This is a genomic window from Spirulina sp. CCY15215 (genome assembly GCF_016888125.1).
Classification (GTDB): Bacteria; Cyanobacteriota; Cyanobacteriia; order Cyanobacteriales; family Spirulinaceae; genus CCY15215.
On sequence record NZ_JACSWA010000361.1, the window covers coordinates 1 to 57,671 of the forward strand.

The 57,671-nt window shown below is 44.5% G+C and carries 56 protein-coding genes, 1 tRNA gene and 1 pseudogene (1 of these 58 running past the window's edge); 27 read left to right on the plus strand and 31 right to left on the minus strand.

Features of this window, described 5'->3' with window-relative positions; genetic code table 11:
- Positions 1-265: 265 nt before the first annotated feature.
- Complete coding sequence (locus JUI58_RS09595) at positions 266-1,276, minus strand: J domain-containing protein (RefSeq protein ID WP_204103551.1); 1,011 nt, start codon at positions 1,274-1,276, stop codon at positions 266-268.
- A 46-nt stretch (positions 1,277-1,322) separates the two neighbouring features.
- Entirely contained in the window at positions 1,323-3,479 is a 2,157-nt protein-coding gene (dnaK, locus tag JUI58_RS09600; protein WP_204103552.1) for a molecular chaperone DnaK, read from the minus strand.
- Between the two features lie 130 nt (positions 3,480-3,609).
- Here dnaK and JUI58_RS09605 point away from each other — a divergent pair, with 130 nt between their 5' ends.
- Both JUI58_RS09605 and JUI58_RS09610 read left to right on the plus strand, forming a co-directional pair.
- A complete protein-coding gene (locus JUI58_RS09605) occupies positions 3,610-5,097 on the plus strand; it encodes an ABC transporter substrate-binding protein (RefSeq protein ID WP_239121365.1) in 1,488 nt (495 codons plus the stop codon).
- 65 nt (positions 5,098-5,162) lie between these two features.
- Entirely contained in the window at positions 5,163-6,575 is a 1,413-nt protein-coding gene (locus tag JUI58_RS09610; protein ID WP_204103553.1) for an ABC transporter substrate-binding protein, read from the plus strand.
- Between the two features lie 20 nt (positions 6,576-6,595).
- Here JUI58_RS09610 and JUI58_RS09615 read toward each other — a convergent pair whose 3' ends face one another.
- The 6 genes from JUI58_RS09615 to JUI58_RS09640 all read right to left on the minus strand — a co-directional run bounded on the left by JUI58_RS09615 (position 6,596) and on the right by JUI58_RS09640 (position 12,680).
- The gene (locus tag JUI58_RS09615) at positions 6,596-7,063 is read right to left on the minus strand and encodes a divergent PAP2 family protein (protein WP_204103554.1); all 468 of its coding nucleotides are present in this window, start codon (positions 7,061-7,063) and stop codon (positions 6,596-6,598) included.
- 52 nt (positions 7,064-7,115) lie between these two features.
- Positions 7,116-8,045 carry a geranylgeranyl diphosphate synthase CrtE gene (gene crtE / locus JUI58_RS09620; RefSeq protein WP_204103555.1) on the minus strand — a complete coding sequence of 310 codons (930 nt, stop codon included), beginning with the start codon at positions 8,043-8,045 and terminating at the stop codon, positions 7,116-7,118.
- A 58-nt stretch (positions 8,046-8,103) separates the two neighbouring features.
- Entirely contained in the window at positions 8,104-8,826 is a 723-nt protein-coding gene (locus JUI58_RS09625; RefSeq protein ID WP_204103556.1) for a Stp1/IreP family PP2C-type Ser/Thr phosphatase, read from the minus strand.
- A 36-nt stretch (positions 8,827-8,862) separates the two neighbouring features.
- Positions 8,863-10,566, minus strand: coding sequence for an AarF/ABC1/UbiB kinase family protein (locus tag JUI58_RS09630; RefSeq protein WP_348539870.1), 1,704 nt, complete (start codon positions 10,564-10,566; stop codon positions 8,863-8,865).
- Between the two features lie 236 nt (positions 10,567-10,802).
- Positions 10,803-11,129, minus strand: coding sequence for a DUF6825 family protein (locus JUI58_RS09635; RefSeq protein WP_204103558.1), 327 nt, complete (start codon positions 11,127-11,129; stop codon positions 10,803-10,805).
- Positions 11,130-11,348: 219 nt separating this feature from the next.
- Positions 11,349-12,680: a protein kinase gene (locus JUI58_RS09640; protein ID WP_204103559.1), complete on the minus strand. Its 1,332-nt coding sequence runs from the start codon at positions 12,678-12,680 to the stop codon at positions 11,349-11,351.
- Positions 12,681-12,872: 192 nt separating this feature from the next.
- Here JUI58_RS09640 and JUI58_RS09645 point away from each other — a divergent pair, with 192 nt between their 5' ends.
- Positions 12,873-13,568 carry a response regulator transcription factor gene (locus JUI58_RS09645; RefSeq protein WP_239121366.1) on the plus strand — a complete coding sequence of 232 codons (696 nt, stop codon included), beginning with the start codon at positions 12,873-12,875 and terminating at the stop codon, positions 13,566-13,568.
- Between the two features lie 329 nt (positions 13,569-13,897).
- The gene (locus JUI58_RS09650; RefSeq protein WP_204103560.1) at positions 13,898-14,035 is read left to right on the plus strand and encodes a hypothetical protein; all 138 of its coding nucleotides are present in this window, start codon (positions 13,898-13,900) and stop codon (positions 14,033-14,035) included.
- A gap of 53 nt (positions 14,036-14,088) precedes the next feature.
- Here the strand turns inward: JUI58_RS09650 and JUI58_RS09655 are convergent, their stop codons facing one another.
- Complete coding sequence (locus JUI58_RS09655) at positions 14,089-16,728, minus strand: chloride channel protein (RefSeq protein WP_204103561.1); 2,640 nt, start codon at positions 16,726-16,728, stop codon at positions 14,089-14,091.
- A 25-nt stretch (positions 16,729-16,753) separates the two neighbouring features.
- Complete coding sequence (locus JUI58_RS09660; RefSeq protein ID WP_239121371.1) at positions 16,754-18,034, minus strand: hypothetical protein; 1,281 nt, start codon at positions 18,032-18,034, stop codon at positions 16,754-16,756.
- Between the two features lie 352 nt (positions 18,035-18,386).
- Between JUI58_RS09660 and murF the strand changes: the two genes are divergently transcribed.
- From murF to JUI58_RS09680, 4 genes are all read left to right on the plus strand, one after another.
- A complete protein-coding gene (murF, locus tag JUI58_RS09665) occupies positions 18,387-19,748 on the plus strand; it encodes a UDP-N-acetylmuramoyl-tripeptide--D-alanyl-D-alanine ligase (RefSeq protein ID WP_204103562.1) in 1,362 nt (453 codons plus the stop codon).
- Positions 19,749-19,902: 154 nt separating this feature from the next.
- Positions 19,903-20,190, plus strand: coding sequence for a DUF427 domain-containing protein (locus tag JUI58_RS09670; protein ID WP_204103563.1), 288 nt, complete (start codon positions 19,903-19,905; stop codon positions 20,188-20,190).
- Between the two features lie 233 nt (positions 20,191-20,423).
- Positions 20,424-20,732 carry a hypothetical protein gene (locus JUI58_RS09675; RefSeq protein ID WP_204103564.1) on the plus strand — a complete coding sequence of 103 codons (309 nt, stop codon included), beginning with the start codon at positions 20,424-20,426 and terminating at the stop codon, positions 20,730-20,732.
- Positions 20,733-20,917: 185 nt separating this feature from the next.
- Positions 20,918-21,241 (plus strand): hypothetical protein, encoded by a 324-nt coding sequence (locus tag JUI58_RS09680; RefSeq protein ID WP_204103565.1) that lies wholly within the window; start codon positions 20,918-20,920, stop codon positions 21,239-21,241.
- Between the two features lie 161 nt (positions 21,242-21,402).
- Here the strand turns inward: JUI58_RS09680 and JUI58_RS09685 are convergent, their stop codons facing one another.
- Both JUI58_RS09685 and JUI58_RS09690 read right to left on the minus strand, forming a co-directional pair.
- Positions 21,403-22,920, minus strand: coding sequence for a hypothetical protein (locus tag JUI58_RS09685; RefSeq protein ID WP_204103566.1), 1,518 nt, complete (start codon positions 22,918-22,920; stop codon positions 21,403-21,405).
- Between the two features lie 59 nt (positions 22,921-22,979).
- Positions 22,980-24,119, minus strand: coding sequence for a hypothetical protein (locus JUI58_RS09690; RefSeq protein ID WP_204103567.1), 1,140 nt, complete (start codon positions 24,117-24,119; stop codon positions 22,980-22,982).
- A 492-nt stretch (positions 24,120-24,611) separates the two neighbouring features.
- On the opposite strand from JUI58_RS09690, the gene JUI58_RS09695 reads away from it, so the two are divergent.
- The gene (locus JUI58_RS09695; protein ID WP_204103568.1) at positions 24,612-24,842 is read left to right on the plus strand and encodes a hypothetical protein; all 231 of its coding nucleotides are present in this window, start codon (positions 24,612-24,614) and stop codon (positions 24,840-24,842) included.
- Positions 24,823-25,245 (plus strand): putative toxin-antitoxin system toxin component, PIN family, encoded by a 423-nt coding sequence (locus JUI58_RS09700; protein ID WP_204103569.1) that lies wholly within the window; start codon positions 24,823-24,825, stop codon positions 25,243-25,245. Before JUI58_RS09695 ends, JUI58_RS09700 begins: the two co-directional genes overlap by 20 nt.
- 89 nt (positions 25,246-25,334) lie before the next feature.
- Here the strand turns inward: JUI58_RS09700 and JUI58_RS09705 are convergent, their stop codons facing one another.
- The 7 genes and pseudogenes from JUI58_RS09705 to JUI58_RS09735 form a co-directional block, all read right to left on the minus strand.
- A complete protein-coding gene (locus JUI58_RS09705; protein ID WP_204103570.1) occupies positions 25,335-25,688 on the minus strand; it encodes a DUF433 domain-containing protein in 354 nt (117 codons plus the stop codon).
- Between the two features lie 25 nt (positions 25,689-25,713).
- Positions 25,714-25,851 (minus strand): hypothetical protein, encoded by a 138-nt coding sequence (locus JUI58_RS09710; protein ID WP_204103571.1) that lies wholly within the window; start codon positions 25,849-25,851, stop codon positions 25,714-25,716.
- Between the two features lie 8 nt (positions 25,852-25,859).
- Positions 25,860-26,243: a chorismate mutase gene (aroH, locus tag JUI58_RS09715; RefSeq protein WP_348539869.1), complete on the minus strand. Its 384-nt coding sequence runs from the start codon at positions 26,241-26,243 to the stop codon at positions 25,860-25,862.
- A gap of 56 nt (positions 26,244-26,299) precedes the next feature.
- Positions 26,300-27,127, minus strand: coding sequence for a signal peptide peptidase SppA (gene sppA, locus JUI58_RS09720; protein WP_204103573.1), 828 nt, complete (start codon positions 27,125-27,127; stop codon positions 26,300-26,302).
- Between the two features lie 408 nt (positions 27,128-27,535).
- Positions 27,536-27,685, minus strand: a pseudogene (locus JUI58_RS27685) (pyridoxamine 5'-phosphate oxidase family protein); the annotation flags it as partial.
- Between the two features lie 21 nt (positions 27,686-27,706).
- The gene (locus JUI58_RS09730) at positions 27,707-28,954 is read right to left on the minus strand and encodes an ATP-binding protein (RefSeq protein ID WP_204103575.1); all 1,248 of its coding nucleotides are present in this window, start codon (positions 28,952-28,954) and stop codon (positions 27,707-27,709) included.
- Positions 28,927-29,301, minus strand: a complete 375-nt coding sequence (locus JUI58_RS09735; protein WP_204103576.1) for a hypothetical protein — start codon at positions 29,299-29,301, stop codon at positions 28,927-28,929. Before JUI58_RS09735 ends, JUI58_RS09730 begins: the two co-directional genes overlap by 28 nt.
- A 202-nt stretch (positions 29,302-29,503) precedes the next feature.
- Between JUI58_RS09735 and JUI58_RS09740 the strand changes: the two genes are divergently transcribed.
- Both JUI58_RS09740 and JUI58_RS09745 read left to right on the plus strand, forming a co-directional pair.
- A complete protein-coding gene (locus tag JUI58_RS09740; RefSeq protein WP_204103577.1) occupies positions 29,504-29,806 on the plus strand; it encodes a hypothetical protein in 303 nt (100 codons plus the stop codon).
- 265 nt (positions 29,807-30,071) lie between these two features.
- Positions 30,072-30,668: a Uma2 family endonuclease gene (locus JUI58_RS09745; protein ID WP_204103578.1), complete on the plus strand. Its 597-nt coding sequence runs from the start codon at positions 30,072-30,074 to the stop codon at positions 30,666-30,668.
- 175 nt (positions 30,669-30,843) lie between these two features.
- Here JUI58_RS09745 and JUI58_RS09750 read toward each other — a convergent pair whose 3' ends face one another.
- On the minus strand, positions 30,844-31,029 hold the full coding sequence (locus JUI58_RS09750) for a hypothetical protein (RefSeq protein ID WP_204103579.1): 186 nt from the start codon (positions 31,027-31,029) through the stop codon (positions 30,844-30,846).
- Between the two features lie 341 nt (positions 31,030-31,370).
- On the opposite strand from JUI58_RS09750, the gene JUI58_RS09755 reads away from it, so the two are divergent.
- The 3 genes from JUI58_RS09755 (at position 31,371) to JUI58_RS09765 (ending at position 35,290) form a co-directional block, all read left to right on the plus strand.
- The gene (locus tag JUI58_RS09755; protein WP_204103580.1) at positions 31,371-33,485 is read left to right on the plus strand and encodes a TIGR00300 family protein; all 2,115 of its coding nucleotides are present in this window, start codon (positions 31,371-31,373) and stop codon (positions 33,483-33,485) included.
- A gap of 104 nt (positions 33,486-33,589) precedes the next feature.
- Entirely contained in the window at positions 33,590-35,086 is a 1,497-nt protein-coding gene (locus JUI58_RS09760; protein ID WP_204103581.1) for a TM0106 family RecB-like putative nuclease, read from the plus strand.
- A 130-nt stretch (positions 35,087-35,216) separates the two neighbouring features.
- A tRNA-Asp gene (locus tag JUI58_RS09765) sits at positions 35,217-35,290 on the plus strand.
- 217 nt (positions 35,291-35,507) lie between these two features.
- On the opposite strand, the gene JUI58_RS09770 is transcribed toward JUI58_RS09765, so the two are convergent.
- A complete protein-coding gene (locus tag JUI58_RS09770) occupies positions 35,508-35,801 on the minus strand; it encodes a 2Fe-2S iron-sulfur cluster-binding protein (protein ID WP_204103582.1) in 294 nt (97 codons plus the stop codon).
- Between the two features lie 324 nt (positions 35,802-36,125).
- Between JUI58_RS09770 and JUI58_RS09775 the strand changes: the two genes are divergently transcribed.
- Positions 36,126-37,121 carry a Gfo/Idh/MocA family oxidoreductase gene (locus tag JUI58_RS09775; RefSeq protein WP_239121367.1) on the plus strand — a complete coding sequence of 332 codons (996 nt, stop codon included), beginning with the start codon at positions 36,126-36,128 and terminating at the stop codon, positions 37,119-37,121.
- A gap of 42 nt (positions 37,122-37,163) precedes the next feature.
- Here JUI58_RS09775 and JUI58_RS09780 read toward each other — a convergent pair whose 3' ends face one another.
- A complete protein-coding gene (locus JUI58_RS09780; RefSeq protein WP_204103583.1) occupies positions 37,164-38,531 on the minus strand; it encodes a hypothetical protein in 1,368 nt (455 codons plus the stop codon).
- 147 nt (positions 38,532-38,678) lie between these two features.
- Between JUI58_RS09780 and JUI58_RS26975 the strand changes: the two genes are divergently transcribed.
- The 4 genes from JUI58_RS26975 to JUI58_RS09795 all read left to right on the plus strand — a co-directional run bounded on the left by JUI58_RS26975 (position 38,679) and on the right by JUI58_RS09795 (position 40,519).
- Positions 38,679-38,807 (plus strand): hypothetical protein, encoded by a 129-nt coding sequence (locus JUI58_RS26975; protein WP_275414330.1) that lies wholly within the window; start codon positions 38,679-38,681, stop codon positions 38,805-38,807.
- Positions 38,808-38,919: 112 nt separating this feature from the next.
- Positions 38,920-39,405: an allophycocyanin gene (locus tag JUI58_RS09785; protein ID WP_204103584.1), complete on the plus strand. Its 486-nt coding sequence runs from the start codon at positions 38,920-38,922 to the stop codon at positions 39,403-39,405.
- A gap of 94 nt (positions 39,406-39,499) precedes the next feature.
- Positions 39,500-39,985, plus strand: a complete 486-nt coding sequence (gene apcB / locus JUI58_RS09790; protein ID WP_204103586.1) for an allophycocyanin subunit beta — start codon at positions 39,500-39,502, stop codon at positions 39,983-39,985.
- Between the two features lie 330 nt (positions 39,986-40,315).
- Entirely contained in the window at positions 40,316-40,519 is a 204-nt protein-coding gene (locus JUI58_RS09795) for a phycobilisome linker polypeptide (protein ID WP_204103587.1), read from the plus strand.
- A gap of 159 nt (positions 40,520-40,678) precedes the next feature.
- On the opposite strand, the gene JUI58_RS09800 is transcribed toward JUI58_RS09795, so the two are convergent.
- The 4 genes from JUI58_RS09800 to JUI58_RS26980 form a co-directional block, all read right to left on the minus strand.
- Positions 40,679-42,649, minus strand: a complete 1,971-nt coding sequence (locus JUI58_RS09800; RefSeq protein ID WP_204103588.1) for a serine/threonine-protein kinase — start codon at positions 42,647-42,649, stop codon at positions 40,679-40,681.
- A gap of 81 nt (positions 42,650-42,730) precedes the next feature.
- Complete coding sequence (locus tag JUI58_RS09805; protein WP_204103589.1) at positions 42,731-43,342, minus strand: DUF3318 domain-containing protein; 612 nt, start codon at positions 43,340-43,342, stop codon at positions 42,731-42,733.
- A 185-nt stretch (positions 43,343-43,527) separates the two neighbouring features.
- Complete coding sequence (locus tag JUI58_RS09810) at positions 43,528-44,319, minus strand: hypothetical protein (protein ID WP_204103590.1); 792 nt, start codon at positions 44,317-44,319, stop codon at positions 43,528-43,530.
- A 49-nt stretch (positions 44,320-44,368) separates the two neighbouring features.
- Positions 44,369-45,796 carry a nucleoside transporter C-terminal domain-containing protein gene (locus tag JUI58_RS26980; protein ID WP_204103591.1) on the minus strand — a complete coding sequence of 476 codons (1,428 nt, stop codon included), beginning with the start codon at positions 45,794-45,796 and terminating at the stop codon, positions 44,369-44,371.
- Positions 45,797-46,022: 226 nt separating this feature from the next.
- On the opposite strand from JUI58_RS26980, the gene JUI58_RS09820 reads away from it, so the two are divergent.
- Positions 46,023-46,892, plus strand: coding sequence for a hypothetical protein (locus JUI58_RS09820; protein WP_204103592.1), 870 nt, complete (start codon positions 46,023-46,025; stop codon positions 46,890-46,892).
- Positions 46,893-46,911: 19 nt separating this feature from the next.
- On the opposite strand, the gene JUI58_RS09825 is transcribed toward JUI58_RS09820, so the two are convergent.
- The 3 genes from JUI58_RS09825 to JUI58_RS09835 are packed head-to-tail and all read right to left on the minus strand — an operon-like array spanning position 46,912 to position 50,879.
- Positions 46,912-48,066, minus strand: coding sequence for a TIGR03032 family protein (locus tag JUI58_RS09825; protein ID WP_204103594.1), 1,155 nt, complete (start codon positions 48,064-48,066; stop codon positions 46,912-46,914).
- Positions 48,067-48,091: 25 nt separating this feature from the next.
- The gene (gene codB / locus JUI58_RS09830; protein ID WP_204103596.1) at positions 48,092-49,378 is read right to left on the minus strand and encodes a cytosine permease; all 1,287 of its coding nucleotides are present in this window, start codon (positions 49,376-49,378) and stop codon (positions 48,092-48,094) included.
- Positions 49,379-49,400: 22 nt separating this feature from the next.
- Positions 49,401-50,879, minus strand: coding sequence for a tetratricopeptide repeat protein (locus JUI58_RS09835; protein ID WP_204103598.1), 1,479 nt, complete (start codon positions 50,877-50,879; stop codon positions 49,401-49,403).
- A 190-nt stretch (positions 50,880-51,069) separates the two neighbouring features.
- Between JUI58_RS09835 and JUI58_RS09840 the strand changes: the two genes are divergently transcribed.
- The 4 genes from JUI58_RS09840 to JUI58_RS09855 are packed head-to-tail and all read left to right on the plus strand — an operon-like array spanning position 51,070 to position 55,401.
- The gene (locus JUI58_RS09840) at positions 51,070-51,930 is read left to right on the plus strand and encodes a hypothetical protein (protein WP_204103599.1); all 861 of its coding nucleotides are present in this window, start codon (positions 51,070-51,072) and stop codon (positions 51,928-51,930) included.
- Between the two features lie 20 nt (positions 51,931-51,950).
- Entirely contained in the window at positions 51,951-52,964 is a 1,014-nt protein-coding gene (sbnA, locus tag JUI58_RS09845; protein WP_204103600.1) for a 2,3-diaminopropionate biosynthesis protein SbnA, read from the plus strand.
- Positions 52,961-53,992, plus strand: coding sequence for a 2,3-diaminopropionate biosynthesis protein SbnB (sbnB, locus tag JUI58_RS09850; protein WP_204103601.1), 1,032 nt, complete (start codon positions 52,961-52,963; stop codon positions 53,990-53,992). Before sbnA ends, sbnB begins: the two co-directional genes overlap by 4 nt.
- Positions 53,977-55,401, plus strand: coding sequence for a flippase (locus tag JUI58_RS09855; RefSeq protein ID WP_204103602.1), 1,425 nt, complete (start codon positions 53,977-53,979; stop codon positions 55,399-55,401). The genes sbnB and JUI58_RS09855 overlap by 16 nt, the downstream gene beginning before the upstream one ends.
- Positions 55,402-55,433: 32 nt before the next feature.
- Here the strand turns inward: JUI58_RS09855 and JUI58_RS27690 are convergent, their stop codons facing one another.
- Together JUI58_RS27690 and JUI58_RS09865 are read right to left on the minus strand one after the other, a co-directional pair.
- Positions 55,434-55,676, minus strand: coding sequence for a DUF655 domain-containing protein (locus tag JUI58_RS27690; RefSeq protein ID WP_348539871.1), 243 nt, complete (start codon positions 55,674-55,676; stop codon positions 55,434-55,436).
- A complete protein-coding gene (locus JUI58_RS09865) occupies positions 55,645-55,791 on the minus strand; it encodes a hypothetical protein (RefSeq protein WP_204103606.1) in 147 nt (48 codons plus the stop codon). The genes JUI58_RS27690 and JUI58_RS09865 overlap by 32 nt, the downstream gene beginning before the upstream one ends.
- Positions 55,792-56,013: 222 nt before the next feature.
- On the opposite strand from JUI58_RS09865, the gene JUI58_RS09870 reads away from it, so the two are divergent.
- Positions 56,014-56,934 carry a ParA family protein gene (locus JUI58_RS09870; protein ID WP_239121369.1) on the plus strand — a complete coding sequence of 307 codons (921 nt, stop codon included), beginning with the start codon at positions 56,014-56,016 and terminating at the stop codon, positions 56,932-56,934.
- Positions 56,935-56,992: 58 nt separating this feature from the next.
- Positions 56,993-57,671, plus strand: the 5' portion of a protein-coding gene (locus tag JUI58_RS09875; protein WP_204103608.1) for a ParA family protein. The gene runs 197 nt beyond the window's last position; the window shows 679 of its 876 coding nt (coding positions 1-679); the start codon lies at positions 56,993-56,995; its stop codon lies beyond the right edge, outside the window.

Below are 57,671 nucleotides of genomic sequence, written 5' to 3' on the forward strand. Positions count from 1 at the left end.
TAAGATATCTTGATATCTTGACGGGTTAAAACCCGTCTCGTTCGACTACCATTGATTAAAATCAATGGCTAACTCTCACTCTCTATTTTTGGGTTTACCCCTATGATGACAATCTCAAGCGCGATCGCTTATAAAGAAGCATTTTGGGTGTACTTTTGTATGGGATGACGTATTAGCCCCAAAGGATACCTTTACTATGCCGCTTCTTGATTCATTAATTGTGAGGTATAGCAAAACATATTAGCGATCGCTATGATAATAAACGCTATGATAATAAAGACTCAATCATGGCTTGACGAGGCTTGCAGACTTCAGTTTGACGGAGTTTCTCGTAAAGTTCTTTTTCTTGGGTACTTAAATCCGTAGGGACAATCACCTGAATTTCTACTAATTGATCGCCACGAGAACTATTACCGCGAGGATAGCCTTTATTGGCGAGGCGTAAGCGTTTGCCCGATCGCACTCCTGCCGGAACGTTCATTTTTACTAATCCATCTAGGGTTGGGACTTCCACTAAACCCCCCAAAACGGCTTCACTGGGAGTTAACGGCACCTGACAAAAAATATCCGCCCCTTGTACCTCAAAAACGGCATGGGGTTCGACGGTCATCTTCAGATAGAGATCGCCACCATTCATGCCTTGACCCCGCAAGCGAATTTTTTGACCATTGACGATCGCCGGAGGCATTTCTACTTCCAGCGATCGCCCATCCTCTAAGCGAATGCGCTCTTTACCGCCACTATACGCCTTTTCCAACGGTAGAGTTAACTTGGCTTCAATATTGCGCGGGCGTTCCTTTTTGGTCGCGTTATTATCCGTTTCTCGAACTGTATATTCGGTTTTCTTAACTCCAGGGCGAAAGGCATCTTTGGCCCGAGGATCGACCCTAGCACTGGCGGGAGGTCTTTCGCTAATGTCTGGCGATCGGTTAATTAAATCCTCAACAAAGCGATCGAAATCTTTGTAACTTTTCGGATCGAATTCCTCTGCAACCTGGCGATCGCGTTTGGGGGGCGCTTTTCTCGGGGATTTGCGCTTTTGCCCATTAGCATCCCAATAACGGCTGAAATTGTCGTATTGCGATCGCCGATAGGGATCGCTAAGGACCTCATAAGCCTCGTTAATTTCCTTAAAGCGATCCTCCGCGACTTTATCCCCAGGATTCATATCCGGGTGATAGCGCCGCGCCAAACGTCGAAACGACTGTTTGACATCAACACCAGACGCATTCGTTTCTACATCTAAAATCCTGTAGTAATCGCGGAAGTTTTGCATGGACAAGTTCAACTATCAACTATCAACTATCAATTATCAATTATTTTCAGAGCCAGTCGTCGTCATCCTCATCCCAATCATTCTTGTAGGTGGGGCGAGAATTGCGGCGATCGCGAGGAGGGGGAGAAACATAGGGATCGCGAGGGGAAGAAGGGGGAGAAACATAAGGATCGCGAGGGCTTGAGTAACGATCGCGAGGGGGAGGAGAATAGGGATCGGGAGTAGTGCGCTTATTGTAGCGATCGAAAGTATCTTCATAGGGATCGCGATTGCTACTATTGGGAGGACGATTGCGATCGAGGCGATCGTAGCGTTCTTCTCGCTTGCTGTCTCCGGTAAAAGTGCGCTTAATTGAATCAAAGAAATCGCCGTCGTCTTCTTCTTCATATTGCAAGCGCACTTCCCGGTTCAGTTCGTAGAGGGCATCTTGCAGGTCCGCAGAAGAGCGATCGATACCGCGATCGTCATCCCGTTCCAAACTTTCATCTAATTCTCGCATGAGAGACTCAATTTGGCGGCGATAGTAGGCTGCAAACTGACTGCCAAAATCGAGCGTTACTTCCCGCAACCGTCGCTTTCCTTGATCGACCAAAGATTTTGCCCGATTGCGTTTTTCGACCTTTTCCCGTCGTTCCCGGTCTTCACTGGCAAAACGTTCGGCTTCTTGCAACATGGTATTAATTTCATATTCGCTCAAAGTCGAGGCTTCTTGAACAACAATACTTTGCTCTCGTCCCGTCATGCGATCGATCGCCGTGACTTGTAGAATACCGTTGGCATCGATATCAAAAGCGACTTGAATTTGCGGAATACCCCTCGGGGCGGGAGGAATTCCGGTTAACTTGAAACGTCCCAAAGACTTATTATCCTTGGACATTTCCCGTTCCCCTTGAACAATATGCACTTCTACCACGGTTTGGTTATTTTCCCCTGTGGAGAAGATATCGGAACGACGCACAGGAATCGTGGTGTTACGCGGGATGAGCTTTTTCGTTACACCACTTACAGTTTCTAAGCCCAAAGAAAGGGGCGTAACATCCAATAAAAGAACATCTTTGACAGATCCCGATAAAATTCCCGCTTGAATTGCTGCACCCACCGCAACAACTTCATCGGGGTTAACGTTCTGATTGGGTTCGCGATCGATGAGACTGTAAACCAAATCTCGGATCATGGGCATTCTTGTGGACCCTCCCACCAAAACCACCTCATCAATATCCATTGGTCCGAGTCCCGCATCTTTAAGGGCGCGTTTAACAGGACGGCGCAGGCGACTCAATAAATCGCCGCATAACCCCTCAAAACTGCCTCGGGTGAGTTGCGTTTCGATATGCTGGGGTCCTTCTTCCGTGGCGGTGATAAAGGGCAGATTGATGTCTGTAATGCCCACTCCAGAGAGTTCGATTTTCGCTTTCTCGGCGGCTTCCATGAGGCGCTGTAATGCTTGGCGATCGCTTTTCCTTAAGTCAATTTTTTGCTGTTCTAAAAACGCCTCTGCTAACCAATCGACAATTTTGCGATCGAACTCATTTCCCCCTAACTGGGTATCGCCACTGGTGGCGCGAACTTCAAATACACCGTCTCCCACATCCAAAATAGAGACATCAAAGGTCCCTCCCCCCAAGTCAAACACCATAATGGTTTGACTGCCCTGGCGATCCAATCCATAAGCCAAAGAAGCCGCCGTGGGTTCATTAATAATCCGCAGAACCTCTAAGCCCGCAATGCGTCCCGCATCTCGCGTCGCTTGTCGTTGGGAGTCGTTAAAATAAGCAGGGACGGTAATCACTGCACCGGTAATCGGTTCTCCTAAATAGCGTTCGGCATCTTCTGCCAAGCGTCTGAGAATTTTAGCAGCGAGTTCTTCTGGGGCGAAATCCTTTTGTAGCCGAGGACAAGGAATCTTAATATTTCCCTCCTCATCCCGACGGATGGTATAGGCAACCCGTTTGGATTCGGGGTTTAATTCGGCATATTTCCGACCGATAAAACGCTTAATGGAATAGAAGGTATTTTTGGGATTGAGAACGGTCTGTCGCCGCGCTAACTGTCCGACGAGCAATTCTCCTTCCTTGTTCACCCCCACGACGGAAGGGGTGGTTCGCATTCCTTCGGCATTGGCAATTACCATCGGCTTATTGCCTTCCATGATGGCAACTACCGAGTTTGTCGTTCCCAAGTCGATGCCAACTACTCTACCCATGTACGCTATCGATTCCTTGAATAAATGTTAAGTTGCTGCATTCTATTGTAATGGGTAATCGGTAATGGTTAGGGGGGTCGGGAAAAAGACTTGTTCTGGAGACTGAGATCCTTGCTTGGGGATGATTCTGTTGCGGCTTCTCACTGTGCGATCGCCTTTGCTGGCGCTAAAATTAGAATCTAGCCAAAAAAACCTGTTAATTTTTAATTTTACGATCGCTATGTCTCAAGGTAATGAAACAAAAATACTCATTTTCTCCCTCGCAATTACAGGGGCAATTATTGGCGGAGGGGGATGGTGGGCGTATAATTCGGGTTTAATCGGTGCAGGAGGAGATAAAACCCCGATCGCGGCTACCAATGGGGGAGAAGGACTACAAACGCGCTTGAGTAATGGCGATCGCCTTTTAGTTAGCGATACGACAACTCCCCAAAAACAAGCAGGAATTCAAGCCTTATCAGCTAAAAACTACTCTGAAGCCATAACTAACTTTGAGGCTTCTTTAAAAACGATACAAAACGACCCAGAAACTGTAATCTATCTTAATAACGCCAAAATTGGTAACGCTCAATCCTATACTCTCGCCGTTTCTGTGCCGATTGGCGGTAATATCGATGCAGCGAAAGAAATGCTCCGAGGAGTCGCCCAAGCGCAACAGAGTGTTAACGATCTGGGAGGAATTAACGGCATTCCCCTAAAAATTCTCATTGCGGATGATGATAATAGCCCCGAGATCGCCCGAGAAATTGCAGGAGAATTTGCAAACAATCGAGACATATTAGGAGTCGTGGGACATTTTGGCAGCGATACCACCCAAGCGGCGGCACAAGTGTACCAAGAGAAAGGACTACCGATGATTTCTCCCACCAGTACCTCGGTTGAGTTATCAGGAGTTGGGGATTATATTTTTCGCAGCGTCCCCAGCGATCGCTTTACCGGTAGCGCCATCGCCCGCTATCAATTAGATACTCTCCAGAAACAAAAAGCAGCAATTTTTTATAATCCTCAAAGTAACTACAGTCAGTCTCTGAAAGAGGTTGTTAATACCGATCTTTTAAGTCAGGGAGGAGAAGTCGTCGCAGAATTCGACCTCACGGGAAATTTTAATGCTAATAATGCAGTAACAGAAGCCAAAAATAAGGGTGCAGAAGTTTTAATTTTATTATCCAACTCAGAAACCTTAGATGCAGCCCTGCAAGTCGTTAGGGTTAATGGGCGATCGCTGCCTCTTTTAGCGGGAGATAGCGCCTATACCGCCAAAACCTTACAAATAGGAGGACAAAATGCAGAAGGCATGGTTTTAGCCATCCCTTGGCACATTTTGGCTGCCCCCAATACTCCATTTGCTAAGATGGCCGGCCAACTGTGGGGAGGAGAGGTCAACTGGCGCACGGCCATGAGTTACGATGCCCTACAAGCCTTTATCGCTGCCTTAAATCAAAATCCGACTCGTCAAGGGGTGCAACAAGCCTTAAGCGATCGCAATTTCCTAGGGGAGGGTGCCTCACAAAAAATTCGTTTTCTCCCTTCCGGCGATCGCAATCAAGCTGTACAATTAGTGATAATCGAACCCGGAAATCGCACCAGTTTCGGCTATGAATTTGTCCCTATTCAATGATTAATTATCAATGATTAATTATCAATTGGGGAACAGAAATAAATAACAAATAACCAATAAATACTATGCCAAAAAAAGAAACTCCTGCTTTAATTATTGCTTTATTGGTAACAGGAGCCGTGGTTGTTACAGGTGGACTCTGGTTTGCCAATACCATTAAACAAAGCGATCGCCCGAATCCTCCCGATCCTTCTCCCACAATAACAACAACACCCCCTCAATCGGGACAACCTCTCCCGCGTTTGAGTGGTGGGGAAGCAATTCTTATTTCTGACTTAACAACCCCTCAAAAACAAAAAGCAGTAGAGGCTTTAGCCCAAGGTAATTATCAGCAGGCAATTAGCGAACTCGAAGCCTCTTTAGCAGTGACTAAAAACGACCCTGAAGCCTTAATTTACCTCAACAATGCCCGCATCGGTCAAAAAAAATCTTATACGATTGTTGCCTCCATGCCCATTGGTAATAATGCCAATGCTGCTAAAGAAATGTTGCGCGGTGTAGCACAAGCTCAAGATGAAATTAATCGAGAAGGGGGAATTAATGGCATCAATTTAAAAGTTTTAATTGCTAACGATGATAATGATGAAGAAATTGCCCAACAAGTCGCCGCAGAATTTGCGAAAAAGCCAGAAATCTTAGGAGTTGTGGGACATTTTGGCAGTGGCACAACCCTCGCAGCCGCAAAAATTTATCAGCAAGAAAAATTACCGATGATTTCTCCCACCAGTACCTCCGTTACTCTTTCTGGGGTAGGAAATTATATCTTTCGTACTGTCCCCAGCGATCGCTTTGCCGGCAGTGCTTTAGCGCGATATCAACTGGAAGGATTAAAAAAACAAAAAGCGGCAGTTTTCTTTAATTCCGAGAGTAACTATAGTCAGTCTTTAAAAGATGTTTTTACCACTGACTTATTCGGACAAGGAGGGGAAGTTGTGGCTGAATATGACTTTTCTGCACCGGACTTTGATGCCCGTCGTATGGTACAAGAAGCCGGCGATCGCGGGGCAGAAGTGTTAATGTTGGCGGCAAATTCCGAAGTTTTAGAAGCAATGCTGGCTGTCGTTGCTGCCAATCAAGGAAAACTCTCTCTGCTGGCAGGAGATAGCGCCTATAAGCCCGATATCCTGGCACGGGGGGCAGAAAACGCCCTGGGCATGGTTTTGGCGGTGCCTTGGCATATTCTCGGCAATCCTGGATCTGAATTTCCTAAAGCCGCGCAACAGTTATGGGGAGGAGATGTCAATTGGCGCACGGCCATGGCTTATGATGCCACTCGTGCTTTTATTGAAGCACTCAAGCAAAATCCGACTCGATCCGGCATTCAAAATGCTTTCGCACAGTCCCAGTTTCAAGCCACTGGAGCCACGGGAGACATTCGTTTTTTACCTTCCGGCGATCGCAATCAAGCCGTACAATTAGTAGAAGTTAAAGTGGGGACGCGATCGGGGTTTAGCTATGATTTTGTACCGGTTCAATAAATTGGGATGGGCGATCGCCTTCACATCCCCCCCCCGATCGCCCATTCCGCGACCAGAGAAGTCCCAATACCTAACGCCAAACCCATCAAAACTTGAAAGGGAGTATGACCCAAAAGCTCCTTGAGACGCTCCTCATTAAACTCCTTGTCTTCTTGGAACATATCATCAATGATTTGATTGAGAATCTTGGCTTGTTTGCCCACCGCTTGACGCACTCCTGTGGCATCGTACATGACAATAATGGCAAATAGACAGGCGATCGCAAACTCCGAACTCCCCCAGCCTTTTGTTTGTCCCACCCCCGTTGCCAAAGCCGTCACCAAAGCAGAATGAGCGCTAGGCATCCCCCCCGTGCTGAATAACCATTGCAGATTAACTTCTTTTTCGCGAATTAAACCGATCGCGAACTTTAATCCTTGAGCGAGAAAACAAGCGCTGAGGGCAACTAATAAAACATGATTGCCGAAAATATCCCCAAAATGCTGCATAGTTTGTTGTGATTGCAATTGCTAAATTTTTTGCTAATTTTTCCTGCTACTGCTAACTTTTTCGAGAGGTAATAAAACGAGCTAAAGCGCGTAAAGGTTCCGCCTTTGTTTCATAATCCCTCAGTTGCGCGATCGCCTCTTCAATTAATTGTTCGGCTTTGTTTTGCGAGGCTTCTAGCCCCAACAAACTCGGATAGGTTGCCTTTTGTGCAGCCACATCTTTCCCCGCCGTTTTCCCTAATTCTTCTCGCGTTGCCGTAATATCTAAAATGTCATCAATGACTTGAAATGCCAAACCAATATTCTGCGCGTATCGGGTTAACTTCTGTATATCTTCTTCTGTTGCCCCCGCTAATATTGCCCCACAAACCACGCAGGCTGCCAGTAATGCCCCGGTTTTATGCACGTGGATAAATTGCAACTGTTCAAGGGAAATATCGGGTTTCCCTTCCGATTCTAAATCTACCACCTGCCCCCCCACAATGCCCGCACCACCGGAGGCCTTGGCTAAATATGCAATCACCTTTAACACATTTTCCGGTGGTACATTAGAGGTTTGGGTAGCAATATGCTCAAAGGCATAAGAAAGCAAGCCATCCCCCGCTAAAATAGCAATATCGTCGCCATATACCTTGTGATTGGTTAACTTGCCCCGACGATAATCATCATTGTCCATTGCGGGCAAATCGTCGTGAATTAAGGACATAGTATGAATCATTTCCAAGGCGCAAGCAGTAGGCATAGCAATATCCGCGCTACCCCCCAGCATTTCGCAAGTTGCTAAACAAAGAATGGGACGCAAGCGCTTTCCTCCCGCTAACAGAGAATAGCGCATGGCTTCGTAAATTTTGGGAAATTCAGCACTAGGAGGGACAGCGCGATCGAGTGCAGCTTCTACCTTGATTTTCTGTGCTTTGAGATATGCCGCCAAATCAAAATCTAGCGAAGTTGTTGGGGGGCGTTTTTCGTCTGTCGTCACCATGTCCTAACTTGTTCCGAGCCTGTAAAACATAATCATCATACCCCCTTATCAATCCATCTTAATTTTCAAATACAATCACTACAGTAATATTATCCGAGCCTCCATTTTCCTTTGCTTGCTCCACTAACCCTTTCGCTGCTTCCTCGCCATTTTCACTCTCCCGCAATAACTCTTGAATTGAGGGATCTGGTACCTCTTCGGTTAACCCATCGCTACACAATAAGAGGCGATCGCCTTTCTGAATCTCTATTTTCTGAATTTCAATATTTTGGATATCCTTACGTCCGAGACATTGAGATAAAACGTGCCGCCAAGGATGGATGCGTGCTGCTTCTGGGGTCAAATCTCCCATTTTCATCGCCCGCGCTACCCAAGTTTGGTCTTCTGTGACTTGCTCAAGATTTTCCCCCCGCAGGCGATAGAGACGAGAATCACCAATATGAGCAGACCAAGCGCGATCGCGACGAAAGAGAACAATCACAATAGTTGTCCCCATATCCGCCCGCTCGGGATGTTCTTCTTGATCGTCTAAAATCCCTTGATTGGCTGACTCAATCGCTTCTTCTAATAAAGTTTCCGAGTTGATTTTATCGTCCCAGCGATCGTTAAGATATGCCTGAATAGATTGCGTAGCAATGCGGCTGGCTTCTTGACCTCCAGCGTGACCCCCCATTCCATCGGCGACGATGAAAAAGCGTCCTTTCGGATCGATATAATAATCATCCTGATTGACAGATCGAAGAACTCCGGTATCGGTTAGCCCCGTGAAGCGACGTTTCATATTGATTTGAGTCTCAAACAAAATTAGCGAGGTTTTTTATGGCTGGCGATCGTAGCGGTCGAGTCGGCGCATTAGTCGTAACAGAAAAAGACTAATGATAGCTGCAAGTCCAGCAACAACGATCGCCAAAACAATTTTATCGTTTACTAAAAGGATAGTAGCAGATAGCGTAAATGCACCAACTAATAAAGTATAGTTGGTCAAAAGCTGAACCGAACTTAATTTTCGTAACAAACGATCGGATTCCGTTGATCGCACCCGCACGCGGATATCTCCCCGCTCTAATTTTTCGATCGTATCTTCAATGCGCCGAGGCAGTCCTAGTGCCGTGCTGCTGACTTGGGCGGCCTGTTGTCCCAATTTATCCAATAAACTACTGCCGTTGCCGTTGGTGTTGGTCATAATATCTAATGCAAAAGGTTTGGCGACTTCCATAAAGTTAAATTCGGGATCTAAACCCTTACCTACCCCTTCCAAGGTTGAGAATGCCCGCATGACAAAGGTAAACGTGGCGGGGAAGCGAAAGGGTTGATCGTAAGCAATTTCGTAGAGATCCTCGCCAATTTCATTAATAGACTGATCCTCGAAAGGCTTATCCATAAAGTTATCCAGCATATACTGGATCGATCGCCGCACGGGAGATAAATCTCCCGTTGGGGTCAGGGCATCTAGTTCAATTAAAGAGGCAATCACGCGATCGGCATTTTTTTCAGCAATGCCAAAAAGAGTCTCCATCAAGCCTTCCCTTACATTGGCTTTGATGCGCCCCATCATGCCAAAATCATAAAAGATGAGCGCCCCATCCGTGGCAACAGCGATATTGCCGGGATGGGGATCTGCATGGAAAAAGCCATCATTCAATAATTGTCGCAAATAGGCCTCTGCCCCCAAACGAGCCAAGAGCTTGCGATCGAGTCCTGCCGCTTCGATCGCCTCGTAATGGCTAATTTTAATGCCAGGGAGATATTCGAGGGTGAGAACACGAGGAGAGGCATAACGCCAGTAAACCCGAGGCACATTGACCCACTCCAAATGCCGGAAATTGCGTCGAAATAGGTCGGCATTGCGCCCTTCGTTGATATAATCTGTTTCTTCCCAGAGAATGCGACAGCATTCCTCATAAACCCCCATCCAATCTCGTCCCCTACCCCATTGAGGATGATTTTGGAAATATTGGGAAATGCGCTTGAGAATTGCCAGATCGATAGTAAAAAGCTGTTTTAAACCAGGTCGCTGTACCTTGACCACAATTTCTTCACCACTATGAAGTTGTGCCTTGTGAACTTGTCCTAAACTGGCGGCGGCGAGGGGAGTCGGTTCAAAACTGCGAAACAGTTCGTTCACCGATTTTCCCGTATCTTCTTTGATAATGGCGGCAACTTGTTCGTAGGAAAAGGCGGGAACTTGGTCTTGGAGTTTGCTTAATTCGGCCACATATTGTGTGGGAAATAAATCCCCTCGGGTTGAGAAAAGCTGTCCGACTTTAATAAACGTCGGTCCCAATTCCAAACAACTTTCCCGCAACCAAACCGCTTGTTTTTGGCGACGCTGTTGCCGTTTTTCTTCGCTGTAGCCCCCTGGATAAGACCATTTTTTGCTATCCCACCATAATTCTGTCAAGAAAGTGAGAACCACTCGCCAGATATCAGCACGGCGACGAAAACGAGAGTAATTGTCGCGGTTCCAACGGTACTTACCTTTGCCTCGTTCTGGACGAGAAAGGCGATCGCTGGGGTCAATTAGGGGAGGATAGGGGGTTGTGGTTGAGTTAGGGGATAGGGCAGACACTTTTTAAGTTAAAAGAAAAAAAGAAGGTCAAAAAGTTTTAAAAACTAAAATGGGACTTACGCAGCTAGGGAGCGAGACGCTCCCACTACTGTATTCTCTGGCTATGGTAGTGCGGGCATCTTGCCCGTTAATGCGTAAGTCCTATAAAAAAAAGACCAGATGAACTGGCATTGCATTTTAAGTGCGCCTTAAGTCGGTGAATTCCGATGGCTATTCAGTGCCGATCGCAGGCTGGCAATTTCTGCTCGCAGATCGTCGATGGTTTCTTGCAGGTCGCCGGAACTCACACCATTGCTAGTTTGTCCCCCATGTCCTCCACCTCCATTGGTTTGAGCCATTTCGCGATCGGCTCTGGCCATTGTTTCTTCCGCAACTTGCCGAAATTTCTCGCGTTGTTCGGCATCAAATTTACCAAATTCGCTCAGGGCATTGGTCAAAGTGTCCTCAACTTTTTCTCCTAAGATTTCGGCAAAGGCTTTACCAATAAAAAAGGCACGGGTAACAGGATTGCTCATGAGCGGATTTTCTTGACGTTTTGTAACAAAATTATAACTTACTTTTCGAGTATCAATTCTCAAGGAAGAGAAAATGACTAGAGAAAATGACTAGAGAAAATGACTAGAGAAAATGACTAGAGAAAATGACTAGAGAAAATGACTAGAGAAAATGACTAGAGAAAATGACTGAGGAAGGCGGCGATCGCCTTCCCGTGTTCATCCCTCATTTTTCCTAATTCATCCCTCATTATTCTCTAATCCCTGACTCTGAAAATCGTCCCGGGGAGGGAAGGACTGTTCGTTGTGCCAGAAGGTAGAACCCGCTTCTGTGGGACGGTTGAGCCGCAGGGATAAACCAAAACCTGCTCCCGCAGAGGCGGCGATCGCGCTGGTCATTAATAATGCTCCCACGGGAAACCTGAGTTTGGCGGGCTGTTTAGTTGTCGCTTTTGTCGGTTTTGCTGCTTTTGAGTGGGTAGGCCTTTTTTTGCCCTTGCGCGGCGTTTTGCCGATGACAACACTGGTATTGCGATCGGTTGTTTCGCGCTTCTTGGGTGTTTGCTGAAAAGTAGCAGAGGTTCCAGAAGACTCGAGTTCCTCTAATCTGGCTGGAGAACTGCTTTTTGGAGTTGCGGGAACAGAAGGCAGTTCCACGGGAGGACGCGGTTCCGGAAGCGTTTCTTTTGCTAAATTAGACGCGGTTTGTTGTGGGGTTGCGGCTGGGGGAGATTTGGGGGCGATCGCCTTAGTGGGTGCAGCAACGGGGGCGGGATGCCACAGTGCTAACCAGGCTTTTAAGGTTTGCGGGCGTTTATTTGGAGTCGCAAGGCCTTGTAAAATCGCCTGCTTAATTTCCTGACTGATGCCTTCGGGAAATTTTTGCCATTTTTCCGGTGGAATATGTTCGAGTAAGGGCACCGGCGGTAAAGGATTTCCCGCTAATAAGAAGTAAAAAACAGCGCTGAGGGCGTAAATATCCGTAGCGGTGGAAGTTTTCCCCTTGGGATCGTACTGTTCGATCGCCGCATAGCCTGGGGCGATGAGGTTGGCGTGGGTTTGACGAATTTCTGGGGTCAGGTTGCAGGCCATGCCTAAGTCCACCAAAACCACGTCATCGGTTTGGGAACGATAGATAATATTGCGGGGTTGAACATCAAGATGTTGCAAGTTGGCGGCGTGGAGGACAGATAGGGCGGAAGCAATTTGCTCGATCCATCCTTTGGCGCGGGATTCCGATACAGCACCTTCTGAAGCAATTTTATCGGCGAGATTCTGGCCGAGAATGCGATCGCAGACAACATAAGGAACGCCTTCTTCGGCAAAACTTTCCCAAATTCTGGGTAGGCGAGGATGAGAAACTCGGGCGAGGTGTTGGCTGAGGCCGAGAAAATGCTTGCAGAAGCGATCGAAATGGGGATGATCGTGAAGACTGGCCGCCAAAGTTTTAATAATGACGGGCTTATTGGAGTTAACTTCCGTTGCGGGATAGGTGGCACTGAAAATTCCCTGACCGATGGGATCTTCAAGGCTGTATTTAAAGTCGTTCTCAGTTGCAGTGGCAGTTGTCATGGGTTTGATGTACGAGACGGGAGATCGCGTTACGCCTTAAGAGTTAGTTTAGATCGTCTTTCGACAAAAATGCCGGCTATCCGTTGAATTTTTTGACTATTTTTGCGCGATCGCGCCCCATCGTTTTTCCTGATTCTGGCGTGGGTTACAATCGGAAAGGCCAAGGCAAGGATAATTGTTATGGAAATTGAAATGTCAGATAAACCGAAACTCTTGCTAGTTGACGACGAACCGGGATTAAGAGCCGCCGTACAGGCCTATCTTGAAGATGATGAGGAATTTGCTGTGACGGCGGTTGCTGGTGCTGAAGAAGCATGGAAAATTCTCGAAATAGATCCCCCAGATCTGGTCATTTCTGACATTATGATGCCTCAAGTGGACGGCTACCAATTTTTGCAACAATTACGAGATGACGTGCGTTTTAAAACTCTTCCCGTGGTCTTTCTCACGGCTCGAGGTATGACTACCGATCGCATTCAAGGTTATAAGGCTGGTGTTGATGCTTACCTTCCAAAACCCTTTGAACCTGACGAACTCATGGCGATCGTTCGCAACCTTCTCCAACGACGCAACCCCAGCAGCGAAGGGAATGAAGAGGGTTCAAAACTTGATGAAATTGTCAAAGAACTGGCCACGATTAAGGGAATGCTCAACCACAGCCCCGGTATTATTCCCATTGCTTCCTCCATTAAAATTGAACTGACTCCCCGCGAACAAAGCGTTCTCGATCTCGTTGCCCGAGGTTTAATGAATAAGGAAATCGCCAGCCAACTCGAAACTAGCGTTCGCAATGTTGAAAAGTATGTCAGCCGACTTTTCAGCAAAACAGGAACGAATAGTCGCACGGAGTTAGTCCGCTATGCTCTCGAACATGGCTTGACAAAATAGCTTTTTTCGGGAGATTATTGCCTCAGAAAATAGAGAGGCTCAGAGAGGCCGATCCCAAGACAATGCTAAATCCCAAAATGTAGCCAAATCTTGACGAGTTGCCAGGGAGGGGGGATCGCTAATCCCTCGGAAAACTTAAATATATTGCTTGGTAAATATTTTTCGATCCGGCAAAAACCTTGCTGTAAAAGCGATTCCGAAATAATAAAGAAAACATTAAGATTAAAAGCTGTAAAGTTAGATAAAGAAATTTGTTGATTGATGGTTATTCTTTACATTTTATTGATATTATTTAAAGATATACAAAAAACTTTTTAAAAAACAGCGTAATGATTATAAAATCTCCCCCCCAAAATCAAGTTGGGCAATTCGGGCAAGTTGGACAATCTGTTGGTTTAGCAATGGCTTTAGTAATGATGAGCTTAGGCGTGATCGTTATGATGACCCAAGTTTATTTTTTCCCTTAATTTCTCCCTTATCAAAATTGCTAGATATGTTCCCTAGGTATATTCCCTAGATCCTAATTTAAAGCCCCCCTAACTAAGATTACTGTCCCTTTTATCCCGGAAGCGATCGCTTCCGGGATGTTACCGTACATAGCCTGTTGCATTAAACCTTCCTGACTTGCGCCAATAATAGTGAGGTCGCATAGCTTCACCTCTGACAATTGCACGATCGCATCGACTGGGTTATCAGAGCGCCAAGAAACCGTTTGTACAACCGTTTCCATTTGTTTTCGGAGGCGATCGGCAGTTTCCTCCAACATCCTCGTATCGATTTTTTTACCATCAGGAGTATGAATCTGACATAATAATAAATGAGGAGAAGGAGTTAACAAAGCAAAAGCGGGTAACAGTTCCATCCCTCGCTGCATATTTGGACCCCCCGCCGTGGGAATCAGCCAAGTGCTGGATTTTGTGGGAGCTAAAGGATAGGAATATTTGTGTTTCCCTAATTTCACCAAAACAACCTCACAGTAAGCCTGATGAATTAATGTATCGATCGCATCCCCAAAAATCTTATCAGGGGTGGCGGTAAATCCCTTCCAGCCCATGAGCAGCAGATCGATATGACGTTCCCGCACAACATCCAAAACAGCCCGCGCGGTATTGTGAGCAACCCGAATTTGCAGGTGTAAGGAAACACCCCATTCCTGCGCCTTATCCTGCGCCATTGCTAACAATTTGTGACTTTCCGACTCATCCACCGCCGTTTGAGCGGGAAGATTGTGGAGGGGGATCAAAATGACGTGCAAACATTCCAACTCACAATTTCTCATCTTAGCGATCGCCAGACCAATTTCCAGCATTGTTGCTGCTGTATGGGGATTAGAGAGGGGCAGTAAAATGCGTCCTTTCCCCGTGACTGGAGCGCGAACGTGATAGATTGAGTAAGAGGGATCGGGTTCGCGATCGCCCTGAGATTGATTCACCCGCAAGCGATCGGCGGTAGCATGAATGAGATCGCTGCGAGTAATAATCCCCACCAATCGTCGCCCCTCCGTAACCGGCAAATGGGAAATCTGATAGCGATCCATCAAATAAAGTACATCACTTAAAGTCGCTTCGGGATGAACCGCGATCGGATTGTGGGTCATAATTTGACGGAGGGGAGATTTGCGAGAGATGCCCCCCAAATTAGCAAGCTGGGTTTCCGTCACCATTCCCACCAGATTTCCTTCATCAACCACCGGAAAACCATGATGTTCAGAACGGGAAAAAGCCTGAATAGTTTCCTCAACAGTCAGATTGAGGGGTAAAGTGTCCATTCGAGCCTGTAAGACATCGGCGGCGGTTAAATCTTCGAGAACATCGCGGTTGCCTTCCCCATCCTTCAATTTGATGCCGCTTGCTTCGAGGAGATGCTGATAGAGAGAACCTTTATGTAAGGCTTCCCCTACCCCATAAGCAACAACCGAACTAATCATCAGGGGTAAAACCAATTGAAAATCCGTGGTTAATTCAAAAACAATCACGATCGCCGTCACCGGAACCCGCGCCACTCCGGTAAAAAATGCCCCCATACCCACCAAAGCATAAGTAGTTTGGGAACTCACCCCCCCCAATAACAAACCAATTCCGCCAATTAGGGAGCCTAGGGCAGAACCGAGAACCAAAGAGGGGGCAAAGAGTCCCCCTGGGGCTCCGGCTCCGGAAGCAAGGATGGTCAAGCCAAAATGAAGCATAAAGGCGATCGCGATGTTTTGTAGATCTGCTTCTCCCGTAACTAAAAAATCCCGCAATCCGGCATTATTGCGGAAGACATCTGGGGAGAAAGCGATCGCCGTCCCAGAAATTAAACCGATGAACCCCAAGCGCCAGGACATGGGGATATTTAAACGGCGGTGCAAGGTGCGACTCCACAACATCCCGCGATTGAAGAAAACCCCCAAAACCCCAGCAGCAACTCCCAAGAGGATATAGAAAGGAATATCGAGGGGGGTAAATTCGTTGACGATCTGGGGAACGAGTATTGCTTGAGGTAGATTGAGATCCGCCGATCCCAATAAGCGAGAGACAACGGAACCGGTAAAGGAAGCAAGAATCGAAGTTTCTAGGGTTAGCCCCGACATATCCCGAGACAGTTCTTCCACCACAAAGAGAACCCCGGCGATCGGGGTATTAAATCCGGCGGCTAATCCGGCGGCGGCTCCGGCGGCGATCATTTGGCGGCGATGTTGGGGAGAGGTGGGCACCCATTGACTGAGTTGCCCAGCTAAAGCCGCCCCGATATGTACTGTAGCGCCCCTGCGCCCGAGGGTTAAGCCTCCCCCTAAGACTAAAATTGCGCCGAGGGTTTTCACGATCGCCACCCGCAAGGTGAGAGGGATCGGGAATTTGGCGAGGGCGGCTTTGACTTGAGAGACTCCACCCCCATTGGCTGCGGGAGAGAGATGTTCTACCAGCCACCCGGCTATCCAACAAAGGATAAACCCAAACAGTGGCAGAATCCAAATTCCCAGATCTTCAACCAGGGAGAGGCGAAATCCCCCTACAAATCCCACCCCTTTTTTGAGTAAAAGAGCAGCAATGCCGGAAACTGCACCAATTAAGCAGGCTTCAGCGAGAGCGTAATAGGTTTTTACCGCTTGGTTTCCTAAGTGGCGATTTTTGAGAAAAGACAGCCCAAATTTGTTCGTGACCAAAATTTTCAAGTTCATCCACAACCGTCAAAGGTCAATTCTCCTAAAGAAATTTTTGCATAAGAGAGAGATCGACAGAGCCAAAATGAACGCTAAAAGCAATGTGCATATTTTCCATCGATTTGACCAACCAGGGAACCCCCTCTTCGGTGGATGACTCGTAATGATTGAATAAAATCGAAAAGCGTTTTTCGAGATGGGGCTTCACTTGATTGCAGAGTAGGGTGATTTTTAAGAGTAAAACGACGGTTGGCGTTGCTCCTAAATTGGTGATTAAATCCACAAAAACATAATGATCGGGACGCTGGGGGCTTTCTACGACCAAAAAATTTAATAAATGACTGGAGGTTCGCAATAAAAGTGTATTATTGGGCTTTTGCAGATCGTAACGGGAGAGGGTATTTTTCAGGCGATCGTAGAGTTTTTCATTAAATTTCTGATTGCCATATTGAGGGTCTACCGAAGCGGTAAGATATTCGTAGAGATCTTCCTTAAAGTTGCGATAGGAGGACGCTTGCAGGCTGTGGGTGAGAAAATTCTTGGCCATGTCTCGATGAGTGCGATCGCCTTCAATGCGTCCTGAAAATTGGCGCACGGCTACCCCGAGTTCTCTGCTACTCAATAAGGTGGGATTTTTTACGGGTTGGATTAGGCGATCGCCTTGGGAATAAGCAGCTTTACGAACTTGATAGGTGACATAGTGGGAAAGATCTAACTCAAATTGCTGTTGCAGGCGATCGCGAATTTGGCGCACGGTTTGTTGGTGTTCGTAGCTGCTATCCTGACTGAGCAAGCAATGTTCGTAGAGGTAAGGATAGCGATTGATCAAGGTTCCCACCAGATTGCCTTCCCCATGGCGATCGTGCAGGGGGCGCAGTTTGCCGCGATCTTCGATGGTATTGCCGATCACTCTCGCCAGTCGTTGTAAGGTCAAAAACTGTTCTGTTTCCCGAAAGTCCCGCACCAATTGTCGCAGGCGACGGGCCCCCCGAGCCTGCACGGAGCCGATGGGGGGAATAAAGCGAAACACTTCTACCAATTGAACAATTGCCCAACTATTCTGGGGTTGGGTTTGCCAGCGATTAATGAGAATATGGCAGCAGCGATTGAGGAGAAAATGAAAACTTTCCTCGGCTTCTTTCTCGCTGGCAAGGGTTTCTAGGGCAATTCGCACCTCAAGAGGCTCGTAATTTCGCCCCCCGATAAACAAGCGCCGAAAGCGTTCAATTGTTTCTTGGGGAGTTTCTGTCTGTACGCAGTAAAGGAGATGATCGTACAAACGTTGGTCTTCTTGGCGGGTGGGTCTAAGATAGGAGCTAGTCAAGGTTGGCACTGCTTTCAGCCCTCCAATTATTTAATTAAAACTAGGGCTGTTGACATTTCACTAAAGGATAGATGGGAGTGATGGAGATTGAAGATAAGATGCAGGCACAAGCTGCCCTGAAAAAAAGTATTCTGAATGGATTCCGATTCAAATCTCTACTCTTATAGTTTTATGATAACTTGCTTGCTTTTTATGCGCTTTGGTAAAATTCACCGAAACTTCATAGAACTTTAGGATAATTTGCTTGACATTTCCGTACTTCTCGCTTTAGAGTCTTTGACGACTTCTTTATCTGTCTCCTATTCTCCTCGCAAGGGAGCTTTTGGGGAGGATTGCTGTTTTATTTCCCATTATGTCTTTTACTGTCTCTCTTGCCCAATTGCCGGAAATTCTCGAAGTTTCCCGCTATCTCCCCAATTTGTCCCCATCTGTTTTACTGACGGGGATTAATACGGATACCCGTACCTTGCAACCTGGAGAAGCATTTTTAGCATTGCAGGGAGACGCTTTTGATGGTCATCATTTTTTAGCAGCAGCAGTAGATAAAGGTGCAAAAGCACTTATTATTGCTCGAGATCCCTTCAGGGATTTACCCGATACTATTCCTCAGTTGCAAGTTAAAGATACATTACGGGCTTATCAAAGGTTGGGCAATTGGTGGCGCGATCGCTTTGAAATTCCGATTATTGGTATTACGGGATCTGTTGGCAAAACAACAACAAAGGAACTGATTGCCTCAGTTTTGGCAACGCGAGGGCAAGTTCTCAAAACTCTGAAGAATTATAACAATGAAATTGGCGTACCGAAAACTCTATTGGGATTGTCAGAGAATGACGATTATGCGGTTATTGAAATGGCGATGCGGGGTGAGGGACAAATTGCGGAATTAACGGAAATTGCCTCTCCGACGATTGGGGTGATTACTAATGTTGGGACGGCACATATTGGTTTATTGGGGTCTAGGGAGGCGATCGCGCGGGCAAAATGCGAGTTACTGGCGACGATGCCGGATAATAGTATTGCCGTTTTAAATGCGGATAATGAGCTTCTCATGCAAACGGCGGCGACGGTTTGGCGGGGAGAAACGATAACTTATGGGTTGGAAAAGGGAGATTTGCGGGGAGAATTGCTAGATTTTCAGACATTACGAGTAGAAGGAAAATCTTTTCCGTTGCCTTTATTAGGTCGTCACAATGCCTCTAATTATTTGGCTGCTTTGGCGGTGGCAAAGGTGCTTGATCTAGATTGGCAGCCTCTATTATCGGGTCTATCTGTAGAGTTGCCCAAGGGTCGCGCTCAACGTTATCAATTGGGGGAAAATATTACCATCTTGGATGAGACTTATAATGCGGGTTTTGAGTCGATGGTTGCAGCATTACGTTTATTAAAAGAAACGCCCGCACAACGTCATCTTGCTGTTTTGGGGACGATGAAGGAGTTGGGGGATAAATCGGCGGAGTTACATCAACAGGTGGGAGAGGTGGCTCAAGAATTACAGTTAGATCGGGTATTAATTTTAGCTGACGATCGCCAAGCTGAGGCGATCGCGATCGGTTCTCAAAATATTCCTACTGTTTGTTTGACCACCCATGATAAAGTTGTTGCAGAGTTGAAACAAACAGTACAACCAGGGGATTGTTTGCTTTTTAAGGCCTCAAATTCTGTGGGTTTAAATCGCGTTATCGAACAATTAAGAACAGAATGGCAAGAATAAATCTAGATTAATTTTCTGGGTTAGTGTCTTTCTGCAACTGTTGTAAATATGTCCAAAAATAAAGCAGTTGAAATTTTTATTTTCATATTTTGTTAGATTTTTCGCGAGATGGGGGATAATAAAGAAGTCATTTTATCGAGATTATGCGATCGCCATGCCGACAGTAACGCTAAACGGAACAATTCTTGCTCAAAGCGACAATTGCGAACAAGTTGAAGGAAATTACTATTTTCCTCCCGACTCTATCAATAAGGACTATTTTACTGAAAGTAACACCCAGACAACTTGTGCTTGGAAAGGACTTGCCAGCTATTATAACGTCGTTGTTGATGGAAATGAGATTAAAGATGCAGCTTGGTATTATCCTCAAGCGAAGGAAAGAGCAAAAAATATAGAAGGTTATATTGCTTTCTATCGCAATAAAGTCAAGGTTGAATCTTAGGGGTTCAATTAGCAAATTGTGAACTTTAAAGTGTGAATCGTGAACAATTTTAAGTGGTGATAGATAACTTGATATGCCTATTCGTATCCTCTTACTTTGTGGCTTACTGCTCAATAAAAATATTCGGGAATTGAGCAAGAAAATTTTACCTAATTTTTGGTTGTCTTAAACTCAAACAACGGGCATAATGAAAGAAATTTTCAAGACAGTTTCTATTTCTCAGGAAAATAACAATGCCAGAAGAATTTACGCCATCCCAAACCCCAACACTGGAGACTACAATCGTTCCCAGTCAAGCCTCTGAATCTGTAAAACCTGAATCTGTAAAGTCCGATCGCGTTGCCGACTTTGAAAAGATCAGTCGTATTATCTCTCCTTATTTTACCGTTCTGGTTGGGCTATATTTATACGAAAGTAATTTTTGGATTGGGTTTTTATTTATTGGATTGGGAATGTTCGCACTATTAAAAATATCGATCGCGGATATTAAAAAGGCGATCGCGGCAATTAAATCTTTTTTTGGCTTACAAGAAGAATTGTGAATGAAGGCAAAAGGTAGGTTTGTGCCTTAAACTAATTGCGCTAAATTTCAATTGGGACGGAGATTTTTAGCTTTTTCCAAATAAACGTGAATCATCATGCGATCGCACTTCCTGTGATTCGTAATTTTTAGGCGATCGCGTAACTATAGAATAAAATTATAACTGACTTCAAAACAGCAAACTATATGCTAGAAGCAAATGTACGCGACAACAAAGAGCTTTCCCAGCTAATCCAACAAGCCAACTCTAAGCGAGAAGCGATCGCCTTAATCCAAGAAGGGCAACCAAAAGCAGTGCTGTTAAGTTTAGCAATGTTTCAATATTTGATAGGGATTAGCGATCGCCGAGAACAGCTATCAAACGAAGGATTTGCAACGATGTCGCATCAACTTTTTACCAAATCTGGCTATGACTCGACCGACAAAATTATGGAACTTATTCAGGATGTAAAACAAGAAATATCCACAGAAAGAGAGCAAAGGCTAATAATTACTAAGGCGATCGCTTAACAATCATTTGTCTTTGCGATCGCACTTCCTGCGAGTCGTGATTTTTGGGCGATCGCCAATAACTTCTCAGAACTCAACAACCAAATAGATTTGTTATTCCCCAATTGTCACTTTTTTCGATGTGCGGATGATTGAGGGTTAACATAATGTATTGTTGTCACCTAGCTAAGTTGCCATATTCTAACAGTTTTATCTTTGCTGCCACTAGCCAGTAGTTTTCCGTTGGGACTAAAGCTAACAGACATTACACGCTTATCATGCTCAGAAAGTAATTGACTGTCTTGACTTTGACCCTTACTAATATCCCAAAGTCTTATCGATCCATCATCCCCAGCACTAGCAAACATTTTGCCATTACAGCTAAAAGCCAGAGCATTTACTTTTGACTTTTTACCATTTACACGAAAATGGGTAAGTTCTATCTGCGGCTCCTTAATAATCTTGTCAGACTCATATCTAAATACTTTAATTTCTCCCTTATTTCCACTACAGACCAGTAGTTTATTTTTTGGGCTAAATGCGATCACATCTATAGGAGCTTTGAAAATTTCTAGCCCTCCAATAGAAAGCGTGTTAAAGTCCCATAGACGTATAAAGCCACTTTCATCTCCACTGGCAAATGTATTGTCGTATAAACTCGCAGCTAAAATAGTTATTTTCTTATTATGACCTCCAGACAAGGATATTTTCCCTCCACCTTTAATATCGAACAACTCAGGATTTAGGGCATTATCAGTAGCATTGGCAACCCATTTACAATCTTTAGAGATAGCAATTAATTCGCCACCGCCACCACCTTCGGGAACTGTTTTTTCACTTTTGTCCTCAAGATTAAAGACTTTCGTGAAGCAGGAGCGGAAAGAAACATTTAGTGGTGAACTTGAGTTTTCATCTTTACCGAAAGGGCTTCTATTCGAGCTAACAAGAATTTGCTTATTAGAAGCTAAACAGATTCTTTCTATTGATCGTTTACCAACCTCACCACTAATCAAATCAGTTTTATCTTTTGTATTGAGATCGAGGCAGACAACTTTGTGATCATGAGGGCATATAACTAATGGATCTACTCTGAAGTACACTAGAACTTTAGTATCATTTAGGAAAAAGCACTGATGTACTTCTCTATCAAAGTCATAGGAAGTACTTGGAATAGATATTTGCTTGTTTAGTGCATCTGAGTTTTCTTCTTTAAGCTCCGAACTAGATTGAGAAGTACTTGTCAGAACTAATTGTTTTTTACTACTGATAAAATAAGCTGGCAAATCTATGTGATTTAATACCGCATTATCTTCGATAGGTTCAAAAAAAGCCGACTCTGACGCAATCGAAGGCTGAGGCGATACCCATTCCCAGAAATTTCGATAATCATTGATGAGTTGTTGGTGATTAATATCTATATTCTCTGATGTTACAGAGGTTGAGAGTTTTAGTCCTTTTACAACAATGCCTTCTATGAAATAAATCTCTCTGCCAAAGGAATCTTTTAAAGCTCCATCAAGCTCAGGATTTACATCTCTAGCTTGAGCTTCACTGACTCGATAGATAATGGTTAAATCATCAACTTTTGAGCCGTGGATTTCACGATAGTAAACACTATCATCATTTGTAGGTTCTCCCTCTGCTACTTTTGCCAAAAGACTAGCTATGTTTGCTTGACACATAAAATCAGGAGCTACCACTGTCCGATAGTCCAAAAATTGATTGCGACTGACTAGAAATCGCCATGCTTCGATCCCATTCATACTCTTAACTCTGACTCAGGAAAACGATAAACCAGTTGGTTCTGGATTGAAACAAAACAGTGGATAGCGTGTGCTAATGCTGTTTCTTCATCTTCCACTTTTTTTAGAGACTCTGCCTGTTCTCGCCTTAATTCTTCCGTCCTTCTTTCTGCAAAATCAATTTTTTGTTGTGCAGGAGTCTCAGCCCATTTGATCAAACTTTCAAGAGTCTCATCTGCAAACCGATATTTGCGTGGCAAAAGTTCTTGCACGGTCTTTAGTCCATTAGCAAACAGTTGTCCGAGGAACTCCCAAAAACCTATATTTGGCTTAATCTCGATGGGTGTTTCTAGTTCAGATTGCCGCTTTCTAATCAGTTCTTTCATCATTACCTGAATCATGTCAGGCAGAATACAAGCTAGAGGAACCTCAACTTGGAATGGTTTGGGGAGTTCTCCAGTTTTTTCCATACTGCCATCAGGCTTAGGGATAGCAAATCCTTTACCGACTGCACTTACTGGAATAAGTCGCACAGGTGAACCAGCTTGATTTCTGAGCTTGACTAGGTTTTTGAATTCATCAATCTCAAGCAATCTATCCCTAATTTGCTCTAGTGTATAGTTCTGTTCGACAATATCCCACTTGCTAATGACAAAGTGAACGGGTTTACGCGAACCTTGCATCACGTCAATCATATTACGCAGATTGTTTAATGCCCAAACCTTCCCAATTTTCTCTTTTCTCATCAAAGCACAGATTTTTTGCCCATCAAGTAATATCAATAAAGCATCTGCTGCTTTAAACTTATCATCAAACTCTGAACTTGCATCTTCCTCCTCCGCTTCATCAGTAATTCTGCCCCCTGCGTAGTCAAGGTAGGTAAAAGAACAACCATCATAAATTGACAAATCACTTGTTTGGACTCGGCAAGTAAATGTCCATTCAGAAACCTCACTATATTTTGTACCCGCAGGCCACTTTTCATCGGCTGCGACTTGGGTATAGATATTGTTGAGGCGTTTGCGTTTTTCACCAGTATCAACTTGAAGAAAAAATCCCAACTCACTCTGTGTAGATAGTTTTTTATACAAACTGGACAAGAATACTGTCTTCCCCGAACCGCTTGGACCAAGCATGATAATTGAGTAGTTGTTCATGGATGATATATTGCTTTAGGACACTAATCTCTAACTCTGGGATGGCACATAACGGTAATGATAACGCATTTCGCGGAGTGATATTACCCTTAAAAAAAGCATTATTGCGAACTTTGGTACATCACAGGCACAAGTATTACATAAATTGTCAAATAAAGCAACCAATAAGTGTAAAAACAAGATTTTTGCAGAGTAAAATCCCTGAATAGAGTTGTATTTGGCAAAATGCAATCTTGTAGAGTGTCCTAGCGGAGAGTAACGCACAAGCAATTAGCATTAAGTAACGTTTGGGTGCGTTACATTGCATTAACAAACCCTACAAGATCGGCGATCGCAGGAGAGTAATGTATTGCGATCGCACTTCCTGTGAGTCTTAAATTTTTAGGCGATCGCTTTTTTAAAATTTGATAAGATGGCGATCGCGTGTTGTGGGAATGAGATGACGATTACCCTCGGTAAAAGTTATCATAGAGTCAAAAGTAAAAAATTGCCATGCAGACTCAAAAACTCATCCTAACCCCCGCCGAATTAGAAGACTTTCAAAATTTTGGTACTCAAAATATACCGCGACCTACCTCAACAGAATTGGCGATCGCGGATGCTATTATTGCTGAAGCCTGGAAACTTGCCGAAGAATCTGGCCATCAGTCCCCTGAAAAAATCTGGTCAGAACTTGATAGTATTCGTACTAAAATAGCTAACCGTGACGCAATTACTCCCTAAAGTTATTCTCGATACTTCCGTATTTGTTGCCGCACTACTCAGCAAAAATTCTCAGAGTTCTCCACCTCAAGTATTAGATGCTTGGCGCAACAGCAAATTTACCCTTATCATGTCTCCTCAACTATTACAAGAATTAATTGTTATCTTAAATCGGCAAACCGTTTCTTTACTTGATATTCAATTGTTAATTACAGTAATTGCAAAAACTAGCTTGTTTATTCCTGGAGCTTATGAAACAACAATTTTGGACAATATAGACCCTAACGACAATATTTTTTTAGCGGCTGCTTACGAAGCAAAAGCAGATTATTTAGTCAGCTTGGATCGGCGGCATTTACTCCCTCTAAAATATTTTCACGGTACCCAAATTCTGAGTCCTTCACTTTTTTTAAGGATGTTATGAAGTCCAATATTTCAGATTATATTAAAGTCCTTACTACTAAATCAGGTTCTTTGCGACGTAACTGTATTTGATAAATTGGGTTGAGATTTTCATCCATCAAATACTTGATTTGCATAGGATTTTCCTAGTGTTAGTCGTTCGGCTCGAAGTTGACGTAATTTTTCGGAGATTGGCGGCGGATTAAGTTTTTGCTCTTCTCTCATTTTGTTTCCCCACTCTAGCCAATTAGCGAGGTACTCACTGATCTGTTGTTTGTTATGAAGATAGTAGAGAACTGTGGCATAAACCTGTTCTAGGCTTAATGATAGATAGGTTTTAGCAATTTCTTCAGGTGTTCGACTGCGATAAATGTAGTCATACAAAACTGTTTCAATGCCAATTCGCGTACCTTTTAGGCGAATGTCATTGGTAGCGAGAAAGATAAAATAATCTTCTAGTTGCATAGTTTATGTCTCCAGAATATTAGAACTAAACCGAATATTTTAAACGAATTTCTCCCATAGATGCCGCCCATTCCAGCATCTCTAAAGCTGCTTTTTTGAAAGCTCTTTTCTGCTTATTTTGCTTGTTTTCTCGCGTTACCGTTTTCTCGGTGTAATATTCCACTGACTTTCCTAGACCAATTCTGCTAAACTCCAATCGGGACGCAGATTTTTAGCTTTTCCCAAATAAACGTGAATCATCTCGTTTTGGAGTTGAGGAGTATTAACATGAATAAGAACCCGAATACAGCGTTCTAAACTACCTTTAACCTGCATTTGTTGGACATCAATGAGAGCAACATTATCCCATTTGGGACGATCGCGGGCGATCGCGGCAGGAAAAATCGCATCGAGATCGCGGGTTGCAGTAAATGTAGCACTCACAATCTCTTCGGGATCTAATTGATTTTGCTTTTCTATCTCCTCAATTAACTCGGTAACTGCAATGCGAATCGCTTTCACACTATTTTCTGTCACCGTCGTTGCGCCGCGAATAGCCCGCACTTTCCACTCCACTAGCATATCCTCCTTGATTTAATTTAACGGATAATCGAATCGATCGCCGATCGCTGTTAGGGTCGGTATAACCATAAAGGTTGCCCTTCTGTTACCATTTCAAATTCTAACCAATTCAAGGTCATTGACAACCGCGATCGCTTCGATATTGCGCGTCCCGATAAAACTCGCATTAATAAAGGCTTCTTTTCCTCGATAGTATTACATTGAGCTTTTTCGGGGTCTAGCTTAACTAATTCGCAAAGCCAGCGACGGGCATCTTCTTCTGTTCCCAAACGATCCACCATCCCTAATTCTAGAGCTTGCTGTCCCGTAAAAATACGCCCATCGGCAAAACTTTTCACCGTTTCAACCTCTAAATTGCGTCCTTCTGCTACTGTTTCAACAAATTGTCCGTAGCTGTTATCGATCAAATCCTGTAGAATCGCCTTCTCTTCTGGGGTTGATTCGCGATCGAAAGCCAAAATATCTTTGTAGGGTCCCGATTTAAAAGTTTTAAAGGAAACGCCAATTTTATCTAATAAACGTTCGAGATTATTCCCCCGTAGAATTACCCCAATACTCCCCGTAATTGTGCCTGGATTTGCAACAATACTATCGGCACCGACTCCCACATAAACGCCTCCCGATGCGGAAATATTGCCATAACTGGCGACAACTTTAACCCCTTTTGCGCGGATTCGCTTTAAACCATCATAAATTTCTTGGGAGTCTCCAACAGTTCCCCCAGGAGAATCGATGCGTAACAAAATTGCGGGATACTTTTCCTCTTCAACAATTTTTAACGCTTTGAGAACTCGTTTGCGCGTTTCTGTGGCGATCGCGCCAGTGATTTCAATACGGGCAATTTGTTTGCGCTTGTTGGGTTTAAACGGCCAGATCATAGACTAATTGGAATCTCCTAGGTTTCGCGATTTCCCCGGTTATTGGGGGAAGTGTTGCTGGTTTGATGTCCAGTAACACTTCACCCAGTATATAACGCTTATCGAGGGCAATTTTCTAAACGCGAGTAAAAGTATGCTCAAAATGCTTCTTCAGTCGTCCCATTCCTGCTACATCACCGCAGCTAAAATAAAACGGTTGTCTTAGAATTGCGGTTGTGCGATCGCGCTGCAATTGCCTGCAACTATTCGCGGTGAGTGAGGGGTTGCCGCGATCGCCTCTGTGGTTAGAATCAGTTTGCCAGTTTCATCTTTGTACCATCCTTGTGCTTCAACGGTTTGAGGTGCATTGACACTCAATTCTGCGATCGCCCCTTCTTCTCCCGATCCTCGTGTCTCTAAATTCACCCAGTCGGCAATAGGGGGACCCGATCGCATTTTTGCCGAGGCTTCAGTTAAAGGGAAAGATAGCACCAAAGTTCCTGCTAATTCTTTGGGATTAGGCGATCGCACTTCCTCCCAGCGATCGCGGATAATATGTTCGGTAAATGCTTTCAGTGATTGGGGGCAGGTATTTTGGGTCTAAAGATGTTTTGGTAATTTGATCGTGAAAGTAGTACCCTGATCGCGTTGAGAGTCGCAGCTTAATTTCCCACCATGTTGTTCAACCACCACAGAATAACAGATTGATAAGCTCAATCCTATCCCTTGACCGACAGGTTTCGTGGTAAAAAATGGCTCGAAAATGCAATTGCGTATTGCTGCCGTCATACCGATACCATTATCCTCGATCGAGATCGCGACTTCCTCCGTTGATAACAATTGGGTTTGAATATATAAGGTAGGAGTGGTGATGAGATTGCGGGCGATCGCTTCTTCAAGGGCATCAATAGCATTAGCCAGAATATTGAGAAAAACTTGATTAATCTGTCCCGCATTACATTCCACCACCGGGAGGGGTTGATAATCTTTAGTTACAATAATTTCAGGGCGTTTAGATTGAGCCTTGAGGCGATTTTGTAAGACTAATAAGGTACTCTCTATCCCTTCAATGAGATTGACAGATTTCACACCCACTTCATCGAGACGGGCAAAAAGTCGTAGGGAAAGGACGATATCACGAATTCTGCGAGACCCCGTAGCAATGGAATCAAGGATTTTGGGGAGATCTTCGGCCACAAATTCCAGATCGATATCTGCGAGAATGTCACTAATTTCTGAGGTTGGATGGGGATAAGTCCGTTGATAAAGTTGGACGAGTTGCAGTAAATCTAAAGCATCTTCTCGCAAATGTTCCACGTTGCCGTAAATAAAGCTGACGGGATTGTTAATTTCGTGGGCAATTCCTGCGACCAATTGACCCAAACTCGCCATTTTTTCCGTTTGAATCAGTTGACCTTGGGCGATTTTCAGTTTGTTCAGAGTTTGTTGTAATTGAGCGTTATTTTGGCTTAATTCCTGGGTGCGTTGTTCGACTTTGGCTTCGAGATCATGGCTGTATTCTGTGAGTTTTCCATAGGCCGATCGCAATTCGAGGATCGTTTGATTGAAGGCTTTAGCAAGGGTACCGATTTCATTTTTGGTGAGGACGGGGGTAGTCGGCAGAGTTTGAAATTCTTGGCGTTGGACTCCTGCACTGACTTGACGGGCGGTTTGGGCAATGGCGAGAATGGGGCCGACGATTTGACGACCGAGGATCCACATTCCCAGGGCGAGGAAAATGGAACACCCCAACCCGATCGCGGCAATGGCGATCGCGAGGTCTCGGGCTGGGGCAAAGGCTTCTCGTTGGCTTTGTTCGGCTAATAGTGCCACATCCTGCCGTTCCAAAAAGCGATAAACTCCAATGACGGGAATGCCGCTATAGTTGCGATAAAGTCCGCTCGGACGGAAAATAAAATATCTGGAGGAGTTTTGTCTTCTAAGGCTTTGAGGGTAAGAGGGAGGAGGTCGTCTTCGTGGACAAATTTTAAATTAACTTTTAAGTTTTCTTGTTGTTGCCATTGCTCGATCGCGGTTTCTAGGGCTTGGTCTTCTTCGGGATAAAATCCTTGACTCCACCAGATGGTTAAATCGCGATCTTGGCTTTTTGGAGGAGATTCTTGGGTTGAGTTTTCGGTGCAACTATTCAGCAGGAAACCCAACAGCAATAGCGAGAAAAAATAGAAACGGCGCATAAGAATTGTGTTTTCTAGTATTCTTGCTTTAATATAACTAATTTTGGAGATAGGATAGAGTCGTATCTGCGATCGTTGCGATCGCGAACTTCTCTTCGATCTTGTAACAAAAGAAGAATGAAGAATTGGCTAGGCATTTTTAACAGAAAGATGATATATTCATTTTGATAATGACGACACTTATCGGAGGAGAGAGCGATTTGTGAAATGTGTTGCAAAATGTGTTGTACCGATCTTGTTATTCGTGTTATTTTTTACGATCGCCTCTCCTGCTGATGCGGCATTTTGTCAGCAGAAAGGCGATCGCCAAATTTGCATTCTCCAGATTAAACGCAGTGCCAAAAATTATTGGGAGTATCGAGTTAAAGTGAGTATTGACGGTAAAGTTAAACCTATTGAGATTTATAATTGCCGCGATCGCCTTCGTATTGACAAACACGGTCAGGTTATTGCCTTTTCATCAGAAGGAGCAGGAGAATATGTCTGTAGCTTTTTTAAATCATGAAGAAACTACAGCCCATCTGATACAATACTTCTGTTCTATTATAAAAGCTCATCCCGTGACGCAATTTATTAAGGTCGAGTACAAGAACAAGCTGTCCGAGAACTCGAAAATTTACCTCGCGAGAACCGTCTGCGAGGAAATGTTATAAAATTAGTAAGAGAATTGGTCATTTCGTTCGTTCGTAATTGTTCCTTTCAAGGCGATCGCATTTCCTTTGCTGTTTTCGATCGCCATCAAAATCAAAATAAACCAAAGTTATACAAACATGATTGCTCTTTCTGACTCATCTTTAATGTCTCCCCAAGAATATCTGGACTGGGAAGAACAACAACCGCTTAAATACGAATATATGAACGGCGAAGTCTTTGCGATGGCCGGAGGAACATTAGCTCATAATGAAATTGCAATTAACCTTACGTCCGCTTTAAAAAGTCATCTGCGAGGAAGACCCTGTAAACCCTATATGGCAGATGCTAAATTGGGGATATTGCAGCAAGGTCCTTTTTATTATCCTGATGTGATGGTGACTTGCGATCGCCGTGACAGACAAGAACAAAAAATTGTTTATCATCCTTGTTTTATTGCAGAAGTGCTATCTCCGAGTACGGAAGGAAAAGACCGAGGGATTAAATTTCGCAATTATCGCCGTATTGATACTTTTAGAGAATACGCACTCATCAGTGCAGATACGATGCTGGTAGAAATTTATCGGTTGAATGAACAAGGAAAATGGGAACTCACGACCTATTCTCCACCGGAAAATGATACTTCTCCAGAAGAGATAGATATTCATTTAACCAGTGTCGATCTACATTTTCCCCTGTCTTTATTATACGAAGATGTGGTTTTAGTTGATAGTTGATAGTTGCTAGTTGCTAGTTGCTAGTTGCTAGTTGCTGGTTGCTGGTTGATAGTTGATAATTAACAATTAACATGGAGGGCAATATTCATAAATCATCCCGCGATCGCACCGTCGATATCTGTTCTATATCTGTTCTGCGGTTTTGATGCCCCCAATATTTTTCTAGAGATCGCCTTTAATCTCTGAGAGAGATTTCCCCTTTCCAAATTTTGTCCTGTAATTCTCGCCACAGTCCGCACTCCTCGGGTGTCACCGTCCCACCCACATACATGACGCGCTTGATATAGTTAGACTCTGCATGAGATAAGTGTCCATCGACTAGAGCGCGTTCGATCGCGTTTTTAACTGTAGTAGTTTCCATAACACGACTACCTCGCAAATTGTACCGCCATTCTAGCAAATTTTCGCTCTAAAAATACTCTATCCTTTTTCTTGTGACTATTCGTAACCTGGAGGAGACGAAAAACGCAAATTGCGTGAAGATTCATCCTGTTGCGATCGCAATTTCTGCAACCGGAAAAACGTGATACGATGGAAAATTGCGTCTAATTGAGACAACAACCCGATATGGGAGCGAAATGCTTACCTTGATAACGCTTGTTACCCCCTGCAAGTATTTCTCAGACTCATGGGGCTGTTTGTCTTTCGCGTGTCCATCGAACAGGAGAGAAAAGGGCAATCTACCCCCTTTTGACATAAAATATGACAGATTCTATTCGCTTTCTCATGTGCGCCCCCGATCATTATGACGTAGATTACGTCATCAATCCTTGGATGGAGGGCAATATTCATAAATCATCCCGCGATCGCGCCGTCGATCAGTGGCAAAATTTATATCACATTATTAAAGATCGGGCGATCGTCGATCTCATTCCAGCCGAAAAAGGCTGGCCGGATCTCGTTTTCACCGCGAATGCTGGTTTACTTCTAGGTCAAAATGTAGTCCTCAGTCGCTTCTTGCACCCCGAACGTCAAGGGGAAGAACCTTATTTTAAAAAATGGTTTGAAGAGAATGGTTATACCGTCTACGAACTCCCCAAGGATTTGCCCTTTGAAGGGGCAGGAGATGCCCTTTTAGACCGAGAAGGACGCTGGTTATGGGCGGGATATGGTTTTCGCACAGAACTCGATTCTCATCCTTATTTGGCCAAATGGCTAGATGTAGAAGTGATATCTCTGCGTTTAGTAGATCCCCGTTTCTATCATCTCGATACTTGTTTTTGTCCTCTCAGTGGCGGTTATTTGCTCTATTATCCCCCTGCTTTTGACTCTTATTCTAATCACTTAATTGAGCGACGAGTAGCAGAGGAAAAACGCATTGTTTTGAACGAACCCGACGCGATTAATTTTGGCTGTAATTCCGTCAATATTAACAATACCGTCATTATGAATAAGGCCAGTGAGTCTTTAAAACAGCGCCTGACGGAATTGGGTTATGAAGTAATAGAAACCCCTCTGACTGAATTTCTCAAAGCTGGAGGGGCTGCAAAGTGCCTGACTTTGCGAACGATAGAACCGGTGCGCGAAGAACTTCATGCTGTCACTTATCTCGAAAGTCGCACCCTACAAATGCGAGGACATCTCCTCGATGCGGGGATTATGAACCGCGCTTTAGATATTATTGTCGATCGCGGCGGCAGTTTTAAAGTTCTCAATTTTAACTTAGGGGCAGAACGGCAAAGTACATCTTTAGCAGAAGTCCGGGTTTCCGCCCCCAACCGTGAGGTTATGGAGGATATCATCGCCGATCTGATCGATATTGGGGCGATGGATGTACCGGAAGACGAACGAGATGCCCTCTTAGAACCGGTGCCTATGGGGGGAGTTGCGCCGGATGATTTCTACGTCACTACGATTTATCCCACGGAAGTTCGCATTAAAGGGGCATGGGTGCGATTACAAAATCAACGCATGGATGGGGCGATCGCGGTGCGGGAGACTGCTGAGGGGGTCGTGGCACGGTGTAAGCTCTTGCGGGACCTTGAAGTAGGGGAAAATGTTGTGGTTGGAGTACAAGGCATTCGTACTGTTCGCAAAGTCGAGGATCGCGATCGCGCTTCTGCGGGAGAAGAATTTAGCTTCATGGGATCGGGGGTTTCCAGCGAACGTCGGGTTGAGTTGGTGGTGGAGAAAATTGCTTGGGAATTGCGACAAATTCGCGATCGCGGCGGTAAGGTTGCAGTTACGGCGGGTCCTGTGGTCATTCATACTGGGGGAAGCAAGCATCTTGCCCGTCTCATTCGCGATGGATACGTGCAGGCTTTATTAGGAGGAAATGCGATCGCCGTCCACGATATCGAACAATCTCTCATGGGAACCTCCCTCGGGGTGGATATGCAGCAAGGGGTTGCAGTACGCGGCGGTCATCGTCATCACTTAAAAACCATCAATATTGTGCGCCGTTATGGTAGCATTGCTAAGACGGTGGAAGAGGGGATTATTACCAAAGGAGTGATGTATGAATGCGTTAAAAATAACGTTCCCTTTAGTTTAGCTGGATCGATTCGCGATGATGGTCCCTTACCGGATACGCAAATGGATTTAATTAAGGCACAAGAGGACTATGGGCGGATGTTGGAAGGGGTGGAAATGATTCTCATGCTTTCCACCATGTTACACTCGATCGGGGTCGGAAATATGACTCCTGCTGGGGTTAAAATGGTCTGCGTTGATATTAATCCTGCCGTTGTCACCAAGTTAAGCGATCGCGGTTCTGTAGAATCCGTTGGTGTAGTAACAGATGTAGGTTTATTCCTCAGTTTGTTGGTGCAACAATTGGAACAATTAACCAACCCTTATATGACGATAGCTAATTAGTCAGTTATCAGTTAGAGAAGAGAAGATGAGAGGTGAAATTTATTTTCCATCCCTCATCTTTCAGTTTGTTTAACGGTAGATTCAAATCCCCCTAACCTCAGTTTATGTTATTGACCGATGATTTACTCTTAGACTACAAACGCTGTCAGCGACGCACATTTTTAAATATTTATGGCGATCGCGCTCATCAAGAACCCCCCCGAGATTTTCTCCTCAAATTGCGGGAAGAAAATCAACAACAAATTCAGGAAATTTTGGCGGAAAAGGCTTATGTACAACCCCAATTTGAAAAGCGAAATTGGCAAGACGGGGGACAACAAACTCGGATTTTAATGGCAGAAGGAGTCGAATTGATTTATCGCGGTATCTTGTTTATAGAAGGCGATCGCAAGGAAATACAGGATGTAGAAGAGATGAATAAACGCTCTTTACATCCATCTTCTTTTGACTATTTAGGAAAGCCAACCTTTTTAATCAAGCATCCTGGTCACTCCATCTGGGGGAATTGGTTCTATATTCCGGTCAATGTAAAGTTAGGTAAACGTGCCAAACCTGAATATAAAACGATCGCCGCATTTCATGGCTATCTTCTCACTCGAATACAAGGAATATTACCTCCCCATGCAAAATTGCTTTTACGAGGCAAAAATCCTTATTACGTCGATCTGGAAATTGGTATTCCTTCTATGCTGAAAGTGCTGCAAAACTGCACGCAAATGCTTCTCGATCGCGACGAACCCGAGGTGTTTATTTCCCGTCAGCGTTGTAGTTTGTGCCATTGGAGTAATTATTGTCACGCGATCGCCCGCGACCAAAATCACCTCTCTCTTGTCCCTGGTGTCACCCCCAGCCGCTACGAAGCCCTACAAAGCCTCAATGTTAATACTTTAGAAGCCCTTGCTACCCTCAATTTACCGATCGATGCCAAACTAATTGAGCCAGAGATAGTCGATCAACTACAACAGCAAGCGCGATCGCTACTGGAAAATCGCCCTTTTCTCCGTCCGATCGGCGATCGCCAATCTTACAATACTTTCCCTACTGCCCCTGTTGAACTCTATTTTGACCTCGAGGCTCAACCCGATCGCAATGTTGACTATTTATTTGGCGTACTTTGTGTTAATCATCAAAACAAAACTGAGAAATTTTATGGGTTTTTAGCAGAACAACCGGAAGAAGAAGGATTTGTTTGGCAGCAATTTCTGTCCCTAGTCGCGCGTTATCCCCATGCACCGATTTTCCATTTTTCAGAATACGAAGTAGAAACCGTCAAACGTTTAACAAAACTCTACAAAAATACGCCTTTTCCCCTCAAAGATATCCTCTCTCGCTTCGTCGATATTCATCATTGGGTGACTACAACAGCAACACTACCCGTTGAAAGCTATTCTCTCAAATCTTTGGCGAATTGGTTGGGATTTACTTGGCGAGATAGCGACGTTGCCGGCGATCGCGTCGTTTGTTTATATGATAATTGGTTAAAATGCGGCGATCGTTCTGCCTTAGAGACGATTCTCCGCTACAATGAAGACGATTGCCGCGCAACCTATCACCTCAAAACATGGTTCGAGCAGTTTTGGTGCAATTCTTCCTCTTCATAAAAGTTTGCTATCTAACTGCTCTCTTCTCCGGCCAAAATAAAATTCTCCAAAATGATTGACAAAAGAGATACTATGTGGATATAATGAATCTTGTCTCAAAAAATAAGAAGCAGAAAATAAGAGACAAAATGGGACTGTAGTTCAATTGGTTAGAGCACCGCCCTGTCACGGCGGAAGTTGCGGGTTCGAGCCCCGTCAGTCCCGTTCCAAAACAAAGTATTAATATATACAAAATCAATTTTGTTTTAGATTTATTTGGGTAGATTTATCATATTGCAGGAAACCCGCACTCTACCATAATCTAAGATTTGGCATAATACGGGCTTCCCGCTACAAATAAGTCAACACGAAGAACGAAATTCTCTTCTAGAATTTTGGAATGTAAGGTTTTAGTATGATTTCAAAACCTATTCTTCTCAATCTAGTAAATTTCTTCTTCTTGGTGAGTCTGAATTTTGCAGTCTGAAGTCGGTTTAGCAACGCAAGTCAAAACAAAGCCTTGTGCAATTTGATCGTCATCCAAGAAAGATTGTTCGGATTGATCGACAGTACCTTCCAAGAGCTTACCTGCACAAGTTGAACAAGCACCAGCCCGACAGGAGTAGGGAATATCGTAGCCTTGTTCTTCGGCTACATCAAGAATAATCTCATCATCGGGAACAGTGATAGCGTGCTCGCCTTCTGGTGTTACTAAAGTAACTGTATACTCTGCCATGAGTCGAACTCCTCTAAAGTTTGGATAGCAGCCTGTTGGCCTATAAATGTTTCATTTTCGATACTAAAGGAAAAGGTTCCTTGGTTTAGGCTGCATTAGAAATGAGAGTACGAATGAAATTTATCATAAATAATACTTATTGTGAATTTGTAGGAAGTATTTCCACAAAACAAAGATAGAAAAATTTCGGTAAGCCAGAATACATCTAAGTTTTTCTACCTTTGGATAGAAGCCGATCGCAGATAATATCCCCTTGTTTTATAAATAGGTTTTTCTTATCTTTAAGAACAGTTACAATAGATAAAGAAAAAGTTCAACAATATTATGAGTTATTTGCCCAAACCCATTAAGGTAGCCCTTGTCGGTACGGGTTATGTCGCCAAGCAAAGAGTTGCAGCCTTGGGAGAAGAAAGCGATCGCGCCCAATTGGTGGCGATCGCCGGGCGCGATCGCGCAAGTTTGCAGGCTTTATGCGCTATTTCTGGAGCCAGAGGAACTGAGTCTTGGCCAGAACTCCTACAAGCCCCGGATATTGATTTAATTATTATTGCTACCATTAACAGCGAACATGGCGCGATCGCCAAAGCTGCCATCGAAGCAGACAAGCACGTTATTTGCGAATATCCCCTCTCTCTCGATCCCAAAGAAGCCCAAATTATTATCAATAAAGCGCGATCGCGTCGTAAATTTCTCCACATCGAACATATTGAACTATTGGGAGGACTGCATCAAACCATGAGGCAATGGCTGCCTCAAATTGGTGAGGTGAACTATGCTCGCTATATTACTATTAAACCGAAGCATCCCACCCCCGAATCCTGGTCCTATCATGCCGATCTATTTGGTTTTCCCTTCAGTGCCGCACTCTCGCGCATTCACCGCTTTACCGATCTCTTCGGTACAGTACAATCCGTTAGCGGGCGATCGCGCTTTTGGCATCTGCCCGAGTCCAACCCCTATTACACAGCCTGTTTGTGTAAAGCGCAATTGTGTTTTAGCAACGGATTAATCGCCGATGTTGTTTATGGCAAAGGCGATCGTTTTTGGCAATCAACTCGTACTTTTGAACTGCATGGCAGTCAAGGAACCTTGATTTTTTCCACCGACAAAGGAGAACTAATTCGGGAGAGAGAAACGACTCCCATTGAAATTGGCAGTCGTCGGGGATTATTCGCCAAAGATACAACTCTAGCCCTAGATAGCCTAATCCAAGGTAAACCGCTTTATGTTTCACCAACAGCCAGCCATTATGCTCTTGTGGTTGCCGATGCCATTCGCCAATCCACAAAAACCGGACTAACAATCGAACTACAAAGCTAAACCAAGAACGACTCCCCGCTATCAACTATCAACTATCAACTATCAACTACTAACCGGAGTTAATAAAGCAACTTTGCGACTATCAAACAGTTTTGAGAGACTGTCGGTGATAATTTCTACCACTTCTGGATCGCAATTGTCGAGAAAATCCTCCCCGCTAATTTCATCTTGGAAAAATGCCTTAGATCGATCCAACAAGTCGCGAATTTTATCAAAGCCGATAATATTCACAATTAAGGTGGTCAGGGGAGAATTTTTAATGTCGTAAGGAGAATCGCTAAAACGTCCCTTAGAGAGCAAATCAAATACTTCCTGTTCTGTTTCCCCGGTGAGAGGGTAACGGTTGGGAACATCCGGCAGAAAATCCTCTAGCTTTTCAATGGGAAGTCCAAGGGGATTGAGTTCCCCCATAATCGTTGACAGAGGAATATTCCGGCCAAAGCGACGAGAAAGTGCTTCCAACAAAGCCATTGTAAATAATTTGCTGGCGAGATAAAGTCGAGCAATTTTAATATTGCGATCGGCGCGATCGAGTTTATTGTAAAACTCTTGATCATTGGGTTCGCCTTTAAACTGTTGAAACACTAAATCGGGCTTAAGAAAGTTCATAAAACCCGCCATTTTCTGCAAAGCAACCCGATACTCATTCACCGTGTAAGAGCTAGGATTCTTAAGATTGTGATTGGTTTCTGGCAGCAAACTCCAAGTATTATCAAGAAAACGAGCAGAACTGGGATTAGCAAAACTTCCCACATCTCGATTGGCCATCCTCACGGCACGTTGTACCGACTCAATCAATTCAGTTTCACTTAGTCCGATATTGAGCCTTTCGTTAGTTTCCTGAACGCGGAGATAAAGATGTTCTCCTGCGTGCAGTCCATCCTTTTCGGGACGAAAAGGGATAGTGGCTTCAATACAAGTAACAATTTGTAAAAGTAACTTTTCATCTAAAAGGGTACGCAAAACCAGAGCGCAAACTAAAGCACTCAAAAACTCATTTTGCCCAGCAAAAGGTGATAGCTGCTGTCCGGGTTCAAACCCAAACGTTCCCATCACTAAATCGAATAATCTATCAGCAGGAAGATACTCCGCTTCGCGAATGTACAGATGTTCTTTGACCTCTTGAACAAAAGGTGAAATGTAAAAGGTTAGATTGAAATTGACGCTCTGATCGACCTGGACATAGACCAAATCATGAAATAAAGCCGCAAGGACTTCAATGGCATTAGCAGAACCCCCAACCTCAAAAATATGGTCTGGAGTGTGGAAATAACGCCACGGTCCGGTCATCGTTTGGACGATTAAGGCAGTAATTCGCTCGAGCTCTCGTTTGTCAACATCGACTTTTAGTTGACTCATAGCCCACTCGAGCTTCTCGAGGCATTGTTCTTTATCCCGTTCAAAGTTCATCCAGACTTGTTGCACCTTTCACTTGACTTAACGCTATTTTAGCTAGACCTGTGGAAAGACGATCGATCTTTCTTGGACTTTCCTGGGAAAAATTGACGAAAGACGAAAAATTCAGAATTTTTGCATTTTTCGGCAGAGTTTTCCCCCTTGAAGGAAATTTTAGCGATTTTTTCTGGCGATCGCACTCTTTCCCAAGAAAATTTTCCCAAAAATGAGGATAAACATTACAAAATATTAAGAAGTAATCGCCAAGGACAACAGAATGCCGGACAATAATCTCGGAAGGTTGCTGACTGGGACGGTGCTGGAAAGCATCTAAACCCCTTGGGGAGAAATGCAATCGAGCAAACGTATCCAGTCGGATTTTTTTTGTTGGAGGAATCCATAGATGAGTATCGTCACGAAATCCATCGTGAATGCCGACGCTGAGGCTCGTTACCTCAGCCCTGGCGAGTTAGATCGTATTAAGGCCTTTGTTACCAGTGGCGACAGCCGCCTGCGGATCGCTCAAGTTTTGACCGAATCCCGCGAGCGCATCGTTAAAGAAGCCGGCGATCGCTTATTTCAATCCCGTCCCGATATCGTTTCCCCTGGTGGTAATGCTTACGGCGACGAAATGACCGCGACCTGCTTGCGAGACATGGACTACTACCTGCGCTTGATCGTTTACGGTATTGTTGCCGGCGATATCACCCCCATCGAAGAGATCGGTTTAGTGGGCGTAGCAGAAATGTACAAGTCCTTGGGAACCGACATCGGCGCAGTTGCCAAAAGTGTTGGTTTGATGAAAAACGTTGCCAGTTCTTTATTGTCTGGTGAAGATGCTTCCGAAGCTGGTACTTACTTCGATTATGTTGCGAGTGCAATGGGATAGGCAAAGTAGTGCCACCCTTCTTCTCAAGCGTTAATTTCAATCCGCTTTTGCGGCTCGCAATCTATAAAGATTAGCTCAAATAAGGAAATCAAAAATGCAAGACGCAATTACTGCTGTTATCAATTCTGCCGACGTTCAAGGAAAATACCTTGATAGTTCTGCAATGGATAAGCTCAAGGGCTATTTCCAAAGCGGACAACTTCGAGTTCGTGCCGCTAGCGCTATCAGCGCCAATGCTGCCGGAATCGTCAGAGATGCCGTCGCTAAAGCCCTGTTGTATTCCGACATCACCCGTCCTGGTGGCAATATGTACACCACTCGTCGTTATGCTGCTTGCATCCGCGACTTGGACTACTACTTACGCTATGCAACCTACGCAATGCTTGCTGGGGATCCCTCCATCTTGGATGAGCGGGTTCTCAATGGTTTAAAAGAAACCTATAATTCTTTAGGCGTTCCCGTTGGCGCAACCGTTCAAGCTATCCAAGCCATGAAAGAAGTCACGGCTGGCTTAGTCGGTGCTGACGCTGGAAAAGAAATGGGCGTTTATTTCGACTATATCTGTTCTGGCTTAAGCTAAACCCAAGAAGCAAATCAACGGTAAGTTGATTTGAATTCTGCACAAGTAAGTTCGGGAAGTCAGGGAGCAAGTATTAGTGGGTCAAAGACTTATTTTACTGGCTCGAGGTAGGTTTTAACCTCTATTATTGGCACTTTGATTCCCGAACTTTGTCATGTATTTGTGATGTACTTATATATCTCGCAAACCTAGAATACTACAACAAAGCATGATGCAAAGCATGATGTGCTCTTGTGGTAGGATTAAAGCAAATCAACCCTTTTTTTTCAGCTTTTTAAGAACCTTGTGTCTTGTAAGAGCATAAATACTAAGTTTAGGAGCGGTAAATCCATGAGAATGTTTAAAGTTACGGCTTGTGTCCCCAGTCAGACGCGCACTCGCACCCAGCGCGAACTGCAAAACACCTATTTCACCAAGCTCGTTCCTTTCGATAATTGGTTTCGCGAGCAACAGAGAATCATGAAAATGGGCGGTAAGATTGTTAAAGTTGAACTAGCAACGGGCAAACAAGGTGTGAATGCTGGGTTACTTTAATTAGACTCAATAATTAGACTCAATAATTAGACTCAATTACTCAATTAGAGTGAGATAGAGCGAGAAATACCGAAATAGTTGGGGGGAGGTCGATCGCCGACCTCTCTTTTAGTTTGTTTATGTTAGTTTGTTTATGGAGAAAGGTGATGCTAGAGAGTTCTATGGCAATGTATCGGTGGTTAGAGTTAACTTATAACTCAAAGTCTCATTAGAGCGAGAAACAATGACAATTTGATAAACTCCCGTGGCGGGTAACTTTCCCGACCAATTCAGTTCTTGGGAATCCGATCGCAAGGCTTCCCCATTCGGGGTATAAACTGAAAATCCCATTGCTTGATCCGTCAGCACAGAGGTTGCGATAGATTGGCCTTCCTCGAGGCGAGCCAGAAAAACCTTTCCCTCACCTGGTTTGAGACTTCCCTCCTCGTCAACACTGGCTTTGCCCTTGGAAAATACCAAAGTTTGCAAACTCGTACCATCTTGCAGTGCTTTGACCTTATCGAGAGCGATCGCCTGCCAAACCTGACCGATCGCCTGACTCAAAAAGTCCTTGTTTTTCCATTCCGGGAAATAGAGAAAAAAAGCTGCATCTGCTAGATCGATCGCCGCACTGTTGCTGACATTCAACTCATTTACTTCCCGCTTCCAGCGATCGCGATCGATGCGCCGATATCGTCCTAACCCTCCCCTCGCTTCAGCACTCAAACTTTCAAGGCGATCGAGAAGTTGAGCCGATGTGACATCAATAGTTTCTCGCCAAACCGCATCTTTAGGATCATCACTTGGAGTTCGTCCTCTTTTTTGGGCATCTTTTACCCCGACTTCCTCTGCTACTAAGCCTTGAAAAAACTCATAATCGATCGCCATCTTCAAGCGGCGATCGCGCAAAGCTAATTTACGCTGACGTTCGCTTTCCGGTAGACTTTCCGAAGGTTCGGGTTCGGGATCATCCGCCGCCGGGAAACTTAAGGCTTCCGCTTGGCCCAAACTGGGAGGCGGTGCTTCTACCCTGGGAGAAATATCCAATTCTGGTAACTCTTCTGGGGAGGAAAGTTGAGTTTTGAGCCAGGTTTGCCCCACAAACCAACCTATCGCCCCAGCCCCAACAATAAAGCCCACTGCAAAAACAAATTGCAGGAGAAACTTGAATACTTGCACACCAAAATTGCGCCGGTCGGAAAAAAGAGGTTGGGTCATCTCGATAGGGGATGGAGGTGCTGCAGTTCCCGCAGAGTGCTTGCCTTTACTGGGAATTAAAGACGAACGGGGAATCTCGCGCAGGGCGCTGATGACATCATACGCACTATGATAGCGATCGCCCGGATGTTTGGCCAGCATTTTTTGTAGGATGACATTAAATTGGGCAGAAAGTTTAACTTGTCCGTGCCAGTCCCATTCTCCAGTTTTGGGATCGATTAATTGTAGAGGTTCTTGCCCCGTCAGCATCACGGTGACGGTTGCCGCGATCGCGTAGAGGTCGCTATAAGTAAAAATAATCCCTTTTTGTAACTGTTCCGGGGGAGCATAACCTGGTTTGCCTAAAGGCATTGGTAGGGGGGTTGTTGTGGGATCTCCCAACTCCACGGAAAGGGTAGCGAGGACTTGGGCAATACCGCCAAAATCCCCTAAAATCAAGCGTCCGTCTCCTTGCCGAAAAAGGATATTTTCCGGGGAAATGTGGCGATGGATGACTCCCATAGAGTGAATGTAATTGAGCAGGGATGCAAGCTGATAGAGCAAGCGCAGTCCTTCCGTTTCGCTAAACTTGCGCCCCTGTATCCAACGGGCATCGAGGAGCGATCGCAAAGTTTGCCCCTCTATATAATCCTGAACCAGTAATACCTTGCCTCGCTCTTCATGCCGAAAACAGGTCAGATGATGCACTTTGAGAATTTGAGCGTGATCGAGACGATAGAGAATATCAGCTTCACGGGCAAAGAGTTGCTCCGCCTTGGCAAAAACATCTGGGGTTCGTAGAGTAAAGGTAAATTCTTTCAAGGCAAAATGAGCGTTTGAGCCTTGCAGGTCTTCCACTAAATAGGTTGTCCCCAAACTGCTGCTCTGGGCTAATTCTCTGATAACTCGATAGCGATCGCCTTTAATTTCCTCAGACTCAACAGAACTGACCATAAACATTTACTTGTTCGTATTCCCACCAGTGTAAAAGATAAAAGATGAATTTTGCCTACTCCCCAAACTCTCCACTCCCTTCTACTCCTCTCTCACACTTTGAGGTACTCTAACCGAGGAAAGATTGGCGATCCCCCGTAAATTTTGAGTGCGAATTAATTCGTTAAAGGTCAAGCTAGAGCGTCCTTCTAACTTCACTGTGGCTTCAATTCCCATTAATAGGTATTGTGCCGCTTCTGCTTCGCTATACCCCCGTCGGGTCGCTACTTGAATCGCCTCTTCGTCAACATCAATTTCTCGTTTTGTACCGCGATATCCTCGCCATAGGTGACGCAAGGCGATCGCACTTAGTCCTCCAGCGACAACAACTCCGGTTAGATCCCCTTGAGTAAATTCCGCGATCGTTCCCACCAAACCGATCGCGGCCAAGCCTTGATAAATATCCGGTTTAAACCATTGCACTCCTGTTAACCAAACCACTGATCGCAGCAGTAGCAAATCTCGCTCTTGCCTTTTTAATTGTTGCCATAGGTCAAAATTGAGATAAATTGGGCGCGTTTTCCGCTTCCAAGGTAAGGGAAACTCCATCTCAATCACCTTAGTTTGTTGAGGCTTACTAACAACCTGGCAATACATTCGCCCGGAAGCAGGCATCAACTCTTTCAAGCGCTGAATTTCAACATCTGGGTTCATTTCCACGAACAATTATCAATGAACAATGATTAATCTCCGTAGGGGTTTGGTCTCCAAACCCTCTTACGCTAGGGCGCAAGCATTGCGCCCCTACGCAAGCATTGCGCCCCTACGCAAGCATTGCGCCCCTACGCAAGCATTGCGCCCCTACGCAAGCATTGCGCCCCTACGCAAGCATTGCGCCCCTACTCCTCACTCCCTTTTAAAGTAGGTTCTAGGGTCGAGTAAACCGCATCAATTTGTTCTGATGCGCTTTCTGTGGCTGCGATCGCCAAAATGACCAGGCGACCTGGAACCTGACGAGAAAGTAAAATACCTTTCATGGGGGTGCGATCGCGTCCCATCGTTAAAGCGCCTTCCCAGGGGACGATCGCCCCTCCCAATTCGCTCTCTACGGCTTCATAAGCACCCGTTACGATGCCTTCTCCTCGGTTGAAGGTATCGATCGCCACTTGAGATAATGCCCATTCTCGTAGGGGTGCATCGGCAGCACGGGGACGCACGGCGACGGTATAAGCCAGTTGACCGTCAGGAGATTCAAACAAAGGCACTCCCGTGATGACAGATTGATTAAATCCCTCAATAATCCCTACTTGAAAGCGATCGCTAGGGTCTTGATAGGGTTTTTCTGAAAGAGGTAAAGCAGATTGAGTAACGGGATCTGCTTCTGGGGTTGGGGTTTCTGTGGGAGAAGGCGTTGCTTCTGGAGTTGGCGTTTCTGTGGGAGAAGGGGTTGCTTCTGGAGTAGGGGTTTCTGTGGGAGAAGGCGTTTCCGTTGGAGAAGGCGTTACTTCTGGGGTTGACTCTGGCGTAGGAGTTGCTTCCGGTGTCGGACTTTCTTCCGCAGCCGGGGTTTGCGCCTGCACGATCGCCCCAGAATGAGGTTGTTTCGCAAATTGTAGAGGTTGTCCGTAGGCGATCGCAGCCATAGCTACGACCAAGGCCAAACCGATGAACCAAAAGCGATTAGTTTTCATTAGTTGGTAACGGGTAACGGGTGACTCATCTAAATTAAAGTTGACTAAATTAAAGTCCTAGGGCGCTAGACTGACCAAAATAGAAGACTCCCGCAACGGCTCCCGTCATGAGAGTAGCGAGAGTTGCCCCCCATAATGCCTTAAAACCGAGGGTTGAGATTTCCTGCCGCCGTTCGGGGACTAAAGCCGATAATCCTCCTACAAAGATGCCATAGGACGCAAAATGAGCAAAGCCACAGAGAACATAACTGACAATAATCAAAGCGCGAGGGCTGAGAGTGCCTTCCGTTGAAAATTGACTCAAAGCAAGATAGGGGGGGATGCTTGTCTCAAATAATCGTCGTCCGATCAGGACTGAAGATAGCCAGAGTTCGTTAAGGTCGAGGGAAACACCAGTTAAAAAAGTGAGAGGAAAGAATAAAACCCCAAGAATGTTGGGAATAGTAATAAACTGAAATAATTGCCCAATGGGACGTAGTAAAGTGTATTCCGCTTCGCTCAATCCGGCTAAACCGGCAAACATCATATTGACCAATTCCAGCAAACCGAGGATAGCAATCAAAACTGCCGCGATCGCCACTGCCATTTTCACCCCATCTAATGCTCCCACAATTAGACTATCCACAGGATTGAGTTTAGGAATCGATTCATCTTCAACTTCTTCGGGAATGGTTCCCATAGTTTCCGGTTCTCCCGTTTCTGGGACGAGGAGCTTGGAAATGACAAAACAAGCGGGAATTGTGAGAATAGAAGCAGAGACTAAATGCCCCGTAATGGATGGAAACTGAGCTTTGAGGAGTCCAGCATACAAGGCGAGAACAGAAGAAGCGATCGAGCCGAAACAACTGGTTAAAATGGCACAAAGTTCGCTGCGAGTCATCTTGGGCAAAAAGGGTTTAACCGCTAAAGCCGACTCGATCCCCACAAAAATATTAGCTGCCCCCGCTAGGGATTCTGCGCCGCTAATTTTCATAGTTCTTTGGAATAACCAGGCAAACCATTTCACCACCGGTTGAATGATATGCAGTCGATAGAACAAACTCACCAAACCCGCAAAGAAAATCACTTGGGGAAGGGCGCGGAAAGCGAGAATATAGCCAATGCTGAGATTGTCAGAACTGAGGCGATCGCCAGGAATGCCCACGTAGGGATCTCCCAAAGTTCTGGCCAACCAACGTCCGGCGGGGCCTGGACCCACCATGCGACTCGGGTCGGGAACAATAATCGAACTCTCCCCACCAAATAAAAATCTCGCCCCCGCTTCTGAAGCGTCTAAAACTGGATTGAGGAGATTATTAATCAATTCGACAGCTTGAGCGCCGACGACAAAAACAAATAGACCGACAACGAGTTGCAGTCCGATCCCGAAAACAAGCACATTCCAAGGAATGACGCGGCGGTTTTCCGACCCCAGCCAAGCCACTGCACAGAGTCCAAAAATACCAAAAAATGAGATGACATTTAGGATAAGATCCACAGGATTTTCCCCTTGTAATGTTAGATTTGCTTCCTTCGCTTTCCGTCAAGCAAAAAAGGCACAAACAAAATGAATATTTGTCATCCTACCCTATGACGGGAAGGGAAATTTTGCCGATGGGATGTTTTTGAGGTTAGATCGAGAAGATTCTCGGTAATCGCTAACATATTGTAAACAGCGATCGCCTCGGGCGAACCTTACCTAATTGTTTCATCTCCAACCTTTCATGCTCAAATCATCTTTAATCCCTTGCGAGTGGTGTAACGCAAAGCCTTTTCTCTTACTATCTGCGCTATTTATTACCCCCCATGCCCATGCGAGTGCTAGTAATATGCCTGTTGTTGTTCTCCCTGCTGAATATGTTGCTTCATCCCGGCCTGCTTTGCAAGTTTCGGATACTGCCCCGGAAGTGCTTCCTCCTGAAGTACCTACAGATCCCCTCAATAGTAATTATCCGGTTCCTTGGAATTGGGTTATGGCGACTTATGCGGACTTAAAAGAAAATCCTCACCCCGATCCTCGCTATTATCGCAGTCCTGCTTTAATTTCTCCCGATGGTCTTTATGCCGCTTACAGTCGTATTGCTATGCAGGTACAAGAACAACTTTTTGGCAGCCGTGTCAGCAGTGTTATGTTTTTGGAAAATCTACAAACAGGGGAATTACAAACAATTACCGCTTCTTCTCCTTTAGCGGCAGATTCTTTGGGAGGACAGGGACAAAACCAAGCGGGGGCTATTTCTATTCTCATTCCTGTTTCTTGGTCGAAGGAAGGCGATCGCCTTCTGTCCAGACAATTTGAAGGTTTGTTTAGTGCTTCAGATGCTTCGGATTATGCGGTAGTTTGGAATCGTAACACTAAAATTACCCATACCATTGCCCCAATTAGCGTTCAATATACTAATGCGGTTTTACTTGGTTGGAGTACCCTTTATCCCCAACAAGTTCTCTTTCAAGCTGGCTTATTGGGGGAGGAAAACTGGCCGCTTTGGGCGGTTAATCTTGACAGTCAAACGACTCTTGCTAATGACGATAAACCTATTGTTTACGGTCGGTTTCAACAACCTGCTTGGACGGGACCCCAAGCGAAATGGTAAGGATGGTTTTTTCGGGATTCTAGGAGGAGATAAAGGGGAAAACTTCTCCTTGCTGTGGTGCTTTTTTAATAGTTTCTTGAGTATTGTTGGGCTGACTTTTCCTTTTCTCGCGAGTTTTCAGGGTGGGTGCAATGGTAATCCATTTGCAAATTTCATCGGTCATAAAACCTAATGCCATTGGGCGACGAATTTGAGGGATAATTTGTACGTCATAAAGTTCTGTTACTACTCCTTCCATTTGCATCCAGTGGTCAATGTTACCCGTGTCCAAGTTAATAAACATGAGACCGCAACCCGGTGCCGCATTTTTAGCCGCCAGCAGATCGTCTAAAGGTAAACCTGTAAACATCCGATCGCCTCTGGGTTTGGAAAGACCGACGATCGCCCATTTATCCCAAAACGCTAACCCTCGTAAGTAGCCTGGACAAAAGGCGATCGCCTGGAATTTGCCTGCTTTGCGATCGATGTAGCCAAATTCCCCCAGTCCCGAGTTCAACACCCAGAGGCGATCGCGATACCACCGGGGAGAATGGGGCATGGAGAGGCCATCCACAACGATGCGATTATTTTGAATATTAATAATACAACCGCCGCGATCGCGCTGATTTCGCCATCCTGCGGCTACGTCGGAACGACTGATGGCACTGACATAGACGGGTTTTTCTTTCACCATTGCTAACCCGTTGAGGTGACAGCGATCCTCGGGGGCGAGTTTGCTGATAAAATCCGGTTTCCAGACAGGGGCAAAACTGTAGCGATCGCTTACTGTCGCTAAACAACTATAAGAGGTATTGACAAAAACAATCTTTTGTGTATCGGTCACGCCGAGATCGTGAATATCCAATTCTCCTGTAGTGTGAGCAAGACGAGGAATATAGAGTGCATCATAGTCGTTGTGAGTTTCTCCCGCAGGAAGGGCATTATCTAATTGCCATAATTGGAAGCGACAGCCCATATAGAAGCGATCGGGGGTAACATAAAGTCCCATAGGGCGATCGAAGAGTCGCTCAAAGATAGACAATACACCATTGGGTTTGAGTCCAATCAGAAAAAGTCGGTTGGTTTGATAGGTTGTAAATGCAAGACTGATATGCTGTTCGTAGAGCCAAGGTAGCAATTGACGAGAACAGGAAATTTCTAGAGGGGGTGACTTTTTTTGTCCCGTTTCAGACATTGTTTTGGTTGTTGATGATTATTCTTTATTCTCCATCCCCTTGTCCCTTTTGTCCCATTACTTTTTCAAGGACAAAATAGATAATTACGGCAGCAATAATACCGTTAATGGGTTTAATTCCTGGGGTGTAATAGGCGATCGCGGAAGCGGCAATATAGGATACAATTCCGATCCAATTAAAGGGGGGTTGTACTTCATCTAAACTGGGAAATTGTCCTCGATGACCTAACCAATAATTAGCCATGATAATGCCTCCAATGGGGGGAATAAATGTGCCTAACAAAAGAAGGAATTGAAAAAATCCTTCGTCTCCATAAATGCCTCCCAAGGTTAGCGCTAGGGCTAAAGTTGCGCCTCCTAATACCAGTAAATGACGCTTCTCCGTGCGAAACGCATGAGATCCGGCAACGGAGAAGGCATAAATTGTATTATCTTGGGTTGTCCACATATTCAGAACAAAAAGAATTACCCCCCAAACTACTAACCCTTGTTGTACCATGACCTTAACAATATCTGAATCGCCATAAGCGAGGGAACTATAAGCACCGCTAAAAATCAAAAAGCCATTTCCTAAGAAAAACCCCAGTAATGTCGCGATCGCTGCCATTTTGCCCGATCGCGCAAAACGACTCCAATTTGTTGCTTGGGTTCCCCCAGAAATAAAAGTTCCCACGATGAGAGTAATTGCGGCACTTAAAGGCATTTCTGCTTGAGGTGCGATCGCCTGTAAGCCAGAAAATCCTCCCACCTTTCCCGTTGAAATTGCCAAACTCCACAGCATTAAAACTACCATCGCGGGGACAGCAATTCGACTTAACCAATCCAAGGCATTATAACCAAAATAAGCGGTAATACAGAATCCATAAGTAACAACAACGATCAGCAACCAATTCAAAGATTTGGGAAATCCAATCGTTTGGTTTAACAAATCAGCAATTAATCCCGATCCCCAAGCATACCAAGCAACTTGAGTAAAACCGAGAATAAAATCAACCCATCGAGAGCCAATATTTCCGAAACTAAATCGTGCCATGAGAACGGTATTTAAACCCGTTTTTCCGGCAATATAACCCAACAGGGCAGCATAAATCCCCAAGATTAAATTACCAATGAGAATAACACCGATTAAATCGGGGAAAAAACGAAATGCGGGTCCGACTAATCCTCCCGCAAATAGAGTGCCGGAATACAAGGTAAATCCCACTAAAATTGAAGCCAAAGACCAAAAGGATTTTCGCATTTCAGGGGGAACTACACGCAGAGGATAATCCTCCTGTTGTTCAATTTTTTCTAAGATAGGTTGTTCTTGCATAGTTTTTAGGGTCTTCTATTGTTTATCCAAACCTTGGTCTAGCAAAGCGATCGCGGGTTGGTATTGGCGCTTGTTGTGAAGGTTCTGGGGGTGGAGGATTGTCTGCGGGTGTCTCTAAAGGAGGAGGAGGAGGAACTTCCTCAAAAGGTTCTTCTTGTTGAGGAGGAGGAGGAGGAGGAACTTCCTCAAAAGGTTCTTCTTGTTGAGGAGGAGGAGAAAAAGGAGGAAGTTCTTGAAATTGTTCTCTAGGTTCGGGTTCTTCAGGAATGGGGATAGAAGGAATAACAGTTTCATTCAAATATAAATCTACTTCTTCCATCTTTTCTAAATTCCCTTGACCGCGATAGAGGGATTTGGCTTGTTCTAGGGTGGCGATCGCCTCTTCGTAGCGTTGCAAGCGATAGTAACACACCCCGGAATTGTAGAAAGCATCGGGAAAAATAGGATTGAGTCCGATCGCCTCTTGATACTTTTGTAGTGCCAGTTCGCAGTCTCCTGCATCTTGATAGGCAATGCCGAGATTATAATAATTGATCGGATCATTGGGGGCAAAAGTCGCCACTTGTTCGAGGGCTGCGATCGCCGTATCTACGTTTCCGGTTTCAATGGCGGCGGTGCCGAGTTGTTGATAAACTGCGATGTTATTGGGGTCTAATTCGGCTGCTGTGGCAAAACGCTGTTCTGCTGCCCTAAAATTCTCTTGTCTGGCATAAACTAAGCCTAAATTGTACTGTGCTTGTGCATTATTAGGATCGATAACTGCGGCTGTACCTAGGGCTTCTTGTGCTAAAACTAAATCGCCGCGATCGGCATAAAGTAAACCGACTTGATAGTAAGCATCGGCAAAATCGGGATCGATCGCGATCGCGTCTTCATAAAGAGAAATAGCCTCGTTAGTTTCGCCGCGACGGGCGAGAATTAAGCCCAAATTGTAAGCAGCGCGGGCATTTTCGGGATTGAGTAGTAAGGCTTGACGATAGGCTAATGCTGCCTCCTCTTTCTCTCCCAAAACATCTAATGCGAGGGCAAGATTGTAATATCCTGGTGCAAATTTGGGTTCGAGACGAGTAGCGCGTCTAAAACTGGAAACGGCATCTATTAAAGCACCTTGGCGATAGTAGGCAATACCCAAATTGTAGTGACCTTCAGCCAAAGTCGGATTTAAACCGACGGCTTGTTCGTACTCTTGAATCGCTGTGGCTACATCTCCTTGCTGCATCAGGCTATTGGCCAGCATATAATAGCCCATCGGCATGAGCGGATCCGATCGCAATGCCTGTCGAAAAGATGCCTCTGCTGCGGGGAAAATCCCCTGTTGATAAGCTAACGTCCCTTTTTGGAAGGCGATCGCGGCTTCTAAATTGTTGGTATATAGTCCATCGAGGACTTGTTTGACCCGAGGGGGTTCGGGCTGTTTTTGCGCCGTCGCAGCAGAGGCGATCGCACCCCACCCGAATAACGCCAAAGTCAGCGCACCCCATCTCATGTATTGTTTTCTCATTAGCCCAGCCTCTTCGCGAACCCAAATTTACTCTAAATTGTAATCGGTAATTGGTCATTTGGTCATTGATTATTGGTCTTGGACGTTTTCAATTCGATAATTGACTCTGGCAAACATATTTGTCGTATATTTTCTTGTATTCAAGCCCCAGAAAAATATCGAATATAAAAGTATTAAAAATAGGATATTTATGAGATTTACAAAAAAAGCCGAGTTTGATTTTGTAGACGCGACCCATCAAGAATTCAGGGCTTTTACGAAGATACGCGATCGATATAGCAAAATTTATATTATTGTCTCTCCACCGAGATGTAGTTCAACAGCATTTGCGAGGGCTTTTTGGGAACAGCCTACTATTAGTTACTATAGCCACGAACCTTTTGATGTAACTTATCACAACAATCTTGAAGTGAGCCAGGTTGTCTCTCAACTCAAAAACCCCATTCACTTAAAATCAATAAAACAGAATTATGATAGTGAATTAGCTCAAGAATTAATCCTTAAAGAAATGTCTTTCCAGGTGGGAATAAACTTTCCTTTTCTTGTGGCTTTAACTCAAGCCCCCATTATCTTTTTAATTCGAGATCCAAGACTCAGTATTGCGTCCAGAATGGCAAAAAGAAAAGAAGGCGGGGGCAATCCTCTTTTTCCTTTCATCGAATCGGGATGGGAATTGCTCTTAGCTCAAATTGAATACTGTCAGCAGCAAAACGTGCCTTATAGTATTGTCGATGCGACGGAGTTCAGAAATCATCCCCAAGCTATCTTTTCACAAGTTTTTGCTCAATTAAAACTCCCTTTCCGTCCAGAAATGCTATCTTGGCAACCCTGTGAAGATATCGCCATTGATAACCTCGACGGTCAGCAAAATTATTGGTATCATCGAGTTCTGAATAGTACCCAGATAGAGCCAGCAACGGAAATTATTCCTGCTCTTGATTCATTTCCAATAACGGGAGGATTTCGAGATCACGTTGCCAAATGTCTTGATATCTATCACTTTTTAGGGACTTTGCCAGAAAAAATAACTGGCGATATCATTGATTTCTAATACATGGAGGAAATCCACAAATGCAAGAGCGAACTGGCATTCTGGCTGCTGTTGGCAATACACCTTTAGTCAAGTTAGAAAAATTACTCGATCGCCCAAAATTCAATCTTTATGCAAAATTAGAATTCTTAAATCCGGGGGGGAGCATTAAAGATCGACCCGCTACCCAAATGCTCTTAGAAGCATTAAAAAAAGGAAAGATCGACAAACAAACTACAATTGTTGAATCCAGTTCGGGAAATCTTGCGATCGGTTTGGCTCAGGCTTGCACGTATTTAGGACTGAGACTAATTTGTGTCATGGATATCAAGTCCACGATCGCCAACCGTAAAATTGTTGAGGCTTACGGTGCCACCGTCGATTTAGTCGAAGATCCCGATCGCGTCACGGGAGGGTTTTTGCAAGCACGCATTCAACGGGTGCAAGAATTGCTCGATCGCACTCCTAATAGCTTCAATTGCAATCAGTACGCGAATACCGATAATCCCTTGGCACATCACCAAACAATGGGAGAAATTGCCACAGCATTAGGCGATCGCGTCGATTATTTATTTTGTGCCACCAGCAGTTGTGGCAGTTTGCGCGGCTGTGCGGAATATATTACCCAGCGCGGACTCAAAACCCAGATCGTGGCCGTAGATGCCCGAGGTAGTGTTGTCTTTGGCGACGAAGCGAAAAAACGCTTGATTCCAGGTCACGGAGCCAGTCGAGTCCCAGAATTATTTCAGCCCCATCTCGCCAGCACTCACGTTTTAATCTCAGATTTGGAATGCGTGACCGGCTGTCGGCGCTTACTGAATAGAGAAGCGATTTTTGCCGGCGGGTCTTCGGGAGCCATCGTTGCAGCAATCTTAAAGTTTCAGGAAAAAATTCCCGCCGATGCCAACTGTGCTGCTATTTTTTACGATCGCGGAGAGCGCTATCTTGATACAGTTTATTCGGATAGTTGGGTTTACGAACATTTTGGCAATGCTGCCTGTTTCTGGTCTCCCACGGCGGCTCAACGCGAAACCACTGTCAACCAATCAACATGAACCCAAACTCAGGCAACTTATTATTATTAACCGGAGATGAAATTGACGAATTGTTGCGCGATCGCGAGCAAGACATCCTTGAAGCTGTCAAACTCGCTTATCAGGCTCACGATCGCGGTAATACCATCATGCCCGCCAATTCTTATCTCCGCTTTCCCAACAAAGAAAAGGAGCGCATTATTGCCAAACCCGCCTATTTAGGAGAAGGTTTTGAAGTCGCGGGAATTAAGTGGATTTCCTCCTTTCCGGGAAACTTAGCCAAAAACTTAGAGCGAGCTTCGGCGGCCTTAATTTTGAATTCCATCGAAACCGGTCGCCCTACCGCCATCCTAGAAAGTTCGATTATTAGTGCCAAACGTACCGCAGCCAGTGCCGCTTTAGCCGCTCAATATCTCTGGCCGCAAGAAACAGTTTCCGGAGTCGGTTTAGTGGGTTGTGGGTTAATTAACTTTGAAACCTTGCGCTTTTTGCTCGCCATTTATCCCGATATTGGGAATCTCAACCTTTATGATTTAAGTCCAGAGCGAGCCGAACAATTTAAAAGTAAATGCGGGCAATTAAAACCGGATTTGAATATACAAATCTGCTCGAGTTTTGCAGAGTTATTAGAGCGATCGCCCATTGTCTCCTTGGCAACCACCGCCGTTAATCCTCATATTAATTCCCTCAAGAATTGTTGTGAAAATGCAGTCATTCTGCATATTTCCTTGCGAGATTTCCTTCCCGAAGTCATTTTACAGGCGGATAATATCGCCGATGATATCGAACAAGTTTGTAGTAATAATACGTCCCTGCATCTTACCGAACAACAAGTCGGCGATCGCAATTTTATTCGCGGTACATTAGGAGGAATTCTCAATGGCAAAATTGCCCCCTATAATTCTCAAAAATCTATGAGTATTTTCAACCCCTTTGGTTTGGGAATTCTCGATATGGCCGTAGCTAAACTCACCCAAACTCTGGCGCGAGAACAAAAAATTGGTACTATTATTCCTTCCTTTTTCCCTAAATCTTGGTTGGAAAGATAAGCAATTGTCGCGATCGCAAAATTAAGCGATCGCAACCCCATAATAGCGATCGAAAGAGAATGACTCAAACCTCCCTCAGTGAAACCCAGAGTAGCGTCGATCTCAGCGCTTTAGCCAAAAACGCAGCGACCATTCTCGCCTTGCAAACCGTAGGTGTCACCCTGACCTACCTCGCGCAAATTTTTCTGGCGCGATGGATGGGAAAAACCGAGTATGGCCTCTATGAATATGTCATTTCTTGGTCATTAGTTCTCGCCATTCCTGCCAGTTTGGGCTTACCTCGTGCGGTTTTACGCTTTATATCCGAATATCGCGTCCGACAGGAATGGGGGGAATTACGAGGCTTGATTTTAAGCAGTTGGCAATTAACAGCAGGAGTGGGTTTGCTTCTCTGTTTAGCAGCAACTGAAATCATCGCGCTTCTCGATCGCCACGAGAGCTTTCCCTATGCCCCAGTTTTGCTCATCGGCGTTTGGCTTGTCCCCCTACAGGCATTAATTCAACTCCAAGAAGATATGGCTCGCGGGGTGGATAATATCCCCTTAGCCTATGGACCCTCAAAGGTACTCTGGCCGCTTTTAGTGCTAGGAAGTGGGTTTTTCCTCTTGCACCAAAATCTCGGTTTGACAGGGACATCAATGATCCGCATGGCACTTCTGACCCTATTAATCATAGTGGTCTTTCAAGTTTCCTATTTGTGGTTCAAATTCGACCGGGAAATTGGCGATGTCAAACCCATTTATAAATCTCGTCAATGGCTGTTAGTTGCGCTTCCTTTGCTATTAGATCGCACATTTGAGGTGTTATTAACCCAAACCGATATTCTCATGGTAGGGTCCCTAGTAGGTGCCGGGGCTGTGGGCATTTATAGTGCAGCAGCAAAAACAGCATTATGGGCTAATTTTGTTTTACAGAGTCTTAACTTGGTTGCCTCTCCTGCTTATGCCATTCTTTATGCGAAAGGCGATCGCGAAGGATTGCAAAAAGTGGTGGGTACTGTAACATTATGGATTTTTGCTCCCTCGGTGGCGATCTCTATCAGTTTAGTCATTTTTGCCCAACCCATTCTCAGCGTTTTCGGTCCGGAATTTGTAGCAGCACAGTGGGCTTTAAAAATTCTTATTATTGGGCAATTGGTGGATGTATTATGCGGCTCTGTTGGTAATTTGATGGTGATGACAGGTCATCAAAATAAATCTGTTATTGTTTCCAGTTGTTGTGCCTTGGTTAATGTGGGATTAAATGCCATTCTCATCCCCCAATTTGGGGCAGTAGGAGCGGCGATCGCCACAACCTGTACTTTAGGTGCTTGGAATGTTTGGCTTTGTATTTTGGTGATAAAATATATAAAGATAAATCCCTCAATTTTGTACTCTTTTGGAATCGGTAAAAACTTTGTATCTGATTGAGAAATACTAATTGAGAAATACTAACTTAATAATTATTCTGATAGAAGGCGATCGCAGATTTTCAGTGCTGTTGCATCTCCCACACCTTTAACTCGTTCTCTAAAATCAACTAAAGATTCAAATTCCTTCTCCTTCCGTGCTTCAACAAGATTCTTAACAATATTGTTAATATTACTAATGCCTTTCAACAGTGATTTTAGTTCATTTTGAGTTAAGCGAGTATGATATTCTAATAGTTGAGATTCAAACTTTGCGATCGCGATCTGATTTCTCAGAACTGGGTTTAGAAATGGCGATCGCCTTCTGGGGAATGCTTACAAAATTATTTTGTTTGCGACTATCCCGACCAATTAATGCTTTAATCTGGTCGATCTTATCATTAACCTCCATGCCAGCACAGCGAAATGGAATTTTTTGTTAGGATTTTTTATTTTGGGCGATCGCTTAACTCAGAAGATTATCATCACAATAAAAACAAAAATGCTCACTTTACATAAAATTTTATAAAAACAACACAAAAAGTTACAATTTTACAAAATCTTGACAATGATTTGTCGAGAAAGAAAAATCGAGACATTTTCCGAAAGTTCGAGCTTCAGATTATGATCGAGATTGGCAAATACCGAACGCAGCTATATGGGATACATTGTTTCGATCGCGAACATGAAAGGGGGTGTGGGAAAGACCACCATTGCAGTTAACTTGGCGACTTGTCTAGCACGCGATCGCCAAAAGCGGGTCTTGATTGTCGATCTCGACACCCAAATCAATGCTACCCTCAGCATGATGCCCCCCTTGTACTTTGCCAAGTTAAAACAAGAAAGGCGTACTCTGAAAACCCTTGTTCATCAAACCATTAGAACCGACACGGAAGAACGACTGGCGATCGAAAAAATCATCTATCGCGATATATGTCAAATAAAGGGGCTAGATATCCTAGCCGGAGATGTAGAATTGTATGATGATTTTGTTTTATCTGCTTTAATTGCCGGCAAATCTCAATCTCATCAACAAGACTTTGAACGCACTTGGAATAATGTTGAAAATAATCTCATTCGTGTTCTTCTCAAGCCTATTATTAAACAGTATGATTTGATTTTGCTTGACTTTCCTCCAGGAGATAGTTTAATTACGCGCAGTGCTTTACTCGCCAGTCATTTTTATTTAATTCCAGCCAAAGCAGAACCCCTTTCTGTCGTCGGAATTGGTTTGCTAGAAAGCCGCATCGAACAACTGAAAAAAGTCAATCGAGGTGCGATCGAATCACTGGGAATTGTCTATACATCTCGCGGACAAGTAACCGATATGGAACGTAAAGTTAAGTATCGTCTCGAACAAGAATTTGGCGCAGAGAAAATCTTTTCTACAGAAATTCCTCTCAATGTTGATGTTGCCCGTGCAGTTGATGAGTTTCAACCCGTTGTTCTTAATAGTCCCGATTCTTCTGGAGCCAAAGCATTTGTTAAACTCGCCCCGGAATTTTTGCGGAAATTAGTCAAAATTGTTAAGAGTAAAAGAGAAAATAAACGCTAAAATAGAAGCCCTAACATTAACTTAATTTTTGACTGAACTTTCATTGGGAGATATTTGCATGGCATCGGTTCTAACTACAATTAACATGAAAGGAGGAGTTGGTAAAACGACTCTGACGGTTAATCTTGCAACTTGTTTGGTCAAGAATTTCGCCAAGCGGGTTCTTATCGTTGATTTAGACTCGCAAATTAGTGCCACATTAAGCGTGATTTCTCCTCATGATTTCTCTCGCTTGCGGAAAGGAAGACGAACAATTAGTTATCTAATTGATAAGGTAATTCGCCCTTATATTTCTCGAAAATATTCTACTGAAGATATGATCGTAGAATCCGTTGCTGAGGTTGCAGGATTAGATTTATTACCAGGAGATATTGAACTTTATGATGAATATACGATCGCGGAAACTTTGTATAAGAAAGCAACTAATGAAGACATCACAAAGTTTTCTGAAGTTTGGGAACATTTTGAGAGTATTTTAATTAAAAGCATTCTCATGCCTGTTATCGATCGCTACGATTTCATTCTGATTGATTGCGCTCCAGGCTATAATCTTTTAACTCGAAGTGCAATTGTATCCAGTAATTTCTATTTATTACCTGCCAGACCTGAACCTTTATCTTTAATTGGTATTCAACTTTTAGAAAGAAGGATTGAAAAACTAAAAAAACAGTACGATCCTGCACTTGATGTAAATTTATTAGGCATTGTTTTTATTCTCTCCGGTGGAATGTTTAGCG

Coding starts and splice junctions, on each gene's coding strand:
- JUI58_RS09675 (WP_204103564.1), top strand. CDS start 20,424: ATGCCAGAAGAATTTACGCCATCCCAAACCCCAACACTGGAGACTACA.
- JUI58_RS09635 (WP_204103558.1), bottom strand. CDS start 11,129: ATGAGCAATCCTGTTACCCGTGCCTTTTTTATTGGTAAAGCCTTTGCC.
- sppA (WP_204103573.1), bottom strand. CDS start 27,127: ATGATCTGGCCGTTTAAACCCAACAAGCGCAAACAAATTGCCCGTATT.
- sbnA (WP_204103600.1), top strand. CDS start 51,951: ATGCAAGAGCGAACTGGCATTCTGGCTGCTGTTGGCAATACACCTTTA.
- JUI58_RS09865 (WP_204103606.1), bottom strand. CDS start 55,791: ATGGAGGTTAATGATAAGATCGACCAGATTAAAGCATTAATTGGTCGG.
- JUI58_RS09735 (WP_204103576.1), bottom strand. CDS start 29,301: ATGCGCCGTTTCTATTTTTTCTCGCTATTGCTGTTGGGTTTCCTGCTG.
- JUI58_RS09825 (WP_204103594.1), bottom strand. CDS start 48,066: ATGTCTGAAACGGGACAAAAAAAGTCACCCCCTCTAGAAATTTCCTGT.
- crtE (WP_204103555.1), bottom strand. CDS start 8,045: ATGGTGACGACAGACGAAAAACGCCCCCCAACAACTTCGCTAGATTTT.
- JUI58_RS09795 (WP_204103587.1), top strand. CDS start 40,316: ATGAGAATGTTTAAAGTTACGGCTTGTGTCCCCAGTCAGACGCGCACT.
- JUI58_RS09820 (WP_204103592.1), top strand. CDS start 46,023: ATGCTCAAATCATCTTTAATCCCTTGCGAGTGGTGTAACGCAAAGCCT.
- murF (WP_204103562.1), top strand. CDS start 18,387: ATGTCTTTTACTGTCTCTCTTGCCCAATTGCCGGAAATTCTCGAAGTT.
- JUI58_RS09655 (WP_204103561.1), bottom strand. CDS start 16,728: ATGAACTTGAAAATTTTGGTCACGAACAAATTTGGGCTGTCTTTTCTC.
- apcB (WP_204103586.1), top strand. CDS start 39,500: ATGCAAGACGCAATTACTGCTGTTATCAATTCTGCCGACGTTCAAGGA.
- JUI58_RS09805 (WP_204103589.1), bottom strand. CDS start 43,342: ATGAACCCAGATGTTGAAATTCAGCGCTTGAAAGAGTTGATGCCTGCT.
- codB (WP_204103596.1), bottom strand. CDS start 49,378: ATGCAAGAACAACCTATCTTAGAAAAAATTGAACAACAGGAGGATTAT.
- dnaK (WP_204103552.1), bottom strand. CDS start 3,479: ATGGGTAGAGTAGTTGGCATCGACTTGGGAACGACAAACTCGGTAGTT.
- JUI58_RS09750 (WP_204103579.1), bottom strand. CDS start 31,029: ATGGAAACTACTACAGTTAAAAACGCGATCGAACGCGCTCTAGTCGAT.
- JUI58_RS09680 (WP_204103565.1), top strand. CDS start 20,918: ATGCTAGAAGCAAATGTACGCGACAACAAAGAGCTTTCCCAGCTAATC.
- sbnB (WP_204103601.1), top strand. CDS start 52,961: ATGAACCCAAACTCAGGCAACTTATTATTATTAACCGGAGATGAAATT.
- JUI58_RS09835 (WP_204103598.1), bottom strand. CDS start 50,879: ATGAGAAAACAATACATGAGATGGGGTGCGCTGACTTTGGCGTTATTC.
- JUI58_RS09800 (WP_204103588.1), bottom strand. CDS start 42,649: ATGGTCAGTTCTGTTGAGTCTGAGGAAATTAAAGGCGATCGCTATCGA.
- JUI58_RS09760 (WP_204103581.1), top strand. CDS start 33,590: ATGTTATTGACCGATGATTTACTCTTAGACTACAAACGCTGTCAGCGA.
- JUI58_RS09770 (WP_204103582.1), bottom strand. CDS start 35,801: ATGGCAGAGTATACAGTTACTTTAGTAACACCAGAAGGCGAGCACGCT.
- JUI58_RS09595 (WP_204103551.1), bottom strand. CDS start 1,276: ATGCAAAACTTCCGCGATTACTACAGGATTTTAGATGTAGAAACGAAT.
- JUI58_RS09640 (WP_204103559.1), bottom strand. CDS start 12,680: ATGACAACTGCCACTGCAACTGAGAACGACTTTAAATACAGCCTTGAA.
- JUI58_RS09785 (WP_204103584.1), top strand. CDS start 38,920: ATGAGTATCGTCACGAAATCCATCGTGAATGCCGACGCTGAGGCTCGT.
- JUI58_RS09780 (WP_204103583.1), bottom strand. CDS start 38,531: ATGAACTTTGAACGGGATAAAGAACAATGCCTCGAGAAGCTCGAGTGG.
- JUI58_RS09810 (WP_204103590.1), bottom strand. CDS start 44,319: ATGAAAACTAATCGCTTTTGGTTCATCGGTTTGGCCTTGGTCGTAGCT.
- JUI58_RS09755 (WP_204103580.1), top strand. CDS start 31,371: ATGACAGATTCTATTCGCTTTCTCATGTGCGCCCCCGATCATTATGAC.
- JUI58_RS09610 (WP_204103553.1), top strand. CDS start 5,163: ATGCCAAAAAAAGAAACTCCTGCTTTAATTATTGCTTTATTGGTAACA.
- JUI58_RS09645 (WP_239121366.1), top strand. CDS start 12,873: ATGTCAGATAAACCGAAACTCTTGCTAGTTGACGACGAACCGGGATTA.
- JUI58_RS09650 (WP_204103560.1), top strand. CDS start 13,898: ATGATTATAAAATCTCCCCCCCAAAATCAAGTTGGGCAATTCGGGCAA.
- JUI58_RS09615 (WP_204103554.1), bottom strand. CDS start 7,063: ATGCAGCATTTTGGGGATATTTTCGGCAATCATGTTTTATTAGTTGCC.
- JUI58_RS09625 (WP_204103556.1), bottom strand. CDS start 8,826: ATGAAACGTCGCTTCACGGGGCTAACCGATACCGGAGTTCTTCGATCT.
- JUI58_RS09745 (WP_204103578.1), top strand. CDS start 30,072: ATGATTGCTCTTTCTGACTCATCTTTAATGTCTCCCCAAGAATATCTG.
- JUI58_RS09775 (WP_239121367.1), top strand. CDS start 36,126: ATGAGTTATTTGCCCAAACCCATTAAGGTAGCCCTTGTCGGTACGGGT.
- JUI58_RS09695 (WP_204103568.1), top strand. CDS start 24,612: ATGCAGACTCAAAAACTCATCCTAACCCCCGCCGAATTAGAAGACTTT.
- JUI58_RS09840 (WP_204103599.1), top strand. CDS start 51,070: ATGAGATTTACAAAAAAAGCCGAGTTTGATTTTGTAGACGCGACCCAT.
- JUI58_RS09705 (WP_204103570.1), bottom strand. CDS start 25,688: ATGCAACTAGAAGATTATTTTATCTTTCTCGCTACCAATGACATTCGC.
- JUI58_RS09690 (WP_204103567.1), bottom strand. CDS start 24,119: ATGAACAACTACTCAATTATCATGCTTGGTCCAAGCGGTTCGGGGAAG.
- JUI58_RS09670 (WP_204103563.1), top strand. CDS start 19,903: ATGCCGACAGTAACGCTAAACGGAACAATTCTTGCTCAAAGCGACAAT.